The sequence below is a fragment of the Klebsiella sp. C360 genome (assembly GCF_048822415.1).
Taxonomy (GTDB): domain Bacteria; phylum Pseudomonadota; class Gammaproteobacteria; order Enterobacterales; family Enterobacteriaceae; genus Klebsiella; species Klebsiella quasipneumoniae.
In genome coordinates this window covers 1-51,213 of record NZ_JBMEZZ010000018.1, presented here as the reverse complement: position 1 = coordinate 51,213, position 51,213 = coordinate 1, and the positions used below count along the sequence as shown (strand labels likewise).

Annotated in this window: 41 protein-coding genes and 9 pseudogenes; 29 read left to right on the top strand and 21 right to left on the bottom strand. The window is 53.1% G+C overall.

The genetic code is table 11. The features are described from left to right. From ACOI7D_RS26035 to ACOI7D_RS26015, 5 genes are all read right to left on the bottom strand, one after another. On the bottom strand, nucleotides 1–753 hold a 753-nt coding region (locus ACOI7D_RS26035), incomplete at its 3' end, for a DMT family transporter (RefSeq protein ID WP_420667993.1). Then, nucleotides 750–1,568 (bottom strand): amino acid ABC transporter ATP-binding protein, encoded by an 819-nt coding sequence (locus ACOI7D_RS26030; protein WP_004206594.1) that lies wholly within the window; start codon nucleotides 1,566–1,568, stop codon nucleotides 750–752. The genes ACOI7D_RS26030 and ACOI7D_RS26035, both read right to left, overlap by 4 nt. A gap of 4 nt (nucleotides 1,569–1,572) precedes the next feature. Continuing rightward, nucleotides 1,573–2,235: an amino acid ABC transporter permease gene (locus ACOI7D_RS26025; protein WP_004206593.1), complete on the bottom strand. Its 663-nt coding sequence runs from the start codon at nucleotides 2,233–2,235 to the stop codon at nucleotides 1,573–1,575. Continuing rightward, nucleotides 2,232–2,903, bottom strand: coding sequence for an amino acid ABC transporter permease (locus tag ACOI7D_RS26020; RefSeq protein ID WP_023307495.1), 672 nt, complete (start codon nucleotides 2,901–2,903; stop codon nucleotides 2,232–2,234). The genes ACOI7D_RS26025 and ACOI7D_RS26020 overlap by 4 nt, the downstream gene beginning before the upstream one ends. 23 nt (nucleotides 2,904–2,926) lie before the next feature. After that, nucleotides 2,927–3,775: a transporter substrate-binding domain-containing protein gene (locus ACOI7D_RS26015; RefSeq protein WP_004206591.1), complete on the bottom strand. Its 849-nt coding sequence runs from the start codon at nucleotides 3,773–3,775 to the stop codon at nucleotides 2,927–2,929. Nucleotides 3,776–3,930: 155 nt separating this feature from the next. Here ACOI7D_RS26015 and ACOI7D_RS26010 point away from each other — a divergent pair, with 155 nt between their 5' ends. From ACOI7D_RS26010 to ACOI7D_RS25960, 11 genes and pseudogenes are all read left to right on the top strand, one after another. After that, complete coding sequence (locus ACOI7D_RS26010) at nucleotides 3,931–4,884, top strand: LysR substrate-binding domain-containing protein (RefSeq protein WP_004206590.1); 954 nt, start codon at nucleotides 3,931–3,933, stop codon at nucleotides 4,882–4,884. 86 nt (nucleotides 4,885–4,970) lie between these two features. Next, on the top strand, nucleotides 4,971–6,188 hold the full coding sequence (locus ACOI7D_RS26005; protein WP_004206589.1) for an aminopeptidase P family protein: 1,218 nt from the start codon (nucleotides 4,971–4,973) through the stop codon (nucleotides 6,186–6,188). A 633-nt stretch (nucleotides 6,189–6,821) separates the two neighbouring features. Continuing rightward, nucleotides 6,822–7,343, top strand: coding sequence for an RNA polymerase sigma factor FecI (gene fecI / locus ACOI7D_RS26000; protein ID WP_004206587.1), 522 nt, complete (start codon nucleotides 6,822–6,824; stop codon nucleotides 7,341–7,343). After that, the gene (gene fecR, locus ACOI7D_RS25995; protein ID WP_004206586.1) at nucleotides 7,340–8,293 is read left to right on the top strand and encodes a ferric citrate uptake sigma factor regulator FecR; all 954 of its coding nucleotides are present in this window, start codon (nucleotides 7,340–7,342) and stop codon (nucleotides 8,291–8,293) included. Before fecI ends, fecR begins: the two co-directional genes overlap by 4 nt. 86 nt (nucleotides 8,294–8,379) lie before the next feature. After that, nucleotides 8,380–10,704, top strand: coding sequence for a TonB-dependent Fe(3+) dicitrate receptor FecA (gene fecA, locus ACOI7D_RS25990; protein ID WP_004206585.1), 2,325 nt, complete (start codon nucleotides 8,380–8,382; stop codon nucleotides 10,702–10,704). A 44-nt stretch (nucleotides 10,705–10,748) separates the two neighbouring features. After that, nucleotides 10,749–11,651 carry a Fe(3+) dicitrate ABC transporter substrate-binding protein FecB gene (gene fecB / locus ACOI7D_RS25985; protein WP_004206584.1) on the top strand — a complete coding sequence of 301 codons (903 nt, stop codon included), beginning with the start codon at nucleotides 10,749–10,751 and terminating at the stop codon, nucleotides 11,649–11,651. Next, a complete protein-coding gene (gene fecC, locus ACOI7D_RS25980; protein WP_004118243.1) occupies nucleotides 11,648–12,646 on the top strand; it encodes an iron-dicitrate ABC transporter permease FecC in 999 nt (332 codons plus the stop codon). The genes fecB and fecC overlap by 4 nt, the downstream gene beginning before the upstream one ends. Next, entirely contained in the window at nucleotides 12,643–13,599 is a 957-nt protein-coding gene (gene fecD, locus ACOI7D_RS25975) for a Fe(3+) dicitrate ABC transporter permease subunit FecD (protein ID WP_023307494.1), read from the top strand. Before fecC ends, fecD begins: the two co-directional genes overlap by 4 nt. Then, entirely contained in the window at nucleotides 13,600–14,367 is a 768-nt protein-coding gene (gene fecE, locus ACOI7D_RS25970; protein WP_023307493.1) for a Fe(3+) dicitrate ABC transporter ATP-binding protein FecE, read from the top strand. A 53-nt stretch (nucleotides 14,368–14,420) separates the two neighbouring features. Beyond that, nucleotides 14,421–14,759 carry an IS66 family insertion sequence element accessory protein TnpB gene (tnpB, locus tag ACOI7D_RS25965; protein WP_032423386.1) on the top strand — a complete coding sequence of 113 codons (339 nt, stop codon included), beginning with the start codon at nucleotides 14,421–14,423 and terminating at the stop codon, nucleotides 14,757–14,759. 49 nt (nucleotides 14,760–14,808) lie between these two features. Then, nucleotides 14,809–15,067 (top strand): annotated as a pseudogene (locus ACOI7D_RS25960) (IS66 family transposase); the annotation flags it as partial. Between the two features lie 22 nt (nucleotides 15,068–15,089). Here ACOI7D_RS25960 and ACOI7D_RS25955 read toward each other — a convergent pair. The 5 genes from ACOI7D_RS25955 to ACOI7D_RS25935 form a co-directional block, all read right to left on the bottom strand. Next, nucleotides 15,090–15,368: an EAL domain-containing protein gene (locus tag ACOI7D_RS25955; protein WP_004118253.1), complete on the bottom strand. Its 279-nt coding sequence runs from the start codon at nucleotides 15,366–15,368 to the stop codon at nucleotides 15,090–15,092. Between the two features lie 261 nt (nucleotides 15,369–15,629). Then, a complete protein-coding gene (locus tag ACOI7D_RS25950) occupies nucleotides 15,630–16,634 on the bottom strand; it encodes an IS110-like element IS4321 family transposase (RefSeq protein ID WP_000427623.1) in 1,005 nt (334 codons plus the stop codon). A gap of 174 nt (nucleotides 16,635–16,808) precedes the next feature. Beyond that, entirely contained in the window at nucleotides 16,809–17,234 is a 426-nt protein-coding gene (gene arsC / locus ACOI7D_RS25945; RefSeq protein WP_023316432.1) for a glutaredoxin-dependent arsenate reductase, read from the bottom strand. A gap of 12 nt (nucleotides 17,235–17,246) precedes the next feature. Next, nucleotides 17,247–18,536, bottom strand: a complete 1,290-nt coding sequence (locus ACOI7D_RS25940; protein WP_004206579.1) for an arsenic transporter — start codon at nucleotides 18,534–18,536, stop codon at nucleotides 17,247–17,249. Between the two features lie 44 nt (nucleotides 18,537–18,580). Next, nucleotides 18,581–18,901: a transcriptional regulator gene (locus ACOI7D_RS25935; RefSeq protein WP_004206577.1), complete on the bottom strand. Its 321-nt coding sequence runs from the start codon at nucleotides 18,899–18,901 to the stop codon at nucleotides 18,581–18,583. A gap of 85 nt (nucleotides 18,902–18,986) precedes the next feature. Between ACOI7D_RS25935 and arsH the strand changes: the two genes are divergently transcribed. Next, complete coding sequence (gene arsH, locus ACOI7D_RS25930) at nucleotides 18,987–19,685, top strand: arsenical resistance protein ArsH (RefSeq protein WP_016151343.1); 699 nt, start codon at nucleotides 18,987–18,989, stop codon at nucleotides 19,683–19,685. 128 nt (nucleotides 19,686–19,813) lie between these two features. Here the strand turns inward: arsH and ACOI7D_RS25925 are convergent, their stop codons facing one another. The 3 genes from ACOI7D_RS25925 to ACOI7D_RS25915 form a co-directional block, all read right to left on the bottom strand. Continuing rightward, the gene (locus ACOI7D_RS25925) at nucleotides 19,814–20,119 is read right to left on the bottom strand and encodes a PadR family transcriptional regulator (protein ID WP_004206574.1); all 306 of its coding nucleotides are present in this window, start codon (nucleotides 20,117–20,119) and stop codon (nucleotides 19,814–19,816) included. 10 nt (nucleotides 20,120–20,129) lie between these two features. Next, nucleotides 20,130–21,335: a chromate efflux transporter gene (gene chrA / locus ACOI7D_RS25920; protein ID WP_004206572.1), complete on the bottom strand. Its 1,206-nt coding sequence runs from the start codon at nucleotides 21,333–21,335 to the stop codon at nucleotides 20,130–20,132. A gap of 175 nt (nucleotides 21,336–21,510) precedes the next feature. Further along, a complete protein-coding gene (locus ACOI7D_RS25915; RefSeq protein WP_004206571.1) occupies nucleotides 21,511–22,089 on the bottom strand; it encodes a recombinase family protein in 579 nt (192 codons plus the stop codon). Between the two features lie 158 nt (nucleotides 22,090–22,247). Between ACOI7D_RS25915 and ACOI7D_RS25910 the strand changes: the two are divergent. Next, a pseudogene (locus ACOI7D_RS25910) lies at nucleotides 22,248–23,975 on the top strand (Tn3 family transposase); the annotation flags it as partial. A 278-nt stretch (nucleotides 23,976–24,253) separates the two neighbouring features. Here the strand turns inward: ACOI7D_RS25910 and ACOI7D_RS25905 are convergent. Both ACOI7D_RS25905 and ACOI7D_RS25900 read right to left on the bottom strand, forming a co-directional pair. After that, nucleotides 24,254–25,258, bottom strand: a complete 1,005-nt coding sequence (locus ACOI7D_RS25905) for an IS110-like element IS4321 family transposase (RefSeq protein WP_000427623.1) — start codon at nucleotides 25,256–25,258, stop codon at nucleotides 24,254–24,256. Nucleotides 25,259–25,661: 403 nt separating this feature from the next. Then, nucleotides 25,662–26,671 (bottom strand): annotated as a pseudogene (locus ACOI7D_RS25900) (zinc-binding alcohol dehydrogenase family protein). 352 nt (nucleotides 26,672–27,023) lie between these two features. Between ACOI7D_RS25900 and lacI the strand changes: the two are divergent. The 3 genes from lacI to lacY all read left to right on the top strand — a co-directional run bounded on the left by lacI (nucleotide 27,024) and on the right by lacY (nucleotide 32,607). Next, complete coding sequence (gene lacI, locus ACOI7D_RS25895; protein ID WP_004206569.1) at nucleotides 27,024–28,106, top strand: DNA-binding transcriptional repressor LacI; 1,083 nt, start codon at nucleotides 27,024–27,026, stop codon at nucleotides 28,104–28,106. A gap of 121 nt (nucleotides 28,107–28,227) precedes the next feature. Further along, nucleotides 28,228–31,302: a beta-galactosidase gene (lacZ, locus tag ACOI7D_RS25890; protein WP_004187094.1), complete on the top strand. Its 3,075-nt coding sequence runs from the start codon at nucleotides 28,228–28,230 to the stop codon at nucleotides 31,300–31,302. Nucleotides 31,303–31,353: 51 nt separating this feature from the next. Continuing rightward, the gene (lacY, locus tag ACOI7D_RS25885; RefSeq protein WP_003846917.1) at nucleotides 31,354–32,607 is read left to right on the top strand and encodes a lactose permease; all 1,254 of its coding nucleotides are present in this window, start codon (nucleotides 31,354–31,356) and stop codon (nucleotides 32,605–32,607) included. A gap of 46 nt (nucleotides 32,608–32,653) precedes the next feature. Here the strand turns inward: lacY and ACOI7D_RS25880 are convergent, their stop codons facing one another. Together ACOI7D_RS25880 and ACOI7D_RS25875 are read right to left on the bottom strand one after the other, a co-directional pair. After that, nucleotides 32,654–33,691: an IS5 family transposase gene (locus tag ACOI7D_RS25880; RefSeq protein WP_224222717.1), complete on the bottom strand. Its 1,038-nt coding sequence runs from the start codon at nucleotides 33,689–33,691 to the stop codon at nucleotides 32,654–32,656. A gap of 32 nt (nucleotides 33,692–33,723) precedes the next feature. Beyond that, nucleotides 33,724–33,990: pseudogene (locus ACOI7D_RS25875) on the bottom strand (ATP-binding protein); the annotation flags it as partial. On the opposite strand from ACOI7D_RS25875, the pseudogene ACOI7D_RS25870 reads away from it, so the two are divergent. Together ACOI7D_RS25870 and ACOI7D_RS25865 are read left to right on the top strand one after the other, a co-directional pair. Continuing rightward, nucleotides 33,980–34,858 (top strand): annotated as a pseudogene (locus ACOI7D_RS25870) (IS3 family transposase); the annotation flags it as partial. The pseudogenes ACOI7D_RS25875 and ACOI7D_RS25870 sit on opposite strands and share 11 nt — an antisense overlap. Nucleotides 34,859–35,488: 630 nt before the next feature. Beyond that, complete coding sequence (locus tag ACOI7D_RS25865) at nucleotides 35,489–36,229, top strand: tyrosine-type recombinase/integrase (RefSeq protein ID WP_001515717.1); 741 nt, start codon at nucleotides 35,489–35,491, stop codon at nucleotides 36,227–36,229. 716 nt (nucleotides 36,230–36,945) lie between these two features. Here the strand turns inward: ACOI7D_RS25865 and ACOI7D_RS25860 are convergent. Next, the gene (locus tag ACOI7D_RS25860) at nucleotides 36,946–37,956 is read right to left on the bottom strand and encodes a RepB family plasmid replication initiator protein (protein WP_000200071.1); all 1,011 of its coding nucleotides are present in this window, start codon (nucleotides 37,954–37,956) and stop codon (nucleotides 36,946–36,948) included. 751 nt (nucleotides 37,957–38,707) lie between these two features. Here ACOI7D_RS25860 and sopA point away from each other — a divergent pair. From sopA to ACOI7D_RS25845, 3 genes and pseudogenes are all read left to right on the top strand, one after another. Further along, on the top strand, nucleotides 38,708–39,874 hold the full coding sequence (gene sopA / locus ACOI7D_RS25855) for a plasmid-partitioning protein SopA (protein ID WP_023307490.1): 1,167 nt from the start codon (nucleotides 38,708–38,710) through the stop codon (nucleotides 39,872–39,874). Further along, nucleotides 39,874–40,845 carry a ParB/RepB/Spo0J family plasmid partition protein gene (locus ACOI7D_RS25850; protein WP_004152062.1) on the top strand — a complete coding sequence of 324 codons (972 nt, stop codon included), beginning with the start codon at nucleotides 39,874–39,876 and terminating at the stop codon, nucleotides 40,843–40,845. Before sopA ends, ACOI7D_RS25850 begins: the two co-directional genes overlap by 1 nt. A gap of 1,394 nt (nucleotides 40,846–42,239) precedes the next feature. After that, nucleotides 42,240–43,438, top strand: a pseudogene (locus ACOI7D_RS25845) (RNA-guided endonuclease InsQ/TnpB family protein). A gap of 22 nt (nucleotides 43,439–43,460) precedes the next feature. Here ACOI7D_RS25845 and ACOI7D_RS25840 read toward each other — a convergent pair. From ACOI7D_RS25840 to umuD, 3 genes are all read right to left on the bottom strand, one after another. Next, the gene (locus ACOI7D_RS25840) at nucleotides 43,461–43,616 is read right to left on the bottom strand and encodes a hypothetical protein (protein ID WP_001776126.1); all 156 of its coding nucleotides are present in this window, start codon (nucleotides 43,614–43,616) and stop codon (nucleotides 43,461–43,463) included. Between the two features lie 138 nt (nucleotides 43,617–43,754). Then, nucleotides 43,755–45,026, bottom strand: coding sequence for a Y-family DNA polymerase (locus ACOI7D_RS25835; protein ID WP_023307489.1), 1,272 nt, complete (start codon nucleotides 45,024–45,026; stop codon nucleotides 43,755–43,757). Continuing rightward, nucleotides 45,026–45,451, bottom strand: coding sequence for a translesion error-prone DNA polymerase V autoproteolytic subunit (gene umuD, locus ACOI7D_RS25830; protein ID WP_004182047.1), 426 nt, complete (start codon nucleotides 45,449–45,451; stop codon nucleotides 45,026–45,028). Before umuD ends, ACOI7D_RS25835 begins: the two co-directional genes overlap by 1 nt. Before the next feature lie 213 nt (nucleotides 45,452–45,664). On the opposite strand from umuD, the gene ACOI7D_RS25825 reads away from it, so the two are divergent. From ACOI7D_RS25825 to ACOI7D_RS25790, 8 genes and pseudogenes are all read left to right on the top strand, one after another. Continuing rightward, nucleotides 45,665–45,895, top strand: coding sequence for a hypothetical protein (locus ACOI7D_RS25825; RefSeq protein WP_004118481.1), 231 nt, complete (start codon nucleotides 45,665–45,667; stop codon nucleotides 45,893–45,895). 520 nt (nucleotides 45,896–46,415) lie between these two features. Further along, a pseudogene (locus ACOI7D_RS25820) lies at nucleotides 46,416–46,830 on the top strand (antirestriction protein). A 236-nt stretch (nucleotides 46,831–47,066) separates the two neighbouring features. Beyond that, on the top strand, nucleotides 47,067–47,321 hold the full coding sequence (locus ACOI7D_RS25815; protein WP_004152754.1) for a DNA polymerase III subunit theta: 255 nt from the start codon (nucleotides 47,067–47,069) through the stop codon (nucleotides 47,319–47,321). Between the two features lie 34 nt (nucleotides 47,322–47,355). After that, the gene (locus ACOI7D_RS25810) at nucleotides 47,356–47,673 is read left to right on the top strand and encodes a hypothetical protein (protein WP_004118473.1); all 318 of its coding nucleotides are present in this window, start codon (nucleotides 47,356–47,358) and stop codon (nucleotides 47,671–47,673) included. 724 nt (nucleotides 47,674–48,397) lie between these two features. After that, nucleotides 48,398–48,622 (top strand): annotated as a pseudogene (locus ACOI7D_RS25805) (hypothetical protein); the annotation flags it as partial. Nucleotides 48,623–48,716: 94 nt separating this feature from the next. Next, a complete protein-coding gene (locus tag ACOI7D_RS25800) occupies nucleotides 48,717–48,947 on the top strand; it encodes a hypothetical protein (RefSeq protein WP_001568051.1) in 231 nt (76 codons plus the stop codon). A 51-nt stretch (nucleotides 48,948–48,998) separates the two neighbouring features. Next, nucleotides 48,999–50,354, top strand: a pseudogene (locus ACOI7D_RS25795) (DUF3560 domain-containing protein). Nucleotides 50,355–50,401: 47 nt separating this feature from the next. After that, complete coding sequence (locus tag ACOI7D_RS25790) at nucleotides 50,402–50,965, top strand: methyltransferase (RefSeq protein ID WP_013609525.1); 564 nt, start codon at nucleotides 50,402–50,404, stop codon at nucleotides 50,963–50,965. Nucleotides 50,966–51,213: the final 248 nt, after the last annotated feature.

The window sequence follows — 51,213 nt, the reverse complement described above, 5'->3', positions numbered from 1 at the left end:
GGAACAGAGATTCCACGCCAGATATCCCAGCCATGAGGAGACCACGGCTAACATCATGTTCGTTATCCAAAAGAGCGTTTGAGTGTGTTCCGGTAACGACAAGTCAACTGCAGAAAACCTGAATATACTGGCGACGAGCCACAGCAGTACCGAAATACATCCCGTACACAGGCCTATCAGGAGCGACCACTGGTTGCTGTTGTAAGGGAGGTTTTTCAGACAGCGGGAGTTCTCGACAGCGTAACGGCTCCAGCACAGTAATGCAGCGAAGGCACAAAGCATCCCCAGCATCTGCCGTTTTCCTTCTGTAACTTGGTGCGAGGATGTTTGTAGCGCATGCAGATTAATCAGCACCACTCCGGCAATGATAGCCGCCATCGGCAGCAATAATTGCCTGAAGGGCGGCGCATGCTGGTCCCTGCGACCAAGCACCGGAACCATCACCGGAATTAAACCTATCACTAACGATGTCGCGGCAATACCGACCTGCTTTACGGCCACCGCGACGAGCAGAAAATAGAGGACATTGCTCATCAGCGAAAGACGGATCAGCGTCAGCAGATCGCGATGATGCCAGACGCGGGCAATGTTGCGCCATTGAGGTATAAGTAATATTGCCGCCAGTATTCCGTAGGTAGCAAAGCGACCGCAGGTTAACAGCAGTGGTGAGATCTCGGGTAGCAGTACCGGTGGCAGGAAGATGAATCCCCAGCATGCGCCAGCCAGGGCGCCAAATATAATCCCCAGCTTCATGCTGACTCCTGAAATGCCGTTTCAGGTAATCTCGTCCCCGACTGACGCTCACTCCACGACGACAAAAAATACTGCAGCCGCGGGCTTTTCGGCCGATGGAACAGTTGCGCCGGCGGTCCCTGCTCTTCAATGCAGCCATCGGCAAGAAACAGCACACGATCGGAGACTTTTGCGGCAAACCCCATCTCATGGGTCACAATCATCATGGTCATACCATCATCGGCAAGATTTCGGATGACCTTTAGCACCTCCCCGACCAGCTCCGGATCAAGCGCTGAAGTCGGTTCATCGAACAACATAATGGCGGGTTTCATGGTCAATGCCCGGGCGATGGCAACGCGCTGCTGCTGACCACCGGATAGCATCGCGGGCCAGCTATCGGCTTTGTCTGCCAGACCAACCCGCGCCAGCTGCTTTTTCGCTTCGGCGTAGGCTGCTTCACGGGAGACCTTTTTAACCCGTCGCAACGGCGTGGCTACGTTATCGAGTACCGTCATATGCGGCCACAGATTAAACTGCTGAAAGACCATACAGACGTCGCGTAATGCCTTACGGTTTTCCTTGTCGCTTAAACGCCGGCGTTTTTCGCCGCTGAGTGGTTCATAGCCGACGCACTCGCCATTCACCACAATGCTGCCGGAGCTGTAATCCTCCAAAAAGTTAATGCAGCGTAACAGCGTGGATTTACCCGACCCTGAGCCGCCAATCACGCAAATGACTTCTCCGGGAGTAATGCTGACATTGATGCCACGTAAAACATGGTTTTCGCCATAATATTTATTGAGGCTGTTAATCTCAATAGCATAATCACGCATACTATTAACCTCGGCTTAATTGAGAATAAGAATAATGACGCTCTATTTTATTACCCAAACGGGAGATACCGATCGCGATTCCCCAATAGACAATGGCCATTAAGGAGTAGATTTCAACCATCGCATAGGTCTGGTTGGCAATGGCCATGGCGGTATTGGTGAGTTCACCAACCGTAATAATCGACAGCACCGACGACTCTTTTACCAGAATAACGCTCTGACCAATCAGTGGCTGGATAATTCTCGCGAACATTTGCGGCCAGACAATGAAAGTAAATATTTGCCACGGACTTAAACCAAGGTCTGCCGCCGCTTCGCTTTGTCCGCCAGAGACAGCATTGCGACCTGCACGGAATATTTCCGAAAAATAAGCGGAACCATAACAGCCCAGGCACAGTACTCCGACCTGTTGGGCCTCGAGGTTAATACCAATATAGGGCCCACCATAAAAGACTAAAAATAGCTGTACCAGTAACGGCGTGCCGCGAAAAACATTAATCCATGTATGGTATATCACATTAAGTAGCGCTGGTTTTTGTCTTTCGAGGAGAAAAAAACACAGACCGATCGCCAGCCCCAGCAGGATACCGCCGAGGCTCATTTTTAGGGTCATTAAAATACCGGCGGCGATGGCATCTTTATAGGTAAAAAGTATCTCAACATTCATTTTGCTAATACCCTTTTAGCCGAAGATGAGCGGTTTTTCTCTAACCTGACGCCAGCGATACTCAGCCCCCATGAGGTCAGGAAATAAAGGAGCCCACATGCCGTATAAAACTCCAGCGGCCGATAGGTGGTTGAGGCCAACGTTTGCGTCACTCTCATCAACTCATGGACCGCCACCACCGAGACCAGTGCCGAATTTTTGATAATATCAATGGTTTCATTAATCAATGCCGGCATCATGGTACGCAACACCTGCGGCATCTGAATATAAAACAGGGTTTGCGCCGCTGAAAAGCCAAAATCTCGTGCTGCCTCCAGCTGGCCTTTGGGTAACATGTTAAAACCGGCCCGAAGAATCTCCCCTTGAAAGGCCGCGGTATTTAATGAGAGGGCAACAACCGCCGCCAGCAATGGCGAAAGCGTGATCCCCACGGCCGGCAAAGCATAAAATATTAATATCAACTGGACCAGTAACGGCGTGCCACGGTAAAAACTGACATAGGTTTTGCAAAAACAGCGCACGAGACGCTGCGGAGAATTTAACCCCAGACAAATTAACCAACCGAGGATCAATCCTGTGAAAATTGCGCTCAGTGATACAGCCAGAGTACTGAGCACGCCGATTAATAGCTGAGGGAAATAGGGAAACACCACCGAAATATCAAACATATTGCCCTCCAGTATCCATCAAATTAGTTTGCCGGGGTTGGAACTTGCTCTGGAACGGCCATAGAAAAACCCAGCCATTTGGTTTGTAGCTGCGCCAGTTTTCCCGATTTATTCAACTGCACAATGCCGTCGCTGACAAATTTGACCAGTGAGGCGCTATCCGCATCTTTTCTTCCGGCCCATGCATACCAGGTGGCCGGGCCAAACGGCGGGCGTACAATTTCAAACGTATCACCACGTGTCTTCACCAACGGCGCGAGGTTCGGCAGCGATTGCACAACCGCGTCAACACGATGTGCCGCCAATGCCGCGTAAGCTTCGTTATAATCAATAAAGGCTTTTATTTCTTTAACGCCGTGACCGGTGGTGGGTTTAAGTACCGATGCTTCATACTCTTTTAGCACAGCAATCTGCGGCGCCCCGGCCTGACTGGCGACAATCATGCCCTGGAGATCTTTGGCGCTGTTAATACGGCTATCCCCTTTGCGTTTCAGAATGGCTACGCTGGCGTCAGAAAAGGGAGCGGTAAAGGCGAATTTAGCTTCTCGATCGCGGGTGATGGTTAAAGAGGTTGCCACAAAGTCGAATCGTTTGCTTTCCAGTCCGGGTAAAATCCCCTGAAATGGAATATCCAGCTGAACCACTTTCACCCCGGGTAATCCCTTCATGACTTCCGTGAGAATATCTTTTCCCAGACCGACTATTTTGCCATCTTCAAGCATTTCAAAAGGGGCATAGCGCGCTTCTGTGGCAATCACTATTTCTTTTTTTTGCTTAATATCATCCAGCAAATCAGCCTGGGCAGTGGGTATCATTAATGGTGAAAGTTGTATGACAGACATTGACAGTAACAGCCACAGTTTATTTTTCATGAGATTTCTCCGCGAATTTGAATGACGCTGATAATATTTATTCATTCTCTTAGCGGCGACAAACGGTGGTTTCTAACTGATAACTATTAGCACGGCTAATGGTGCCTTTGGCATGAATAGTGCTTATTGCAGGTTATTTAGCAACAGAGAAACCGATGATGCAACCTAAACCAGGTTTGCCGTCCCTGGACGGTTTGCGCTACTTTGATGCCGCGGCGCGTAATCTTAGTTTTACCCGTGCCGCGCAGGAACTTTTTCTTACTCAGAGTGCGGTAAGCCAGAAAATTCAATTACTTGAACAACATCTTGGCTATCTTGTCTTTCACCGGACTCCCGCAGGGTTACGCTTAACCCCGCAGGGTGAACAGCTGTTTATCGGGGTGCGTCAGGCATTTTCCATCCTTGAAACCACGCTGCACCAAACCGGTGAAGAAACTCTTGAGGGCACCATAAAGATTCGGGTTATGCCGTCCTTTGCAACCAAATGGCTGCTTCCCCGATTACATCAGTTTTATGAGCACTACCCTGTCAGTCTGGAAATTGATGCCGATATGACACCCGCCAATTTTAAATCTGACGCAGTCGATATCGCCATTACTCCTTTTTGGGTTGACGATAAAAATTTAATTCAACGACACCTGTTCAATGATGTGATCTATCCTGTGATCAGCCCGGATTTGATGAAAAACCGACCTCTGAAAAATTACAGCGATCTCTGCGGTTTACGCTTACTACATGATTCCATGCCGCAAAATGCCTATAGCACCCACTGGCGATCTTATTTTGCCCGCCTCGGGCTCTATGACCTGGATGTTGAGGCTGGAACCGGCTTTTCCCGTGCCGACCTCGTGCTCCAGGCCGCCTGCGCCGGACAAGGGATCGCCTTAAGTCGTCACTCTTTGTGTGCAACGGAGGTTCGCAATGGCGCACTGATACGCCCTTTTACAGATATCGTCGAAGACGGACAGGTGTGGTTAACCTGTCCGCGTAATAATGAGAAACGGCCACGCGTTCAGGCGTTGATCAACTGGCTGACGGAGGAAACCGCGCGTCATATTGCAGAACGCAAGCAAATCCTCAGTGAATATACACTGCATAAGGCCAGCTAATGACGACAAATTAATAATCTCCGTTTGTCGCAAGATATCGTTTTCCAGATGATGACAACACGCCATTATCAACAACGGAGTTTATCATGAGCATGCCAGATATTATTGAATTAGCTAATGGACAAAAAGTAAAAGGAACGTTCAGCACCCATGAAATGCAGCGCCGACTGTCAGGATTACGCGCCATCATGGAGGCAGATAGTATTGATGCAGTTATTTTAACCTCGGTTCATAATATTAATTATTACGGCGATTTTTTATATTGTAGCTTTGGACGCCAGTATGCCCTGGTGGTGACGCCGAGCCAGTCATTTTTAATTACCACCAATATCGATGGCGGCCAGGGATGGCGTCGTAGCTACGGTGCAAATATCGTTTACACGGACTGGCAGCGTGATAACTATTACCGGGCAGTGCGCAAAGTGGTTCCTGATGATAGCCGGCGGATTGCCCTTGAAGGCGACCATGTGACGATCGAACAGCGTGCTAAATTTTGTCATTACTTAACCCAGACAGAGTTTGTTGATATTGCCCCGGCGACGATGCGTATGCGCATGATTAAGTCTGCCGAAGAGATCGCGCTTATTAAATTTGGTGCCCAGGTCGCCGACCTCGGGGGTGCGGCATGTATCGAGGCGATTGCCGAAAATGTTCCCGAGTATGAAATCGCACTGGCGGCCACGTCAGCGATGACCCGGGAAATCGCGAAACGCCTGCCGCATGTTGAATTGCGTGATACCTGGACGTGGTTTCAGTCTGGCTTGAATACTGATGGAGCACACCATCCGGTGACATCCCGTCGTCTCAAGGCAGGCGATATTTTATCGCTGAACTGTTTTCCAATGATTGCCGGCTACTATACCGCGCTGGAACGAACACTGTTCTTCGGTCAGCCCAGCGATGAGCAACTACGTTGCTGGGAGATCAACTGCGAAGTGCACCGCCGTGGGCAGGAGTTAATCCGTCCAGGCACACGTTGTTGCGACATTGCCGCCTCGCTTAATGAAATTTATCGCGAGCATGGTCTTCTGCAGTACCGGACCTTTGGTTATGGTCATTCATTCGGCGTACTGAGTCACTATTATGGTCGTGAAGCCGGTTTAGAATTGCGCGAGGATATTGAGACCGTTTTGGCACCAGGAATGGTTGTCTCGATGGAGCCGATGATCATGCTGCCGGAGAGCATGCCGGGGCACGGTGGTTACCGCGAACACGATATCCTGGTCGTAACCGAAATGGCAGCAGAGAACATAACTCATTTCCCCTATGGTCCTGAGCATAATATTATTGCAGCTAATATATAAGCATGCCGAATGACTCCTGTGCTGCGCCTTGATAAGAAAATAATGAGCAGCAGATGGCATCGCACCGTCTCTGTTCGGCTGCATCCGGCTGGCAGACCGTGCCGGAGCATCACGCCCCGCTCTGGCAGCAGGTCAGTCAGGTGGAACCCGAAATCTGATTTATTCAACAAAGCCGCACCAAATCATCACTCGAAGATATTCAGGCATGGTACATCCGCGGCAAGCCCCTAATTTGTACTGAGGGGCAAAGTGAAAAAAGTTACTTTTTGTTGAAACGACAGTTAGCAATAACCCCCGCTTGCGGGGGCCATACCCACCAGGAGCAAACGCAGAAAGCCCGAGATACTTCTGCTGTACCGGGGGCTGGCGACATTTCAGGCAACACTCATAGTTGACATCCTCCCCGCCCTAAAGGGCGGGGAGGATGTCAATAATAGCAGACCACATCATGATGTCATTCTGACCGACAGATGCCAGAAGCATAGGATCCATCCCATTTTATACCTACCTTATAACACTTAGAAAAACAACATTTTAAAAATGTTTATTGGAAACAATTTTATTTCCAATTGTAATGATAACCATTCTCATATTAATATGGCTACGTGATAATTAACTTTTGATGCACTCCGCATGTCTGACCGTGCCACTACCACAGCTTCCTTAACGTTCGAGTCGCTTTATGGCACCCATCACGGCTGGTTGAAAAGTTGGCTGACGCGCAAACTCCAGTCTGCCTTTGATGCAGATGACATTGCCCAGGACACTTTTTTGCGGGTAATGAGCAGCGAAACGCTCTCGGCGATCCGCGATCCTCGCTCTTTCCTGTGCACTATCGCCAAACGCGTGATGGTGGACCTGTTTCGCCGAAACGCGCTGGAAAAAGCGTATCTGGAGATGCTGGCGCTTATGCCGGAGGGGGTAGCGCCTTCACCTGAGGAACGCGAAAGCCAGCTCGAGACCCTACAACTCGTCGACAGCATGCTGGACGGGCTAAACGGAAAAACACGTGAAGCGTTTCTGCTTTCGCAACTGGATGGCCTGACATACAGCGAGATTGCGCACAAACTCGGTGTTTCCGTCAGCTCCGTGAAAAAATACGTGGCGAAAGCCGTCGAGCACTGCCTGCTGTTTCGTCTGGAGCATGGGTTATGAATCCTTCGTTAACCGATTCCCGCCGTCAGGCGCTGCGTTCAGCTTCCCACTGGTATGCCGTGCTAAGCGGCGAGCGCGTCAGCCCACAACAGGAAGCGCGCTGGCAACAGTGGTATGAACAGGATCAGGATAACCAGTGGGCCTGGCAGCAGGTTGAAAACCTGCGCAACCAGCTTGGCGGTGTGCCTGGCGACGTTGCCAGCCGGGCGCTGCACGATACCCGCCTCACCCGCCGTCACGTGATGAAAGGATTACTGCTGTTGCTCGGCGCTGGCGGAGGCTGGCAACTCTGGCAGTCGGAAACCGGCGAAGGTCTGCGGGCAGATTACCGCACCACCAAAGGCGCAGTCAGCCGTCAGCAACTGGAAGATGGCTCCCTGCTCACGCTGAATACCCAAAGCGCGGCGGATGTGCGTTTTGATGCGCATCAGCGCACCGTCCGGCTCTGGTACGGTGAAATCGCCATTACTACCGCGAAAGATGCGCAGCAACGCCCCTTCCGCGTCCTGACCCGTCAGGGCCAACTCACCGCTTTAGGGACAGAATTTACCGTCCGCCAGCAGGATAATTTCACGCAGCTTGACGTGCAGCAGCACGCCGTGGAAGTACTTCTCGCCAGTGCCCCCGCGCAAAAACGCATCGTGAACGCTGGTGAAAGCCTGCAGTTCAGCGCCTCTGAGTTTGGCGCAGTGAAACCGCTGGATGACGAGAGTACAAGCTGGACGAAGGGCATCCTGAGCTTCAGCGATAAACCGCTGGGTGAGGTGATAGCCACGCTAAGCCGTTACCGCAACGGCGTGCTGCGCTGCGATCCCGCCGTTGCCGGGCTGCGCCTGAGCGGGACGTTCCCGCTGAAAAATACCGATGCGATCCTGAACGTTATCGCTCAAACGCTTCCCGTTAAAATTCAGTCTATTACGCGGTACTGGATAAACATTTCACCGCTGTAAGAAAAATAATTCTCATTTCGATTGTCCTTTTTACCCTTCTCGTTCGACTCATAGCTGAACACAACAAAAATGATGATGGAGAAGGTATGACGCCGTTACGCGTTTTTCGTAAAACAACACCTTTGGTTAACGCCATTCGCCTGAGCCTGCTGCCGCTGGCCGGTCTCTCGTTTTCCGCTTTTGCTGCACAGGTTGATATCGCACCGGGATCGCTCGACAAAGCGCTCAATCAGTATGCCGCACACAGCGGAATTACCCTCTCGGTTGACGCCAGCCTGACGCGCGGCAAGCAGAGCAACGGCCTGCACGGAGATTACGACGTCGAGAGCGGCCTGCAACAGCTGCTGGACGGCAGCGGACTGCAGGTAAAACCGCTGGGAAATAACAGCTGGACGCTGGAGACCGCGCCCGCGCCAAAAGAAGATGCCCTGACCGTGGTCGGCGACTGGCTGGGCGATGCGCGTGAAAACGACGTATTTGAACATGCTGGCGCGCGTGACGTGATCCGCCGTGAGGATTTCGCCAAAACCGGCGCAACCACCATGCGTGAGGTGCTTAACCGCATCCCTGGCGTCAGCGCGCCGGAAAACAACGGCACCGGCAGCCACGACCTGGCGATGAACTTTGGCATCCGGGGCCTGAACCCACGCCTCGCCAGCCGCTCGACCGTCCTGATGGACGGCATCCCCGTCCCCTTTGCCCCTTACGGTCAGCCGCAGCTTTCACTGGCTCCCGTTTCGCTCGGCAACATGGATGCCATTGACGTGGTGCGCGGTGGTGGTGCGGTGCGTTACGGACCGCAGAGCGTGGGCGGCGTGGTGAACTTTGTTACCCGCGCCATTCCGCAGGACTTTGGTATCGAGGCGGGGGTGGAAGGTCAGCTCAGCCCAACCTCTTCACAAAACAACCCGAAAGAGACGCACAACCTGATGGTGGGCGGCACAGCGGACAACGGTTTTGGCACCGCGCTGCTCTACTCCGGCACGCGCGGCAGTGACTGGCGCGAGCACAGCGCCACCCGCATCGACGACCTGATGCTGAAAAGCAAATATGCGCCGAATAAGGTGCACACCTTCAACAGCCTGCTGCAATATTACGATGGTGCAGCCGACATGCCCGGCGGCCTGTCCCGCGCGGATTACGACGCCGATCGCTGGCAATCCACCCGCCCGTATGACCGCTTCTGGGGCCGTCGCAAGCTGGCGAGCCTGGGCTACCAGTTCCAGCCGGACAGCCAGCATAAATTCAACATTCTGGGGTTCTACACCCAAACCCTGCGCAGCGGCTACCTGGAGCAAGGCAAACGCATCACCCTCTCGCCGCGTAACTACTGGGTGCGCGGTATTGAGCCACGCTACAGCCAGAGCTTTATGATCGGCCCTTACGCGCACGAAGTGGGCGTGGGCTATCGCTATGTGAATGAATCAACGCATGAAATGCGTTACTACACCGCCACCAGCAGCGGGCAGTTGCCGTCCGGCTCAAGCCCTTACGACCGCGACACGCGTTCCGGCACCGAGGCGCACGCCTGGTATCTGGATGACAAAATCGACATCGGCAACTGGACCATCACGCCGGGTATGCGTTTCGAACATATCGAGTCATACCAGAACAACGCCATCAAAGGCACGCACGAAGAGGTGAGCTATAACGCACCGCTTCCGGCGTTGAACGTGCTCTATCACCTGACTGATAGCTGGAATCTTTATGCAAACACTGAAGGCTCGTTCGGCACCGTACAGTACAGCCAGATTGGCAAGGCTGTGCAAAGCGGCAATGTGGAACCGGAAAAAGCGCGAACCTGGGAACTCGGTACCCGCTACGACGACGGCGCGCTGACGGCGGAAATGGGGCTGTTCCTAATTAACTTTAACAATCAGTACGACTCCAACCAGACCAACGACACCGTCACTGCACGTGGCAAAACGCGCCATACCGGGCTGGAAACGCAGGCACGTTACGACCTGGGTACGCTAACGCCAACGCTTGATAACGTTTCCGTCTACGCCAGCTATGCGTATGTGAACGCGGAAATCCGCGAGAAAGGCGACACCTATGGCAATCAGGTGCCATTCTCCCCGAAACATAAAGGCACGCTGGGCGTGGACTACAAGCCGGGCAACTGGACGTTCAATCTGAACAGCGATTTCCAGTCCAGCCAGTTTGCGGATAACGCCAATACGGTGAAAGAGAGCGCCGACGGAAGTACCGGCCGCATTCCCGGCTTCATGCTCTGGGGCGCACGCGTGGCGTATGACTTTGGCCCGCAGATGGCAGATCTGAACCTGGCGTTCGGTGTGAAAAACATCTTCGACCAGGACTACTTCATCCGCTCTTATGACGACAACAACAAAGGCATCTACGCAGGCCAGCCGCGCACGCTGTATATGCAGGGGTCGTTGAAGTTCTGATGTGTTAACGCCCGGCTTGCCGGGCTTTTAGCTGGAATGTGACTATGTTGGCATTTATCCGTTTTCTTTTTGCAGGCCTGCTGCTGGTGATCGGCCACGCCTTTGCCGCCACGGTTCAGGACGAACACGGCACGTTTACACTCGATAAAACGCCACAACGGATTGTGGTGCTGGAACTCTCGTTCGCCGATGCGCTGGCCGCCGTGGACGTCAGCCCGATCGGTATTGCCGACGATAACGATGCAAAACGCATCCTGCCCGAAGTGCGTGCGCACCTGAAACCGTGGCAGTCCGTCGGAACGCGCGCGCAGCCGAGCCTGGAAGCCATTGCTGCCCTGAAACCAGACCTGATCATTGCCGACAGCAGTCGCCATGCGGGGATTTACACCGCCTTGCAGCAAATCGCGCCGGTACTGCTGCTTAAGTCCCGCAACGAAACCTACGCTGAAAATTTGCACTCAGCGGCTATCATCGGCGAAGTGGTAGGTAAAAAACGAAAGATGCAGGCGCGTCTGGAACAACATAAAGAGAAGATGGCGCAGTGGGCCAGCCAGCTTCCCACAGGGACACGCGTGGCCTTTGGCACATCACGCGAACAGCTATTCAACCTGCATACCCAGGAGACCTGGACCGGCAGCGTGCTGGCTTCTCTGGGGCTGAACGTTCCCGCTGTGATGGCGGGCGCGTCCATGCCGTCCATCGGCCTGGAGCAACTGCTGGCGGTCAATCCTGCCTGGCTGCTGGTTGCCCACTATCGCGAAGAGAGCATTGTTAAACGCTGGCAACAAGATCCGCTCTGGCAGATATTAACCGCCGCGCAGAAGCAGCAGGTTGCTTCAGTCGACAGTAACGCCTGGGCGCGGATGCGCGGTATTTTTGCCGCAGAGCGTATTGCCGCTGACACGGTAAAAATCTTCCACCATCAGCCGCTTACCGATGTGAAATGACCGCGCTAAAACACCCGGTGCTGCTGTGGGGGCTTCCCGTTGCAGTACTTATTATTATTTTCTGGCTGAGTCTGTTTTGCTACTCGGCCATTCCTGTTTCCGGAGCAGACGCAATCCGCGCCCTGCTGCCTGGACACACGCCAACGCTACCAGAAGCGCTGGTGCAAAACCTTCGTTTGCCGCGAAGCCTGGTCGCCGTTCTGATCGGCGCAAGCCTGGCGCTCGCGGGCACGCTGCTGCAAACCCTGACCCACAACCCAATGGCCTCTCCTTCACTGCTCGGCATTAACAGCGGCGCGGCGCTGGCTATGGCGCTTACCAGCGCGCTGAGTCCGACGCCGGTTGCAGGCTATTCCCTGTCGTTCATCGCGGCATGCGGGGGCGGCGTGAGCTGGCTGCTGGTCATGACCGCAGGAGGCGGGTTTCGTCATACCCAGGACAGAAACAAACTGATCCTCGCGGGTATCGCGCTGTCGGCCTTTTGTATGGCCCTGACCCGCATCACCCTACTGCTGGCCGAAGATCATGCTTACGGCATCTTTTACTGGCTGGCAGGCGGAGTGTCCCACGCCCACTGGCAGGATGTCTGGCAGCTCTTGCCGGTGGTGGTCACTGCAGTCCCTGTCGTGTTGCTGCTGGCGAATCAACTGAACCTGCTCAACGTCAGCGACAGTACCGCCCATACGCTGGGAGTGAACCTGCCGAGACTACGTTTGATCATCAATATGTTAGTGCTGCTTCTGGTTGGCGCGTGCGTCAGTGTGGCAGGTCCGGTGGCGTTTATCGGCCTGCTGGTGCCACATCTGGCGCGCTTCTGGGCAGGCTTCGATCAGCGCAACGTACTGCCGGTGAGCATGCTGCTGGGGGCCACGCTGATGCTGATGGCAGATGTACTCGCACGCGCGCTGGCCTTCCCCGGCGATCTGCCCGCAGGCGCAGTGCTGGCGCTGATTGGCAGTCCTTGCTTTGTCTGGCTGGTGAGGAGGCGAGGATGAAAATTGCGCTGGTCATTTTCATCACCCTTGCCCTGGCAGGCTGTGCGCTGTTATCACTCCATATGGGGGTGATCCCCGTGCCGTGGCGCGCGCTGCTGACCGACTGGCAGGACGGACGCGAGCATTATTATGTATTGATGGAGTACCGACTGCCGCGCTTGCTGCTGGCACTGTTTGTCGGTGCAGCCCTCGCCGTGGCGGGCGTGCTGGTACAGGGGATTGTGCGTAACCCGCTTGCATCACCGGATATTCTCGGCATTAACCATGCCGCCAGCCTTGCCTCTGTGGGAGCACTGCTTCTTATGCCATCACTATCCGTGATGGTGCTGCCGCTACTGGCCTTTGCGGGCGGTATGGCGGGGTTGATCTTGCTGAAGATGCTGGCAAAGACCCACCAGCCGATGAAGCTGGCGCTCACCGGCGTGGCGCTTTCCGCCTGCTGGGCGAGCCTGACGGATTACCTGATGCTCCTGCACCCGCAGGATGTAAACAGTGCCCTGCTGTGGCTGACGGGTAGCTTATGGGGGCGCGACTGGCACTTTGTGAAGATTACCGTGCCGTTGCTCATTCTGTTTTTGCCGCTGAGCCTGCGCTTTTGTCGCGATCTCGACCTGCTGGCGCTGGGCGATGCACGAGCAGCCACGCTCGGCGTGTCGGTTCAGCGCACCCGGTTCCAGGGGCTGATGCTGGCTGTCGCGATGACAGCAACCGGCGTGGCCGTCTGTGGCCCGATAAGTTTTATTGGTCTCGTCGTGCCGCACATGGTGCGCAGGATCGCCGGCGGGCGTCACCGCTGGCTGATGCCCGTTTCGGCCCTGACGGGCGCGTTGTTGCTGGTCATTGCCGATCTGCTGGCACGAATCATTCATCCGCCGCTGGAGCTTCCGGCAGGCGTGCTGACCGCCATTATCGGCGCACCGTGGTTTGTCTCGCTGCTTGTGAGAATGCGATAAATGAGATTACGTACTGAAAATCTGACCGTCAGCTATGGCGCACAAACCGTGCTGGATGGACTTTCTCTCGCCCTGCCTGCCGGAAAAATCACGGCCCTGCTCGGCCCTAACGGTTGCGGGAAATCGACGCTGTTGAACTGTTTTTCTCGCCTGTTAACACCAGACTCTGGCGAGATATTGCTTGATGAAAAACCCATAGCCGGTTTTTCCGCCCGCCAGCTGGCTCGCCGCCTGGCTTTACTGCCGCAACACCATTTATCCCCCGAGGGGATCACTGTACGGGAACTGGTTTCCTACGGCCGCAGCCCGTGGCTGTCGTTGTGGGGGCGACTCTCCGCGGAAGACAACGAGCGGGTCAACGTGGCAATGAGTCAGACCCGGACGCGCAATCTGGCTGACCGCAGGTTAACCCAGCTTTCCGGCGGCCAGCGCCAGCGTGCGTTTCTGGCGATGGTGCTGGTGCAGGATACCCCACTCATTCTTCTTGATGAGCCTACGACCTACCTCGATATCAATCATCAGGTTGAACTGATGCGCCTGATGGTTGAACTCAAAAGGCAGGGGAAAACCGTAGTGACGGTACTCCACGATCTGAATCAGGCCAGCCGCTATTGCGATCATCTGGTGGTACTGGCAAGCGGTCGCGTGATGGCGCAAGGTGCTCCGGAAGCAGTGATGAAACCAGAGCTTCTAAAGACGGTGTTCAGCGTAGAAGCGGAAATCCATCCCGAACCGGTATCTGGCAGACCCATGTGTGTGGTGAAGTAGTCTGGCGAAGTCATAAGGATCATCACAGGACAGATAAAGGAAGTGATAACCACCTGCCAACAGGGACCAAAATCTGGCTGGTTGCCGGTATCACCGACATGCGCAACGGCTTCAATGGTCTCGCCGCAAAGGTGCAGACGATGCTGAAAGATGACCCGATGTCCGGCCATGTCTTCATCTTCCGGGGCCGCAGCGGCAGTAAGGTCAAACTGCTGTGGTCCACCGGCGACGGGCTGTGCCTGCTGACCAAACGGCTGGAACGCGGCCGCTTCGCCTGGCCCTCTGCCCGCGATGGCAAAGTGTTCCTGATCCCGGCGCAGCTGGCAATGCTTCTGGAAGGCATCGACTGGCGGCAGCCTAAAAGACTGCTTACGTCCCTGACCATGTTGTAGGCCTCTTTATCCTGGTTGTCGTTGAATAAGCCTGGTAAAATGCGGGCTTATGAACAACACCTCCCCCTGACGACATCCTTCTGCTGAAACAGCGCCTTTCCGAACAGGAAGCGCTGAACCGCGCCCTGCTGGAAAAGCAGGCCGACCGGGAGCACGGAATAGACCATCTGCAGGCGCAGCTGGATAAGCTTCGCCGGATGAACTTCGGCAGTCGTTCTGAATAAATCTCCCGCCGCATCGCGCAGATAGAAGCCGACCTGAACCGGCTTCAGACAGAAAGCGATACGCTGACGGGTCGGGTTGCCGATACGGGCCGGGCCCCGTATCGTTTTAACCCTGAATATTCATCGCAGATATTGTTTCGGGTTTTCCAGTATACCAGCCCTGAACTAGGTAACCGAGGCCAAGAGAACGGACGAATTCAAACTGTCCTGGCGTTTCCACCCCTACAAACACCAGTGGTTTGCCAGTACCACGTAACCCTTTCACCACAGAAACAAGTAGCGCTCGCTTCACCGGGTCATCAATATTGGCAATAAAAATACGGTCTATTTTTATCTCATCGAAATCCAGTACCGTCAGCCATTCAATATGGGGGCCGCTTGGCAAACGGAATCTATGGTCACTCCCGTTTTTGCAACACCGATTTTGACGACAAGTTGGCTTGCTTGAATCTATCCGGCGTCTGAATGGGATTTTATTCCCGCGCCTTGATGAGTTCCGCGCCTGATGAACCTCCAGAAAATATACGGCTTCAATGAGCCTTTCCGTTTTACAGGTTCCTCAACAGGCCGGTGGGCCGTTAGTATCATCAATATCAGTATTCGCAAAACCAGATCAGTAATTCTTTAAACCGGTGTATTTCTGCCGTTATGCTACATAAGTTTGCTGTCGTGCCGTTAGGGCCCAGGCTATTCTGGCCAGCTTGTTTGCCAGAGCACAAGTGACGACAAAGTTGCTTTTCCGGCACAGTAAATCCCTGACCCAATCGGCCAATTTGCCAGACTGGTGTTCCAGTTTTTGTATGAATACCCTGGCACATTGAACCAACAAAGTTCGGATCTTTTTATTACCTCGCTTACTAATTCCCAGCAATGTCGTCCTACCTCCCGTGCTGTACTGCCGAGGTACAAGCCCTGTTGCCGCCGCAAAGTCACGGCTGCTGGCGTACTGCTTCCCGTCGCCAATCTCAGTTGAAATAGTACTCGCTGTCAGTGTTCCGACGCAGGGAATGCTCAGCAAGCGCTGTCCAACCTCATCTTCGTCCAACTTTCGTTTCAACTGGGATTCCAAATCTTTAATCTGCTCAACAAGATAGTGATAATGCTGTTGTAATTTCAGCAATAACTGGCTGAGGTAAAGAGGCAAACTATTATCCTCAAGAATGGTACTCAGTCGGCTAATAACGGCAGCTCCTCGGGGAACGCTAATGCCAAATTCCAGCAGAAAAGCATGCATTTGATTGGTTGTTTTTACCTTATCCTGAACCAGGGATTCACGGACACGATGCAGAGCCCGCATTGCCTGCTGAGATTCCGTTCTGGGCTGCACAAAACGCATAGACGGACGCGATGCAGCTTCACAAATAGCTTCGGCGTCGACAAAGTCGTTTTTATTGCTTTTAACGAACGGGCGGACAAATTGTGGTGATATCAGCTTTGGGGAATGCCCCAACTCTTCCAACTTGCGTGCCATAAAGTGAGAACCGCCACAGGCTTCCATTGCGATGGTTGTAGCGGGGCATGTCGCCAAAAATTCGATCAACTTTGGCCGGGTAAATTTTTTACGGTAAACAGCCTTCCCGCGACGATCCTGGCAATGAATATGGAAAGAGTTTTTACCCAGATCGATACCAATGAGCGCAATGTTTTCCATGATAGTTCTCCGAATGAAAGCCTGTCCTCAGCATAGTACCGGGAAGGAGGGAGTGACCATCTCATTAAATATCCTACGTTAAGCCTGTTTCTTTAGCTGGCATTACAAAAAGCGAGCGTCTGCATGGTACAGACAGACACCCGAATACGATAAAAATGAGACGAAAAAAACAGGTTACTTAACCCGCTTCCCCGTTTCGTCAATGACCTTTTCGCCGTCCTCTTTGGTAAACGCTCCTTTCTGACCTTCAGGTAGAATATCCAGCACTATTTCTGAAGGGCGGCAAAGACGAGTGCCAAGCGGCGTAACGACTACCGGCCGATTAATCAGGATCGGATGTTGAAGCATAAAATCAATCAACTGCTCATCACTGAATTTCTCTTCATCAAGGCCCAGGTGTTCATAAGGCTCAACATTCTTACGCAGCAATGCACGCACCGTAATTCCCATATCTGAAATAAGTTTAATCAGCTCATCACGGGTCGGTGGCGTATCGAGATAATAAATAATGGTCGGTTCGTTACCGCTGTTACGGATCATCTCCAGCGTGTTGCGTGAAGTGCCGCAGGCCGGGTTGTGATAGATGGTAATGTTGCTCATATCTTTATCTCATTACAAAGTGATGGAAAGCCGCAACGCCAGCGCGGCCAGAGTGACAAACAGCACGGGCAGAGTCATGATAATGCCCGTGCGGAAGTAATAACCCCAGGTGATCGTTATATTTTTCTGGGCAAGCACATGCAGCCAAAGCAGGGTTGCCAGACTGCCAATCGGGGTGATTTTCGGGCCTAAATCGCAGCCAATCACGTTGGCATAAATCATTGCCTCTTTGACGACGCCAGTCGCCGTACTCCCGTCAATCGACAGCGCGCCAATCAGCACCGTCGGCATATTGTTCATCACCGACGACAGGAACGCGGTCAGGAAGCCGGTGCCGAACGTTGCTGCCCATAACCCCTTTTCTGCCAGCAGGTTCAGTACACCAGACAGATACTCCGTGAGCCCGGCATTGCGCAGGCCATAGACCACCAGGTACATGCCCAGCGAAAAAATCACGATCTGCCATGGCGCACTGAGCAGGACTTTCCCTGTGTTGATGCCATGACCTCTTTTCGCCACGATAAACAGTACTGCTGCGCCAGCAGCTGCTATCGCGCTGACAGGGATCCCCAGCGGCTCCAGAACGAAGAAACCGACAAGCAGCAATAACAGGACGATCCAGCCCGCCCTGAACGTTGCCGCATCCTTTATCACACTGGCAGGCGTCTTCAGCAGCGAAACGTCATACGTTGCCGGAATATCCCTGCGGAAGAAGAGATGCAGCATGATCAGCGTGGCCGCAATCGCTGCCGCATCCACGGGGATCATAACGGAGGCGTACTGCGTAAAGCCCAGATCGAAGAAGTCCGCCGAGACGATATTCACCAGGTTAGAAACAATGAGTGGCAGGCTGGCCGTATCTGCAATAAATCCTGCAGCCATGACAAAGGCCAGTGTCGTGCCCTGGCTGAACCCCAGTGCGAGCAGCATCGCAATCACAATCGGCGTCAGGATCAGCGCGGCGCCATCATTGGCGAACAAAGCAGCAACAGCGGCACCGAGCAAGACTATCCAGGTGAACAGCAGGCGGCCACGTCCGTTACCCCAGCGGGAGACGTGCAGTGCGGCCCATTCAAAGAAGCCGGACTCATCGAGCAGCAGGCTGATGATGATGACCGCAATAAATGCCGCTGTCGCGTTCCAGACGATATTCCAGACAACGGGAATATCAGCGATATGGATGACACCGGTTCCCAGCGCCAGCACAGCCCCGATACTCGCGCTCCAGCCAATACTCAGGCCTCTGGGTTGCCAGATCACCAGTACCAGCGTCAGTAAAAATATACTCCCTGCCAAAAGCATCTCAGACCCCATCATATATGATTTTGTAAATATGTTTTCCTGCCTCAGCAGGAGGTGCAGGCTGATTTGTCCAGCCATTCACGTACATCCTCGCGCAGACACTGCCAGGTCGTCGTGATTGTCTCTGCTGCCCACGCCGGAATATGGGGTGACAGACGATAGTGGATCCATTTGCCTTCCCGACGGTCAAGAACCAGATCAGCCTCGCGAAGGATAGCCATATGTCGCGAAATTTTGGGCTGCGATTCGGAGGTGGCAACGCAGATATCGCAGACGCACAATTCTCCGGACTCACGGAGAAGCATGACGATGGCTAGCCGTGTTTCATCCGACAGGATTTTGAAAAGCTGAACAGGTTGTAGCATTTTTCACTCCGTTCCCTTTAGAATACACATATGTTAGATCATATATATTAACTTTAAAATCACCTGTTCTCTCCGGAGGAGAAAAATGGAACAATTTCCAGCCCTGAATACTGACTGTTTTGATCAACATATTGCCGAACGTCTGCACCTGCAGGAGCCCCCACGGATTCTGATCCTGTATGGCTCAGTAAGGGAGCGCTCCTACAGTCGCTTTGCCGCGGAGGAAGCAGGTCGCCTGCTGACGGCGATGGGCGCGGAGGTGAAATTCTTTAACCCCTCCGGTTTACCCCTGCCGGATGATGCCCCGGATACGCACCCTAAAGTCTCCGAGCTACGCGGGCTGGTCAGATGGTGTGACGGGATGGTGTGGAGCTCGCCGGAACGGCACGGGGCTATGAGCGCGGTGATGAAGGCGCAGATCGACTGGATACCGTTGAGTGAAGGCGCGGTTCGTCCTTCGCAGGGCAAGACACTTGCAGTGATGCAGGTTTGCGGCGGTTCGCAGTCCTTCAATGCCGTGAACCAGATGCGCATTCTGGGCCGCTGGATGCGGATGTTCACAATTCCCAACCAGTCCTCGGTGGCGAAAGCCTGGCAGGAATTTGATGAGAACGGAAGGATGAAGCCGTCCTCATGGTACGACCGTATCGTAGATGTCGCAGAGGAGTTGTTTAAAATTACGTTGCTGCTCAGGGGACAAACCAGCTACCTTGCAGATCGCTACAGCGAACGAAAAGAGAGTCATCAGGAACTTTCGTACCGCGTCAATCAGGAAAAAATATAACGCCTTCTGATCGTATAAATACACACCATGAGCGTTTTCACAAAGTCTCCTTCTGCCAGGCAGCGGATAATCTTACATGTGTCTGTCGTTTTCAGAAGACGGCAGACCGGACTAAAACCATAGGCATATCATTTGCCTTCAACAAGTTCACCGAACAGCTCTTTCACCCTGTTTCTGGCGTCCGTTAGCGCTATGTGCCCTTGTCCGGTGATTTCATATACTCGCCGACTTCGTCGACCGGCCTGAACATGTCGTGAGGTGAGATACCCCTTCTTTTCCATACCGTGCAGCATCGGATACAGGGTACCCGGGCTGAGTTGATAACCGTGGTGTCGCAATTCCTCAATGATGCCCAGACCAAAGACGGGTTCTTTGGCTGCATGATGCAGGATGTGCAAACGGATCATCCCGCCGTAAAGATCTTTGTCGGTCACGCCCGGAACCTCACAGTGCTAAACTCAACAACCAACCCGCAACACCGCAACTCACTACGACCAGCCACGGCGGCAGTTTCCAGAACATCAGAGCGACCAGTGCCACAAGGGCAAGGCCGAAATCTTGCGGAGCGAGAACTGCGCTCGTCCATACTGGTTGATAGAGAGCTGCCAGCAGAAGGCCAACTACGGCTGCATTAATACCCTGCAACGCTGCTTGTGTACGGATATTGCGGCGCAGACTTTCCCAGAACGGCAATGCTCCCACAATCAGAAGGAAGGACGGTGCGAAAATTGCCAGCAGACAAACCAGACCACCCAGCCAGCCAGAAGGCACCTGGTTCATCGAAGCCCCGAGAAAGGCTGCAAAAGTGAACAACGGTCCAGGAACGGCCTGGGCAGCGCCGTAGCCAGCCAGGAATGTATCAGTGCTGACCCAGCCAGAAGGAACGACTTCAGTCTGCAGTAATGGCAGCACGACATGCCCGCCACCAAAAACCAGTGATCCGGTCCGGTAGAAAGTTTCTACCATTAACAGCGTCGGATTTGGGAATATCGCCGTCAGCAATGGTAACCCTGTCAGTAGCACAAAGAACAGCGTGAGCCAGAACAATCCGACGCGACGCCGTATTGAAACGGGCAGCGGATCATGTACCGTCGTCTGCTGAGGTTTGAACAGTAACATGCCAGTGACAGCCGCAGTGACGATTACTCCCACCTGTCCCCAGGCCGATGGCACAAGAAGCACAAAGCAGGTTGCCACTGCCATGACAGTAATACGCGGTATATCCGGGCAAAGATTTCGGGCCATGCCCCATACAGCTTGCGCGACCACCGCAACGGCTACCACTTTCAGCCCATGCAATACACCAGAGGGCATCACATCCCCGTAACTGGTCATCCCCAGCGCAAACAGGATCAGTGCAACTGCTGACGGTAGCGTGAAGCCGGCCCATGCTGCTAGCGCCCCGGTATAACCGGCCCGGGACAGCCCGAGCGCTATACCAACCTGACTGCTTGCTGGTCCCGGAAGGAACTGGCACAGAGCGACCAAATCTGCATAGCTGCGCTCGGTCAACCACTGCCGTCGCGTCACAAACTCATCGCGGAAGTAACCCAGATGGGCAATTGGGCCGCCGAAGGATGTCAGGCCAAGTCGGAAGAAAATCAGAAAGACAGCCCAGGGGCTGTGATCATTCCTGGCAGTATCGTTCATGGTCAGATCCTGATTGCTGGTTTTAGTGGCTATTATAATCGAATTTCGTTATCGAAATTCGATTATAATAGCCACTGCTCCCTGTGGATAGAATGATGTTTCATGCTTTCCAGATGTTTACTTCAAGAACAGTTTCAACTGCCTGGCCAGTTATGGGCTTTATTCACATTCAGTATTATTGCTGTCCTGCTTTTACCCGGAGTATGGTTTGCCGGGTGGTATTAAATTCTCTGGCAACCGCACTGATACTGGCCCCGGAATTAAGGCGCTCTGACACTATTTTTTTTTGCTCCTCGCTCAAGATGGGCGGACGACCGAAGCGTTTCCCGGCTGATCTTGCCCGAGAAATCCCTGAATGTGTGCGTTCAATCAGCAGATCCCTCTCAAACTCAGCCACAGCTGAAATCACCTGCATAGTCATTTTTCCGGCCGGGCTGGTTAAATCCACACCTCCGAGAGCGAGACAATGAACACGGATATCTAAAGTAGCCAGTTGTTCAACTGTTTTTCGGATATCCATCGCATTACGGCCGAGTCGGTCAAGTTTGGTGACAATCAATACGTCACCGCTTTCCATTCGATCAAGCAACCGGATGAACCCTGGTCTTTCGCTGGCAGCAACCGAACCACTTATATGTTCCTCAATCAGCCGCTGGGGTCTGATGGCAAAACCCGCCGCTTCAATTTCATGGCGCTGATTTTCTGTATTCTGTTCCAGAGTGGAGACCCGACAGTAGGCAAAAACTCGTGACATAGGAAACTTTCCGTACGCAAAGGGTGTCCGAATTATAACGTATGTACGAAACAAATTTCGCTGACTTTCGGACATATTGTTTGCGAGGCGTACGAAACCGACCGGTTTCGGTCAGTGCGAATGATAACTTTAATGAACTATGTGCAGGGGAAGCATTTATGCCACAGAGACAAATACTCAGTAGTGAAGAAAAAGAACGCTTGTTGATTGTGCCAGATGATGACGTATTTCTGACGCGCAGGTGCTTTCTGAGTGAACATGACCTCGCGCTCATTAATAAACACCGCAGGCCAGCTAACCGTCTGGGCTTTGCAGTTTTACTCTGTTATTTGCGAGGACCAGGGTTTCCTCCCGACAAAAGTATTTCACCTCACGACTGTGTTGTCTTCAGGCTGGCGGCTCATTTGAAAGTCCAGTCTGATTTGTGGGCCGAGTATGCATCAAGAGAGGTCACCCGCTGGGAACATCTGGCTGAACTCTACCGCTACCTGGAATTATCCCCTTTTAACCGGGCGCTGCAAAAAACCTGTATTCGCCACCTTTATCCCCACGCCATGCGGACAGACAGAGGTTTTTTACTTGCGGAGGAAATGCTCTCCTGGCTCCACAATAATAAGGTTATTTTCCCCTCTGTTGAAGTGATCGAACGAACCCTGGCCGAAGCAACAACACTTGCCAACAGGGCGGTTTTTTCTGCGCTTACCGCGCAGCTTGAACCAGGGCATAAAGCGGCACTGGACCGTCTGTTGGTATCTGAGGGTGAGCAACCTTCACGGCTGGCCTGGCTGCTCCAGCCTCCGGGAAAAATTAATGGTAAAAATGTCCTGCAACATATCGACCGGTTAAATGCGATTGAGTCGCTGGCACTCCCTGACGGCATTGCACTTTCCGTTCACCAGAACCGACTCCTGAAACTCGCACGCGAAGGCAGGAAAATGAGTAGCCGGGATCTGGCAAGATTCACGGATGTTCGCCGTTATGCCTCGCTGGTTTGTATCATATCGGAGGCCAGATCCACCCTGACTGACGAAGTTATTGATCTGCACGAGCGTATTCTGAGTAGTCTGTTCAGCAGGGCAAAACGTACTCAGGCCGAGCGGCTCCAGCAAACGGGAAAGCTGATTCAGAGTAAACTGAAGCAATACGTTACCGTCGGACAGGCATTACTTAACGCCAGAGAGTCCGGGGAAGATCCCTGGGCCGCAATAGAAGACGTCCTTCCCTGGCAGGAATTCATCAACAGCGTGGAAGAGACGCGGTTCCTGTCACGTAAGGACAACTTCGACCCGTTGCATCTGATCACAGAAAAATACAGTACGCTGCGTAAATACGCCCCCCGGATGCTGTCCGTGTTGCAGTTCAGGGCTGCACCCGCCGCAATGCAGCTCAGTGACGCATTGGATACCGTCAGAGATATGTATAGAAAACAACTCCGAAAAGTACCGCCTTCCGCGCCAATCGGGTTCATCCCGGAAAGCTGGAGAAAGGTTGTGATCACCCCCACCGGCATTGACCGAAAATATTACGAATTTTGCGTGCTGAATGAACTGAAGGGAGCCTTACGTTCAGGTGACACCTGGGTAAAGGGGTCACGCCGCTACAGGAATTTCGATGATTATCTGATCCCGTCAGACGATTTTGAAAAATCACTCCGGGATAACCAGTTACCCCTTGCTGTTCCGGCCGATTGCCATGAATACATCAAGAGCCGTTTGACGCTTCTTGCATCGCGTCTGGAAGAAGTTAACGCGATGGCGCTGGCCGGTGATTTACCCGATGTTGATATATCGGATAAAGGCGTGAAAATTACCCCGCTGGATAACAGTGTCCCTTCAGCAGCATCCCCTTTTGGCGATCTGGTTTATGGCATGCCCCCTCACCCTAAAAGGGGGCCGCTTGGAAAACGGAATCTATGGTCACTCCCGTTTTTGCAACACCGATTTTGACGACAAGTTGGCTTGCTTGAATCTATCCGGCGTCTGAATGGGATTTTATTCCCGCGCCTTGATGAGTTCCGCGCCTGATGAACCTCCAGAAAATATACGGCTTCAATGAGCCTTTCCGTTTTACAGGTTCCTCAACAGGCCGGTGGGCCGTTAGTATCATCAATATCAGTATTCGCAAAACCAGATCAGTAATTCTTTAAACCGGTGTATTTCTGCCGTTATGCTACATAAGTTTGCTGTCGTGCCGTTAGGGCCCAGGCTATTCTGGCCAGCTTGTTTGCCAGAGCACAAGTGACGACAAAGTTGCTTTTCCGGCACAGTAAATCCCTGACCCAATCGGCCAATTTGCCAGACTGGTGTTCCAGTTTTTGTATGAATACCCTGGCACATTGAACCAACAAAGTTCGGATCTTTTTATTACCTCGCTTACTAATTCCCAGCAATGTCGTCCTACCTCCCGTGCTGTACTGCCGAGGTACAAGCCCTGTTGCCGCCGCAAAGTCACGGCTGCTGGCGTACTGCTTCCCGTCGCCAATCTCAGTTGAAATAGTACTCGCTGTCAGTGTTCCGACGCAGGGAATGCTCAGCAAGCGCTGTCCAACCTCATCTTCGTCCAACTTTCGTTTCAACTGGGATTCCAAATCTTTAATCTGCTCAACAAGATAGTGATAATGCTGTTGTAATTTCAGCAATAACTGGCTGAGGTAAAGAGGCAAACTATTATCCTCAAGAATGGTACTCAGTCGGCTAATAACGGCAGCTCCTCGGGGAACGCTAATGCCAAATTCCAGCAGAAAAGCATGCATTTGATTGGTTGTTTTTACCTTATCCTGAACCAGGGATTCACGGACACGATGCAGAGCCCGCATTGCCTGCTGAGATTCCGTTCTGGGCTGCACAAAACGCATAGACGGACGCGATGCAGCTTCACAAATAGCTTCGGCGTCGACAAAGTCGTTTTTATTGCTTTTAACGAACGGGCGGACAAATTGTGGTGATATCAGCTTTGGGGAATGCCCCAACTCTTCCAACTTGCGTGCCATAAAGTGAGAACCGCCACAGGCTTCCATTGCGATGGTTGTAGCGGGGCATGTCGCCAAAAATTCGATCAACTTTGGCCGGGTAAATTTTTTACGGTAAACAGCCTTCCCGCGACGATCCTGGCAATGAATATGGAAAGAGTTTTTACCCAGATCGATACCAATGAGCGCAATGTTTTCCATGATAGTTCTCCGAATGAAAGCCTGTCCTCAGCATAGTACCGGGAAGGAGGGAGTGACCATCTCATTAAATATCCTACGTTAAGCCTGTTTTTTGAGCTGGCATGGCGGGCAGCTATGAGCGAAGTATAGTCATTCGCCCTATCTCTTTTGTCGCACTTTCAACAAGGGGGTCGCTTGGAAAGCGGAACGAGGTCAGTCTCCGCCCGGACTGCTCAGCTCTTTAAACAGCAAAAGAGAGGCATCTTATGAGAAGGGATTGTTCAGTATGTCAGGGCAGACTGCTTTTTCATCCGCAGGTACTGAGGGTAAATGCTCAATTCCGGTACGATTCTTACTCTATAGCCAGACAGAATTCAGCATTGTGCTGAACCCGAATCTTTTTTTACTCTGACAGGCCTGTTCATCAGAACCCTGAAAAAACAATTTTCCCGTTCACATTTTTATTTTCCATGTCCTCATGAGCCCGGCGAAGTGCTTTAGCATTCAGCCTGCCATACTCTGCCAGCAACGGAGGTTTGAGCTTACCGGAATCCAGCATGCATGAGAGTTTGTTAAGAATATCATGCTGTTTAGACATGTCCGCAGTAGCATGCATGGGGCGGGTAAACATTGCCTCCCAGTGAACAGAAACGCTCTTAAATTTGATCAAACGCAGATCCAGTGGTTCAGGGTCGTCGATGAGTCCGATACGGCCTTGTGGGGCAATAATTTCGGCCATATTTTCCCAGGCAGATGGCGTGGTGTACGTTGAGAAAATCCGGGTAATGGGAGGGAGTCCAGCAAGGCTGGCAACCTGTGGCGCAAGCGCACATGAATGATCCAGGACATAATGCGCACCAAACCCGCGAACCGCTCTGACACTCTCCTGCCGGGAGGCAGTCCCGATGATGTTCACCCGACTCAGAGTGCGGGCAAGCTGTATAGCCATACAAGGGACTCCGCCCGCACCGCCAAGCATCAACAGGGTCTGATCAGCATCTCCGTTCACTGACAACTGCAGACGATCAAATAACATTTCCCAGGCTGTCAGACCGGTCAGAGGAACCGACGCTGCAGCTTCAAAACTTAGTGCTGCCGGCTTTATCCCCGTAATGCGTTCGTCAACCAGCTGAAACTCTGCGTTGGCTCCCTGGCGATCGAGCACACCGGCATAGAAAACGTGGTCACCTGGCCTGAACAGCGTCACATCTGGTCCGGTTGCTTCAACAACACCGGAAGCGTCGTATCCCATAACTACCGGATTGCCTGCAGAGGGACTGATGTTTCGCCGGCTTTTCAGGTCCCGTGGGTTAACCGCGACCGCCCTGACTCTGATCAAAAGATCACGCCCCTTGGGCATGGATGGGTGGGGAAGCGACAAATCTTCAATAACGGATGTACTTTCCCGGGTTGCCAGAAACCAACGGCTTTCATTCTGTCTCCTTAAAAAGGTCAGTCACCAGATAAATAAATGTAAAAGTGTGCGGAACGCGATACCCGCCAGTGCCCCCGGCAGTGCAAATCGAAAAATACGCGGAAAGCGGGCGCTGGGTAATGCTGTCAACCTGTTGATGACTATTTTAATCTGTAGTCATTCAATCCTTGTAACATCAGGATGATCCTGGTGTCAGTGAAAATACGAAATCAACACGTTGGTATCATTACCCACCTGTGAACTGACGTCGGCATTTTGAATCTCACTTCGGCGTGCCCCCTCCGAATGGCGCAAAACATTTCGTGGTATGGCATGATAGCACCCGAAGAGAGTCAATTCAGGGTGGTAAATGTGAAACCAGTAACGCTATACGATGTCGCAGAGTATGCCGGTGTCTCTTATCAGACCGTTTCCCGCGTGGTGAACCAGGCCAGCCACGTCTCTGCGAAAACGCGGGAAAAGGTGGAAGCGGCGATGGCGCAGCTGAACTACATTCCCAACCGCGTGGCACAACAACTGGCGGGGAAACAGTCGTTGCTGATTGGCGTTGCTACCTCCAGTCTGGCCCTGCACGCGCCGTCGCAAATTGTCGCGGCGATTAAATCTCGCGCCGATCAACTGGGTGCCAGCGTGGTGGTGTCGATGGTAGAACGAAGCGGCGTCGAAGCCTGTAAAGCGGCGGTGCACAATCTTCTCGCGCAACGCGTCAGTGGGCTGATCATTAACTATCCGCTGGATGACCAGGATGCCATTGCTGTGGAAGCTGCCTGCGCTAATGTTCCGGCGTTATTTCTTGATGTCTCTGACCAGACTCCCATCAACAGTATTATTTTCTCCCATGAAGACGGTACGCGACTGGGCGTGGAGCATCTGGTCGCATTGGGTCACCAGCAAATCGCGCTGTTAGCGGGCCCATTAAGTTCTGTCTCGGCGCGTCTGCGTCTGGCGGGCTGGCATAAATATCTCACTCGCAATCAAATTCATCCGATAGCGGAACGGGAAGGCGACTGGAGTGCCATGTCCGGTTTTCAACAAACCATGCAAATGCTAAATGAGGGCATCGTTCCCACTGCGATGCTGGTTGCCAACGATCAGATGGCGCTGGGCGCAATGCGCGCCATTACCGAGTCCGGGTTGCGCGTTGGTGCGGATATCTCGGTAGTGGGATACGACGATACCGAAGACAGCTCGTGTTATATCCCGCCGTTAACCACCATCAAACAGGATTTTCGCCTGCTGGGGCAAACCAGCGTGGACCGCTTGCTGAAACTCTCTCAGGGCCAGGCGGTGAAGAGCAATCAGCTGTTGCCCGTCTCACTGGTGAAAAGAAAAACCACCCTACCGCCCAATACGCAAACCACCTCTCCCCGCACGTTGGCAGATTCCTTAATGCAGCTGGCACGACAAGTTTCCCGACTTGAAAGCGGGCAGTGAGCGCAACGCAATTAATGTGAGTCAGCTCACTCATTAGGCACCCCAGGCTTTACACTCTATGTGTCCGGCTCGTATGTTATGCGAAAATGTGAGCGGATAACAATTCACGCAGGATACAACTATGACAATGATTACGGATTCACTGGCCGTCGTATTACAACGTCGTGACTGGGAAAACCCTGGCGTTACCCAACTTAATCGCCTTGCGGCACATCCCCCTTTCGCCAGCTGGCGTAATAGCGAAGAGGCTCGCACCGATCGCCCTTCCCAAGAGTCGCGCAGCCTGAATGGTGAATGGCGCTTTGCCTGGTTTCCGGCACCAGAAGCGGTACCAGAAAGCTGGCTGGAGCGCGATCTTCCTGACGCCGATACTGTCATCGTCCCCTCAAACTGGCAGATGCACGGTTACGATGCGCCTATCTACACCAACGTGACCTATCCCATTGCGGTCAATCCGCCGTATGTTCCCACGGAGAATCCGACGGGTTGTTACTCGCTCACATTTAATGTTGATGAAAGCTGGCTACAGGAAGGCCAGACGCGAATTATTTTTGATGGTGTTAACTCGGCGTTTCATTTGTGGTGCAACGGGCGCTGGGTCGGTTACGGACAGGACAGTCGTTTGCCGTCTGAATTTGACCTGAGCGCATTTTTACACGCCGGAGAAAACCGCCTCGCGGTGATGGTGCTGCGCTGGAGTGACGGCAGTTATCTGGAAGATCAGGATATGTGGCGGATGAGCGGCATTTTCCGTGACGTCTCGTTGCTGCATAAACCGAGCACGCAAATCAGCGATTTCCATGTAGCCACTCACTTTAATGATGATTTCAGCCGCGCTGTACTGGAGGCAGACGTTCAGATGTACGGCGAGCTGCGCGATGAGCTGCGGGTGACGGTTTCTTTGTGGCAGGGTGAAACGCAGGTCGCCAGCGGCACCGCGCCTTTCGGCGGTGAAATTATCGATGAGCGTGGTGGTTATGCCGATCACGTCACCCTACGTCTGAACGTCGAAAACCCGAAACTGTGGAGCGCCGAAATCCCGAATCTCTATCGTGCGGTGGTTGAACTGCACACCGCCGACGGCACGCTGATTGAAGCAGAAGCCTGCGATGTCGGTTTCCGCGAGGTGCGGATTGAAAATGGTCTGCTGCTGCTGAACGGCAAGCCGTTGCTGATTCGCGGCGTTAACCGTCACGAGCATCATCCTCTGCATGGTCAGGTCATGGATGAGCAGACGATGGTGCAGGATATCCTGCTGATGAAGCAGAACAACTTTAACGCCGTGCGCTGTTCGCATTATCCGAACCATCCGCTGTGGTACACGCTGTGCGACCACTACGGCCTGTATGTGGTGGATGAAGCCAACATTGAAACCCACGGCATGGTGCCAATGAATCGTCTGACCGATGATCCGCGCTGGCTACCCGCGATGAGCGAACGCGTAACGCGAATGGTGCAGCGCGATCGTAATCACCCGAGTGTGATCATCTGGTCGCTGGGGAATGAATCAGGCCACGGCGCTAATCACGACGCACTCTATCGCTGGATCAAATCTGTCGATCCTTCCCGCCCGGTACAGTATGAAGGCGGCGGAGCCGACACCTTCGCAACCGATATTATTTGCCCGATGTACGCGCGCGTGGATGAAGACCAGCCCTTCCCGGCTGTGCCGAAATGGTCCATCAAAAAATGGCTTTCGTTGCCTGGAGAGACGCGCCCGCTGATCCTTTGCGAATACGCCCACGCGATGGGTAACAGTCTTGGCGGCTTCGCTAAATACTGGCAGGCGTTTCGTCAGTACCCCCGTTTACAGGGCGGCTTCGTCTGGGACTGGGTGGATCAGTCGCTGATTAAATATGATGAAAATGGCAATCCGTGGTCGGCTTACGGCGGTGATTTTGGCGATACGCCGAATGATCGCCAGTTCTGCATGAACGGTCTGGTCTTTGCCGACCGCACGCCGCATCCGGCGCTGACGGAAGCAAAACACCAGCAGCAGTTTTTCCAGTTCAGTTTATCCGGGCGAACCATCGAAGTGACCAGCGAATACCTGTTCCGTCATAGCGATAACGAGCTCCTGCACTGGATGGTGGCGCTGGATGGCAAGCCGCTGGCAAGCGGTGAAGTGCCTCTGGATGTCGCTCCACAAGGTAAACAGTTGATTGAACTGCCTGAACTACCGCAGCCGAAGAGCGCCGGACAACTCTGGCTAACGGTTCACGTAGTGCAACCGAACGCGACCACATGGTCAGCAGCCGGACACATCAGCGCCTGGCAGCAGTGGCGTCTGGCGGAAAACCTCAGCGTGACACTCCCCTCCGCGCCCCACGCCATCCCGCAACTGACCACCAGCGAAACGGATTTTTGCATCGAGCTGGATAATAAGCGTTGGCAATTTAACCGCCAGTCAGGCTTTCTTTCACAGATGTGGATTGGCGATAAAAAACAACTGCTGACGCCGCTGCGCGATCAGTTCACCCGCGCACCGCTGGATAACGACATTGGCGTAAGTGAAGCGACCCGCATTGACCCTAACGCCTGGGTCGAACGCTGGAAGGCGGCGGGCCATTACCAGGCCGAAGCAGCGTTGTTGCAGTGCACGGCAGATACGCTTGCCGACGCGGTGCTGATTACCACGGTCCACGCGTGGCAGCATCAGGGGAAAACCTTATTTATCAGCCGGAAAACCTACCGGATTGATGGAAGTGGTCAAATGGCGATTACCGTTGATGTTGAAGTGGCGAGCAATACGCCACATCCGGCGCGGATTGGCCTGACCTGCCAGCTGGCGCAGGTAGCAGAGCGGGTAAACTGGCTCGGATTAGGGCCGCAAGAAAACTATCCCGACCGCCTTACTGCGGCCTGTTTTGACCGCTGGGATCTGCCATTGTCAGACATGTATACCCCGTACGTCTTCCCGAGCGAAAACGGTCTGCGCTGCGGGACGCGCGAATTGAATTATGGCCCACACCAGTGGCGCGGCGACTTCCAGTTCAACATCAGCCGCTACAGTCAACAGCAACTGATGGAAACCAGCCATCGCCATCTGCTGCACGCGGAAGAAGGCACATGGCTGAATATCGACGGTTTCCATATGGGGATTGGTGGCGACGACTCCTGGAGCCCGTCAGTGTCGGCGGAATTCCACCTTAGCGCCGGTAGCTACCATTACCAGTTGCTCTGGTGTCAAAAATAATAATAACCGGGCAGGCCATGTCTGCCCGTATTTCGTGTAAGGAAATCCATTATGTACTATTTAAAAAACACAAACTTTTGGATGTTCGGTTTATTCTTTTTCTTTTACTTTTTTATCATGGGAGCCTACTTCCCGTTTTTCCCGATTTGGCTACATGACATCAACCATATCAGCAAAAGTGATACGGGTATTATTTTTGCCGCTATTTCTCTGTTCTCGCTATTATTCCAACCGCTGTTTGGTCTGCTTTCTGACAAACTCGGGCTGCGCAAATACCTGCTGTGGATTATTACCGGCATGTTAGTGATGTTTGCGCCGTTCTTTATTTTTATCTTCGGGCCACTGTTACAATACAACATTTTAGTAGGATCGATTGTTGGTGGTATTTATCTAGGCTTTTGTTTTAACGCCGGTGCGCCAGCAGTAGAGGCATTTATCGAGAAAGTCAGCCGTCGCAGTAATTTCGAATATGGTCGCGCGCGGATGTTTGGCTGTGTTGGCTGGGCGCTGTGTGCCTCGATTGTCGGCATCATGTTCACCATCAATAATCAGTTTGTTTTCTGGCTGGGTTCTGGCTGTGCATTCATCCTCGCCGTTTTACTCTTTTTCGCCAAAACGGATGCGCCCTCTTCTGCCACGGTTGCCAATGCGGTAGGTGCCAACCATTCGGCATTTAGCCTTAAGCTGGCGCTGGAACTGTTCAGACAGCCAAAACTGTGGTTTTTGTCACTGTATGTTATTGGCGTTTCCTGCACCTACGATGTTTTTGACCAACAGTTTGCTAATTTCTTTACTTCGTTCTTTGCTACCGGTGAACAGGGTACGCGGGTATTTGGCTACGTAACGACAATGGGCGAATTACTTAACGCCTCGATTATGTTTTTTGCGCCACTGATCATTAATCGCATCGGTGGGAAAAACGCCCTGCTGCTGGCTGGCACTATTATGTCAGTACGTATTATTGGCTCATCGTTCGCTACCTCAGCACTGGAAGTGGTTATTCTGAAAACGCTGCATATGTTTGAAGTACCGTTCCTGCTGGTGGGCTGCTTTAAATATATTACCAGCCAGTTTGAAGTGCGTTTTTCAGCGACGATTTATCTGGTCTGTTTCTGCTTCTTTAAGCAACTGGCGATGATTTTTATGTCTATTCTGGCGGGCAATATGTATGAAAGCATCGGTTTCCAGGGCGCTTACCTGGTGCTGGGTCTGGTGGCGCTGGGCTTCACCTTAATTTCCGTGTTCACGCTTAGCGGCCCCGGCCCACTTTCTCTGCTGCGTCGCCAGGTGAATGAAGTCGCTTAAGAAATTAATGTCGGATACGGCGCGAGCGCCTTATCCGACCAACTTATCAGGACGGAATGGGCTTTGTTGAATAAATCAGATTTAGGGTAAGTCTCCCCCGTAGCGGGTTGTGTTTACAGGCAATACGCACGCTTTCAGGCATACCTGCTTTCGTCATTTTGTTCAGCGCTCGTACCAGGGCCATAGCCTCCGCAACCTGACCATCGTAGTCACGCAGCGTCAGTGAACCCCCGAACAGCTGTTTTACCCGGTACATCGCCGTTTCCGCTATCGAGCGACGGTTGTAATCTGTTGTCCATTTCCACCGCGCATTACTCCCGGTCATTCGCTGATTAGCCACTGCACGGTTACGGTCTGCATATTCACCGGGCCAGTAACCCGCACCTTTTCGGGGAGGGATAAGCGCGCTGATTTTCTTACGCCGCAGTTCATCGTGACATAGCCGGGTATCGTAAGCGCCATCGGCGGCGGCTGACCTGATTTTCCGGTGGGTTTGCCAGATTAACCCGGGGAAGGCCTCTGAGTCCGTAACGTTGTTCAGCGACAGGTCTGCACAGATGATTTCATGTGTGTTGCTGTCAACTGCCAGATGCAACTTTCGCCATATACGACGGCGTTCCTGGCCATGCTTTTTGACTTTCCATTCGCCTTCACCAAAGACCTTCAGCCCGGTGGAATCAATCACCAGATGCGCGATTTCACCCCGGGTGGACGTTTTGAAACTGACATTAACCGACTTTGCGCGCTTGCTGACACTGGTGTAATCCGGGCAGCGCAACGGAACATTCATCAGTGTAAAAATGGAATCAATAAAACCCTGCGCAGCCCGCAGGGTCAACCTGAACACGCGTTTAATGACCAGAACGGTGGTGATGGCGAGATCAGAATAGCGCTGAGGTCTTCCCCGTGATGAAGGCGTTGCCGACTCATACCAGGCCTGAATAGCTTCATCATCCAGCCAGAAAGTTATGGAGCCACGGTTGATGAGGGCTTTATTGTAGGTGGGCCAGTTGGTGATTTTGAACTTTTGCTTTGCCACGGAACGGTCTGCGTTGTCGGGAAGATGCGTGATCTGATCCTTCAACTCAGCAAAAGTTCGATTTATTCAACAAAGCCGTTCAGCGTCGTTGAGTGATGCAGAAGACGATCCAGGATCGCCGTCGCCAGCACGTTATCACCGAACATTTCACCCCAGTCGGCGAACCCTTTGTTTGACGTCAGGATGATGCTCGCTTTTTCATACCGGCGGTTCAGCAGCCGGAAGAACAGACTCGCCTCCTCACGGTTCATTGGCAGATAACCTATTTCATCCAGGATAAGCACCCGCGCATAACTCAGTTGCTGCAGCTGACGTTCAAGACGATTTTCCTGCTTCGCCTTTATCCGTGACAACGCCCGTTGCTGGCCTGTTCGCCTGCTCTGTCGGGTGCTGGATGTTCATCCCAGTGGCTTTTACGCCTGGCTTCAGCAGCCGCATTCACAACGCCATCAGGCAGACCTGAGACTGACAGGACAGATTAAACAGTTCTGGCTGGAATCGGGATGCGTCTATGGTTATCGCAAGATCCATCTGGATCTGCGGGACAGCGGGCAACAGTGCGGAGTGAACAGAGTCTGGCGACTGATGAAACGTGTCGGGATAAAGGCTCAGGTCGGATACCGGAGCCCGCGGGCACGTAAAGGCGAGGCCAGTATCGTGTCGCCCAACAGGCTCCAGCGACAGTTCAATCCGGATGCTCCGGATGAGCGTTGGGTAACCGACATAACCTATATCAGGACCCACGAAGGCTGGCTGTATCTTGCCGTGGTTGTTGATCTGTTCTCACGCAAAATTATCGGCTGGTCCATGCAATCCCGGATGACAAAGGACATTGTCCTGAACGCACTGCTGATGGCTGTATGGCGGCGTAATCCCCAAAAACAGGTGCTGGTTCATTCGGATCAAGGCAGCCATTATACGAGCAGGCAGTTCCGGCAGTTACTGTGGCGATACCGGATCAGGCAGAGTATGAGTCGGCGTGGAAACTGCTGGGATAACAGCCCAATGGAGCGCTTCTTCAGGAGTCTGAAGAACGAATGGGTGCCGGCGACGGGCTATGTAAGCTTCAGCGATGCAGCTCGCGCAATAACGGACTATATCGTTGGATATTACAGCGCACTAAGACCGCACGAATATAATGGTGGGTTACCGCCAAACGAATCAGAAAACCGATACTGGAAAAACTCTAACGCGGTGGCCAGTTTTTGTTGACCACTTCAGACGCTAAATTTTTTCCTTCTGGCGAACCAACAAACAGCCCGTTTATAGATAGATTCTGCTGACGACAAAAGGATTAACCCCTGAAATTGCACTGGATTGTCACCTGAAGATGTGCAGGACAAGCCAGATTACTCTGACAAGGGATACCATCGTAATTTAGCAAAAACACCTAAGACCTAAACGACAGCTAAGTACATAGTGCCGGACGGATCATGATTTTTTATTTAACTTACGGACTTCATTTTTCAGCAAATATCTTTTCTCTTCTGTTGTAAACTTATGAAAGCGTTACGCGAAATCCCGCAAGGTTACAGGGGTGTACCAGGCCGGAAATCGCGTAGCGCTCTCTTCTCTTCTTTTTCCTGCCTAACATGTACATCCTGGCATTACTCCAATTCTCCCAAAAACCGTAAAACAGCCATCAACCCGCGTCATTACTGGCTTCATGGAGGATCTGAGCAGAAAAACGATCCTTTACGCATTTGGTTTTACCCGCAATAATGCGGGATAAGACAACAAAAGGATCCGCGCGCTGCGATTTATTGTCATGGCAGGATCGGCCCGTCAGGTGCAAAATACCTGTATCCATAAACAGTGCGTGCGCTACGTGAAAAATAACTCATGAACAGCATCATTCCCTTGCAGAATTCACCAGAACGCGTCTCTCTGCTGCCGATCGCCCCGGGCGTTGATTTTGCGACCGCGGTGGCACTCCGGCGGATGGCCACCTCAACAGGTGCCACGCCGGCTTACCTCCTGGCGCCGGAAGTGAGCGCCCTCCTCTGGTATATGCCTGACCAGCGTCACCACATGTTGTTCGCCACCATGTGGAATACCGGGATCCGTATCGGTGAAGCCCGGACGCTCACCCCGGAATCGTTCGACCTGGATGGTCTGCGCCCTTTTGTTCGGGTGCTGTCGGAAAAAGTGCGGGCACGTCGTGGCCGGCCGCCAAAAGATGAAGTGCGTCTGGTACCGCTGACGGATGCCAGTTTTGTACGTCAGATGGAAAGCTGGATGGTCACCACCCGCCCCCGCCGGCGTGAGCCGTTATGGCCGGTCACGGATGAGACAATGCGCAACTGGCTGAAACAGGCGGTGAAGCGGGCTGAAGCTGACGGCGTGCATTTTTCGATCCCCGTGACGCCGCATACTTTCCGTCACAGCTATATTATGCACATGCTTTATCACCGGCAGCCCAGGAAGGTCATCCAGGCACTGGCCGGGCATAAGGATCCGCGCTCGATGGAAGTCTATACCCGGGTATTTGCGCTGGACATGGCTGCCACCCTGGCCGTTCCCTTTACCGGTGATGGGCGAGATGCCGCGGAGATCCTTCGCTCCCTGCCCCCGGCCGGCTGAGATTGACGGCCCTGGCATGACGTCCTGTATTCCGCTAATATGGAATACAGGAGCAGAGAGCATTCAGCCCCCTCCCTGCTCTAGCACACCAGGCCATCATGCTGATGACTGAACCGCCATGGTCTTACCCGGTGACCTGCAATCCTGCAGGCATCAACATACCGCAGTCAAGACAGGGCACAATGCAGGCATACTGGCCGTGCATCCCACTGTGCGTTTTTCCTGGAAGCTCAGCAAATCATCCCGTTAACCGCGAAAGTCATTCACCATCTGTGGCCAACACCTTTCTGCCATCCGGCTCCCGTTTCCTAATCGCATTTAGCAGTGTGAAGCTGGCGCCGGGTTATACAGACAGCTGCAGTCTCATCCTGCCGGGCTAAACCTGCAGTACACAGGGGAACGGATACCGTCAGGTAACATGACCGTCTCAGCACCCGATTGAGATTTTCATAAGGGGTATAGAGCTTTACTGAAAAATTGACTGTGGCATGTTATCACCCATGGAATGGTTAACAGACCAGGGATTACCCCCATTTAACCCGCATGCCGTAGTCAATATCTGCGTATCACGACCCCAAATCACATATTACAGTCAATATTGTTCGATCCGGGCAGAGATGATAGAGAATAAATATTGACTGCGGTATGCGTGATGCATATCACAGTCAATGGAATGTCCTTAGCGGCATCCGGCAGTCATGTTATGCATATCGCAGTCAATTTTCTGGCTTCATCGCTGAGAGGGCTTCAGCCAGTTTAAGAGGATCGATGCCAGCAGCCTTCAGCGCCTTAATGACTTCGTCATAATTTTGCTCTGGCGCCTTCTCTTCTTCCTCTTTGCGCGGAACCTTCACAGGACCACTGATGAGTTTGGGGTTGCGATAATGCACGCTGAAATAGGTGGCTCGGCCACGTTTAAACTCGGTGTAATCCAGATAACCAATATCCCGCAGCTGCTCCATCGCCTTACGCACCGTGTGGTTCTGCGTATAGACATTTGAGGTGAGATTTAGCCGGTCACGCATCCGTTTCATGGAAATAGGTGCAGGATTCTGGGGAAGACTTTCGATGTAGGTATAAAGCGCCTGGGCTGATTCCTTGCGCTGCAGGGCGTCAATGGCTTTCAGCCGCAGCAGTACCCTTCTGTCCATGTGGTAAAGCTCAAACAGCTTAGGTTCAGCCTTTATCTCAACGATATCCTCGGTGATGTCATAATAGGCTGACTGCACCAGATGGGTGGTCCATCCTTTGGTCTCGCTCTGGAACTTCAGCGTAACCGAGGCAAGTTTAAACAGGGAATTACTGATGCGATCGCGCATTTTTTTGTTTGAACGACGGGAGTTAAATCCGCACATCTTAACGAATTCGACGAACGACAGTTCCAGGGTGTCACTTTTTACCCCATACTCCGACATGGAACGAATTATCCCCAGCCAGACTTTAAAATCCGTGTCCATATCAAGACGCGAACCGGTGATCTTAACGTCAGTGTACCCTTCGCTTTTGGCAATAGACAGCTGTACAAGCTCCTCAGTCGCGTCTGTAACGTTTTTCCGGTTCGCCTTGCTCTTCCCTGTTGATTTCAGAGTTGGGACGAAGAGACCGAGTCTCATGAGCGCTACTGGCTGCACGGTACTGGTGCTGTTGACATCCAGCTTAACAACTTCGCCGGTTGTCTTATCAACTTCCTGAAGGTTCAGAAGTAAGCTGTTATTTTCGCTCGTCATCTTGATCCTCAACGGTTATCCACAAAAGGATGTAGTAATACGTATCGCAGTCAACGGATATACATACCTCAGTAAATACCGTTGCATATCACAGTATTAGATTATGCATATAACAGTCAACATTTTACATTCCGCAGTCGATCCAGACAGACGTTAAAGCCAGTTACAGCGCATGCTGGAGCGATCCGGGGATCTCTTTTGGATCTCACTATGATCTCCTTGGGATCAATTATTGGATCGAGACCTTGAATAACTCAGATACAAGGCCGGAAGCGCCACACCAGGTATCCAGAACCCTGCCCTGATTTTCCTGAATACGCTCTGGAAGATTGAGATCTACAGGTACAACAATGAAACATTGACTACGGTATGCTGAGTCGTCTTTCCTCTTTCTCGACACAGATACAGTAAGTATCATGCCACAGTCAATATATTACATATCGCAGTCAATTTCATTATAACTGGCTGATCCCGAGCCATCTTAAGCAACCCGACGTACGTGCAATCTGTGAATTCTGTGATTTTCCGCTTCCTCGCCGCTTTCTCACTCCGTGAGATCGCTTACTGCGGCGAGCGGCAGTGATTAATATTGGCTGCGGTATGTACTCTTTTGTACTCCCCTGCGGTCTTTGCATCACCCAATGCGGTTCACTTTGCACTTTTTCGTGCACTTTGCGTTTTTATTGTTGCTTTGCAATAAATTCCAAGATTTAATAAAATAATGCAAAGTGATGATTAAAGGATGTTCAGTATGGGACTCATGGATACACTCAACCAGTGCATAAGTGCTGGTCATGAAATGACGAAAGCAATCGCCATTGCGCAGTTTAATGATGACAGTCCGGAAGCCCGGAAAATAACCCGGCGCTGGAGGATTGGTGAAGCAGCAGATTTAGTTGGCGTGTCATCTCAGGCTATCAGGGATGCCGAGAAAGCTGGCCGGCTGCCTCACCCTGATATGGAAACCCGTGGAAGAGTTGAGCAACGCGTTGGTTATACCATCGAGCAAATCAATCACATGCGGGATGTATTTGGTACACGACTGCGCCGTGCTGAAGATGCGTTTCCGCCGGTGATTGGTGTTGCTGCTCACAAAGGTGGTGTTTACAAAACCTCCGTTTCTGTTCACCTGGCTCAGGACCTGGCCCTGAAAGGATTACGCGTTCTGCTTGTCGAGGGTAATGATCCTCAGGGCACAGCCTCGATGTATCACGGATGGGTGCCCGATCTTCATATACACGCGGAAGATACTCTCCTGCCCTTTTATCTTGGTGAAAAGGATGATGCCAGTTATGCGATAAAACCAACCTGCTGGCCTGGCCTTCATATCATTCCGTCCTGCCTGGCACTGCATCGCATTGAAACTGAACTGATGGGCAAATTTGATGAAGGAAAACTGCCCACCGACCCGCATCTGATGCTCCGCCTTGCTATTGAAACGATCGCTCATGACTATGATGTGATTGTTATCGACAGCGCACCGAACCTCGGTATTGGCACGATCAATGTCGTATGCGCTGCTGATGTGCTGATTGTTCCCACCCCGGCAGAGCTGTTCGATTACACTTCTGCACTGCAGTTTTTCGATATGCTTCGTGATCTGCTCAGGAATGTGGATCTTAAAGGCTTTGAGCCGGATGTCCGTATTCTGCTTACCAAATACAGTAATAACAATGGTTCGCAGTCCCCGTGGATGGAAGAACAAATTCGCGATGCATGGGGAAGCATGGTTCTTAAAAATGTGGTACGTGAAACCGATGAAGTTGGTAAAGGCCAGATCCGCATGAGAACCGTTTTCGAACAGGCGATTGATCAACGTTCTTCGACCGGCGCATGGCGAAACGCACTTTCAATCTGGGAACCTGTTTGTAATGAGATTTTTGATCGTCTGATTAAACCACGCTGGGAGATTAGATAATGAAGCGTGCCCCTGTCATTCCAAGGCATACCACACATACTCAATCGACTGAAGATACTTCATCACCGGCGCCGGCCGCGCCGATGGTGGATTCATTAATTGCGCGCGTGGGTGCTATGGCCCGCGGTAATGCTATCTCTCTTCCGGTATGTGGACGGGAAGTAAAATTTACCCTTGAGGTGCTCCGGGGAGACTCTGTTGAGAGCGCCTCACGCGTATGGTCAGGAAATGAGCGTGATCAGGAACTACTTACCGAAGATGCTCTGGATGATCTCATTCCTTCATTTTTACTGACCGGTCAGCAGACTCCAGCTTTCGGCCGCCGGGTTTCTGATGTCATAGAAATTGCAGACGGCAGCCGTCGCCGTAAAGCCGCAATCCTGACGGAAAGTGATTATCGCGTTCTGGTTGGTGAACTGGACGATGAGCAGATGGCTGCATTGTCCCGACTGGGTAACGATTATCGGCCGACGAGTGCTTATGAACGTGGCCTGCGTTATACAAGCCGGCTGCAGAATGAGTTTGCAGGAAATATTTCTGCGCTTGCCGATGCGGAAAATATCTCTCGTAAGATCATTACCCGCTGTATTAATACGGCCAAACTGCCTAAATCCGTTGTTGCCCTGTTTGCACATCCTGGAGAACTGTCTGCCCGGTCAGGTGAAGCCCTTCAGAAGGCTTTTGCAGATAAAGAAGAATTACTGAAGCAGCAGGCTGAGACTCTCCACGATCAGAAGAAAGCGGGACTAATCTTTGAAGCTGAAGAGGTCATTAGTCTTTTAACATCCGTACTGAAACAATCTCCCGCATCAAGAGTTAATCTGAGCTCACGTCATCAGTTTGCTCCAGGGGCAACAGCATTGTATAAGGGCGATAAAATGGTGCTTAACCTGGATAAGTCCCGCATTCCTGCGGAGTGTATAGAGAAAATAGAAGCCATTCTTAAGGAGCTTGAGAAACCAGGAGTCTGATGCGGACACGCATTAGTCTACGGTGATCTCCCTTTACTTCATTTCCTTTCTCACAGGCCAGAAAACATAACTGGCCTGAATATTCTCTCTGGGACCACGGTCCCACCTGCATCGTCGGTCAGCTTATCTGCCTGGGACCACGGTCCCACCTGTATCGCCGGTCAGGTTATCTCCCTGGGACCACGGTCCCACCTGCGTCATCTGTCAGCTTATCTGCCTGGGACCATGGTCCCACCTGCGTCGTCGGCCAGCTTATCTGCCTGGGACCACGGTCCCACCTGCGTCGTCGGTCAGCTTATCTGCCTGGGACCACGGTCCCACCTGCGTCATCTGTCAGCTTATCTGCCTGGGACCACGGTCCCACCTGTATCGCCGGTCAGGTTATCTCCCTGGGACCACGGTCCCACCTGCATCGTCGGTCAAGTTATCTCCCTGGGACCATGGTCCCACCTGCGTCGTCGGTCAGCTTATCTGCCTGGGACCACGGTCCCACCTGCGTCATCTGTCAGCTTATCTGCCTGGGACCACGGTCCCACCTGTATCGCCGGTCAGGTTATCTCCCTGGGACCACGGTCCCACCTGCATCGTCGGTCAAGTTATCTCCCTGGGACCATGGTCCCACCTGCGTCGTCGGTCAGCTTATCTGCCTGGGACCACGGTCCCACCTGCGTCATCTGTCAGCTTATCTGCCTGGGACCACGGTCCCACCTGCATCGTCGGCACATTATTAGTTAGGGATAACGGTTCAATCAATGCCTGTCACGAACAGGTATTGGCTTGTCGCCAGCAACCCGATGAGCGGAGTAATCACGCAGCAGGGCGGCTATTACAGGCGATGGTGAAAGCTCTATTGGGATCTGAACGAAGCATGTTGAGTGAAATTTGCAAAATTTCGCAGAGTATGCAGCTTAATCTTTAAATTTCCGCCGGCATTTTTAAAGCCAGCTACCGACGCTGCGCGTTGGCCGGCCCTTCGTCCGGCGGGTAACCAGTACCGGCCGATCTTACGACCCTGGATGAACATCATCCCGTCAGCAGCGTCTCCACTGTGATGTCGTTTTTCACACTGTGCGATCACAAAATAGAACGGGGAGGGACAACATATGGTAGGAAAAGCAACTGCCAGAGACACAATATATTGATTATCCACAGTAACGGGGGATAACCGTGTGGGTAACATATTGAAAGTCCGTCACGTTATCGTATTAATTGACTTTGTAGACACCACTGGACCATAAAAAGAATCCGGGGGAATCATCACAGCGCATAAACATACCGTTTGTTTTTGGGGGACGGCAAGGAGGCCCCTGTTATCCAGTGCGCCGTAAAACCCCGACCTTCAGGGCGGGGATATAAGGCGCGGTTTTCCGACTAACTTCGGTTAAAATAGCCTCATGAAACGACTTCAAGCCTTCAAATTCCAGTTAAGACCGAATGGTCAGCAGGAGCGCGATATGCGGCGCTTCGCTGGGGCTTGTCGCTTCGTCTTTAACCGTGCGCTGGCGCTTCAAAACGAAAACCATGAAGCGGGGAACAAATATGTTTCCTACACCAAAATGGCTTCATGGCTCATTGAGTGGAAATCACACCCTGATACCCAGTGGCTAAAAGACACGCCATCACAGCCGTTGCAGCAGTCGCTCAAAGATCTGGAGCGCGGCTACAAGAATTTCTTCCAGAAGCGTGCAGCATTCCCTCGTTTCAAGAAACGCGGCCAAAACGATGCCCGCAAGGCGTGAAGCTCGATCAGACCAACAATCGTATATCGCTTCCTAAGTTGGGCTGGATACGCTATCGCAATAGCCGTGAAGTCATCGGCGAAGTTAAAAACGTCACGGTCATCCAGTCATGCGGCAAATGGTACGTTAGCATCCAGACGGAATACGAAGTGCCTGAACAGGTTCATAAGGCAGCGTCAATGGTCGGTTTGGACGCCGGAGTCACGAAACTTGCCACGCTTTCTGATGGCACCGTATACCAGCCAGTCAACAGCTTCAAAGCAAGCCAGCGTAAGCTGGCTATGCTTCAACGGCAGTTAAGCCGCAAAGTTAAATTCAGTGCCAGTTGGCAGAAACAGAAGAAAAAAATCCAGCGTCTGCACTCACACATTGCCAATATCCGGCGCGACTACCTTCACAAAGTCACCAGTGAAATCAGCAAAAACCACGCGATGATCGTCATTGAGGACTTGAAGGTCAGTAACATGTCGAAATCGGCAAAAGGTACGGCAGAGCGGCCCGGACGAAACATCAGAGCCAAATCAGGCTTAAACCGTTCGATACTGGATCAGGGCTGGTACGAAATGCGCAGACAGCTTGAGTACAAGCAGCTCTGGCGTGGTGGTCAGGTACTGGCGATACCTCCGGCATACACAAGCCAGCGTTGTGCCTGCTGTGGTCATACGGCGAAAGAAAACCGTCAAACGCAAAGTAAATTCGTGTGTCAGGTATGCGGCTATACCGAGAACGCCGATATCAACGGAGCACGTAACATTTTAGCGGCAGGACATGCCGTGCTTGCCTGTGGAGGGATGATACAGTCGGGCCGCCCGCTGAAGCAGGAACCCACCGAGGCGAGTCAGGCTCCGGTCTGAACGCTGTAGGAATCCTCGCCCTTCAGGGCGGGGAGGATGTCAACAATTGCACCAGGTCTTTTTCGTCCAGCGCATCGAGCATTTGTTCATACAGAGCCGCGGGCACACAATAAAAAACAGGGCGGTTGCGGTCAATAATCGCGACCGGGTAGCCGCCGCCGGCACTGGCGGTGGCCACCGGATCGTTTTTAAGTTCTCAGACGCTGGCAGTCACATCACACAGAATGATGTTTGTCATGGTTCCCTCCTGAGACAAGTCATCTGTATGATCGGTAAAGTAAGCTCTGGCGGCAAGTCCCGTCTGTCATTTCGACGGTCAGAAACGGGCAACCGGCAGCTCCTTCCAGCGGGTGGTATATGCCGGTGACAGCATCTCCCGTTTCATCTGCCAGTCCGGCGCAATACCCCGTCCGGCAAACCAGACTTTCCCGAGTCCGGAATGATTAATGCCGTCGAGTACCTTCATCAGCGCATCGCTGTGCGGCCGTGGCTGCACGTCATCGAACAGATTCAGCTGCGCGACGCCGTTCGGACTGAAATCATTGAGCATTATCCCCGCTTTTGCGTAGCGGTGGCCATCGAGCCAGATCCTGTCCAGAGACCTGACCGCTGCCGCGATAATGTCCCGGGTGTCACGGGTAGGGGTGTTCAGTTTTTCCGTGGCCACGTTACCGTAATACGGCTCATTAACCGCAAAAGGGGATGTCTTGATGAAGGTGCTGATATGCCGGCAGTACTGTCGCTCACCGCGCAACTTTTCCGCCGCGCGCTCGGCATACTGGCAGACGGCCTGGCGCATTTCTTCGTAGGTGGTGATCCGCTGCCCGAAGCTGCGACTGCAGACAATCTGCTGTTTCGGCGGCGGCGCTTCCTCCAGTGAAATGCAACTCTCGCCGTTCAGCTCACGTACCGTGCGCTCCAGAACTACGTTGAAGTTTTTCCGGATAAATGTGGGGTTCGTCAGCGACAGCTGCAGGGCGGTGGTGATCCCCATAACGTGCAGCTTTTTCGCTATCCGGTTCCCCACGCCCCAGATTTCTTCCACCGGCTGCAGGCTGAGTAATTTTGCCGTTCTGCGTGGATTTTCGGGCGACAGCGCCAGTACCCCCCTAAATTGTGGCCATTCCTTTGACGCCCACTGCGCCGATTTGGCCAGTGTTTTTGTGGCGCCGAAGCCGACACCGATCGTCAGTCCGGTTCCACTGAGAACATGCCCACGCAGCTGCCTGCCAAAATCCTCCAGATCCATACAGTGGCCAATTCCCCGGGCATCCAGGAAACATTCGTCAATTGAGTATTGTTCGACGCGGGGCGACAGCTCTTCCAGCAGGGCGACCACACGGTTACTCAGGCTCGCGTAGAGCTCGTAGTTGCTGGAAAAAACGTACAATTTTTCAGGAAACTGCGCCTCTTTGAGCTGGAACCAGGGGGGGCCCATCTTTATACCCAGCAGTTTGGCTTCAGCACTCCGGGCAATAACGCAGCCATCGTTGTTACTGAGAACGACGACAGGTTTGCCGCGCAAATCCGGCCTGAAAACCTTCTCGCAACTGGCATAGAAGGAGTTGACGTCAGCCAGGGCGAACATCAGTCTGCCCTCCGGGTTTTATGAATGAAGGCTGTCACCACACCGAAAATTTGCAGCGTTTCCGGATCCGGGTACAGGGAAGGGAAGTCCGGGTTCATCGCCTGCAGGGCTGGCCGCGGCGTCAGAAGCAGGCGTTTTACCGTAAATTCACCCTCAATTTCCGCGATAACAATATCCCCGTGCCGCGGCTGTTCTGCTTTATCCACGACCAACAGATCGCCGGAATAGAGGCCAATATCAGTCATTGAGTTGCCAATCGCCCTGACAAAATAGGTGGAGTGGCGCCGGTGAATGCAGTACTCATTCAGATCCAGTTCAGACTCAGTGTAGTCTGCTGCCGGTGACGGAAAACCCGCAGGGCATCGCTCTGTGAACAAAGGAATTTTTACTATGCTGGCTTCTGATACTGCAGGAATGAACTTCATCGTTTTTTTCCTCGCTTAAGGCTGTATATATATACAGTATTATTTTGCGGAGGCCGTTTTTTTTCAAGTCATCTTGTTGCCGTTGTCTGTAACCATTTGCTGTTCCTGCAAAAACAGGGAAATTTCAGAAGGATCGCTGCCAGTCCGGAGAATCGTTATCTAATAAAATGTAATATACTGAAGTACAGTGCATTTATTCTGAGTGGAGTGATTATGAATACGGGTTTAAGGCAGGTTCTGCGATATGCAGGCGTCCCGGTTGACGCCGCTGAACCGGTGCGCCGGCAATTCGGTAGCCGCCTGATTTTAATCGTGACGGTTGCTCTTCTTCCGCTGTTGATTGTTGACGTCCCTCAGTGGCTATTTGTGCTCTCTCAGATTATCTGGGGAAGCGGTATGTACATTGGTATCTCCGTGGCCAGTGATAAACCAGATCGCCGATAAGCTCAGAACGAGAGGTCTCCCGGGCCGCCTGGTGACGGGCAGCTGATAAACTGGCGCCATGCCATCAACACCGGATAAGGACGTCGCCGGCTTGTCTTTGCCGCCGGCTCCGCTTTGTCCGGCCCCCTCCCTCCGGTCTGCGGCCTTTATACGCAGCCATCGCGTCGCGATGCCAGCTTCTGCTTTTCTCCCTGCGCTCGTAAACCGCGACAGGGGAGCTCATGTTGTATCTCCTGCATCGCTTCGGGTAGTGCCGTGCCTTCACTTTAGCCCGGCCGCTGCAGATGCAAGGGTTCGCTGGCGCCGCCATCCTCGCCCGGTCGCAGTTTTTTTATGAAGCTCGCCGTTCTTCCCGTCGTTTTCTCGCTCAGGTTTCGCTCTAAAACCGTCCAGACCAGCTTCGTGCTTTATCTGCGCTGCGGCCTCCGGTGTCGCCCTTGCATCTTCCGCTTTCCGCCGGGCTGTCGTGTCGGCACGGCACAACCCGGTGCCGCAATCTTATGAACCTGTGGAGGTTGCTATGTATCATGCCCGTCAAACCATGCTGAATGTAGAGGAGTCCGACCGTCTCTCGTTCCTGCCGGATCTGTTTGGTAACGATTTTCTGGCCGGAGAGATGCAGGTCTATGCGCTCGCTGAGAAACACATCACCGATTACTGCGGAGGCTTCTGGCATTTCATCCGTATTCCGGAGGGCGGCGGCTACATGATGCCTGACGGTGACCGTTTCCCCGGATAACTGGTTTGATCGGTCCGTCAGCGCGGATGCGGCCGGAGTTATCATTACGGCGCTGGCGATCAACCGCCGTATCTGGCTGCACCATGAACGCGGTGATGCTGCCCTGACACGCCACCTGATGCTGCGGGAATCGCAGCTGTGGAATTTCATTGACTCTCATGACGAATGCGCTGCTATTTACGCGGCTCTGGACTGATACTATATCGGGGCGCCCGACGCCCCGTTTAAGGTCTGAGACGGCACGATCTGTGAGGAGCTTACCCGGCTTCGCAGATCGGTGCGGCCGCGCGAAAATCCTGGCAGGCTTCGCCTGCCGGTGAGGCGGTTCGCCACACCTGCGGCGCTGCGTACTGGCCTCACCTCAACAGGTCGCCAGTTAAGGATTAAGAGCGTAATATCTGCGTACCTTTTCTTCTTTTGCTGAATTTGCGTATGTCGCAGTGGAATATTGCCTCTTTTTCAAAGGAGGAGCAGGACAAAGTTGCCGTCGATAAGGTGGCTGCTGATGTTGCCTGGCAGGAGCGCATGAACAAGCCCGTCATGCCGGAACTTGTTGAACGGGAACAGCCTGAACACCTGCGCGAATATTTCCATGAACGGTTCCGCGTACATCGACTGAACAGTCAGCAGCTGCCGCGCGCAAATGCACCCGAATATAATAAACCGGGCGATGATCAGCAGAATTGATTTTCTTACTCAGTGTGTCCAGGGAGGGTAATCTGTGCGTATGTCTCTGATGTTTGCTGCCGTGACGCTTTTAACAGGTATTAACCTGTTTTTTATTCCGTTTCAGCCTGTTCCGGCTCTGTGGGGGGCTATCCTGGCCGTTGCTTTTGTTCTGATTAATGTCGTGGCGGATAAGCTGCGCCTCTGGAGTGGTATTGCGTGGATTATCGTTGCCGGCATCATCATAACGCTGATGCTGAAGGGGAAAGAGCCGGGTGACGAATTTCGTGTCCTGATCACCGTTTTCGCTTTCCTGGCTTCAATCTGGTATAGCGTTGCGCAGTTCAGGAAGGAAAATAAGCTCCGTTCCTGACGCCCCGTCTGGTATGCCGCCGGTTTCTCATGGCTTCTTTCCGGCGGCATGAAAAACATATTCTCTCCAGCCTGCATCTTTACGTTTCCGGCTTGCTCCCTGCTGTCTGTCTGCTTTCTCTTCTTCTTCCTGCTGTGATGTCTCTTTTTAAACCTTAAAGGCTTTAAAAGCATACCCACACTGGACACCTTCGGCTCCCGGCCAGCTGCGCTGTCCGGTCGTCGAGCCACACTCCGCTAACCGCGAAAAGACGCGGTAAGCTCCGCCGAACCCGCTACGCGGTTTCGGGCCTGGCGGCTAGTGTCTGATGTCTGAAGTCAAGGTCAACGGCAGCGCTTGCTGCGACCGTTCCGGCCGCGCCGCTTTCACCGTGCCGGCGATAAAGCTGCCGGCACTCTGCAGGGCAACGCCGTTTCGCGCCCGCGCTCTTCGTCGTTGCGGCGGGTGCCTGCTCCTTTCCCCTGGTCGTATCACCCGTTTGAGTCCATTCGCCGGGGCTGAGACAAGCACAGTCGCCATCATCCGTCCAGGGTAAATGGCACGCGGTAAACCGCGCCCTGGACAGCTGCCGTCGCCCGTGCTCGTTTATGCCCTTGCGGCGAACGGCTCTCAAACGGGTGAAGTTAATACCAGGGGGCAGGTTCAGCAGGTCCCCGCACAAAGTCAAAACCGCGGCCCCGGCAACTCAACGGGTGATGTTCTTTAAAAATCAGGAAAAAGAAAAATGCAGGATCCTTCATTGCGAACGTATCGGATCGCATTTCTGGGAAGCAATGCCAGCGGCAATCTGCCGATGTTTACCCGGGTGCAGGCCACGACCGGAAAACGGGCGATAAAAGCGTTTATTGAACGCTGTGAACCCGTCAAAGGCTGGTTTCTGGGCGCACCGGAAGACATTACCGATCAGGTTCAGAAGGAGGAAGAAGAGGCGGGAAGCAAACCGCAGGTACGAAAAAAGCAGGGTAAACCCTGCTTCTCCCACGCCGTAAAAATCGCACGAACGGTTTTTCCGGCTTCGTTAACTACCATAAGGAGTCAACTTTATGATCGTTTCTATTTTTTCACCTTCCGCAGGCGCTGTAAAGCCCCGTCGTCATTCGCGCATTCTGCGCGCAGATATCACCGCACCGGAGATTGATCCCGCTCTCAGAGCTTTCGGGCGTCATATCGCCAGAAGTCACCGCAAAGGGCGCGGTGTCCACATCCCCGCGATGAAAAATACCGCCCTCGGGCAGGTACTCCGCACGCTGGAACTGAAACGCGCATTTAACTGATGAGGTGAGCCGCCCCGCGAGGGGCGGCAACTGCAGGAAGGAGAAAACACAATGACACCGACTACCGCACAGATCATGACGGAAAATACCGTCAGCCAGACTTACCGGGCAACCTATTCACCCGATGATAATAAATTGCGACTTTACGCATCATTACGGCTCGATGAAGAAACGTATTCCCTGATCAACAAAGCAGGATTTCGCTGGGCGCCCAAACAGAAACTCTTTGTGGCGCCAGCCTGGACGCCGGGGCGGGAGGATGTCCTGCTTTCGCTCGCCGGTGATATCGAGGACGAGGACAGCACCCTGTTTGATCGCCAGGAGCAGCGCGCCGGGCGGTTCAGTGACTACAGTGACCGGCGGGCGGTTGAATCGGAGCAGGCGCTTGCGCATGTTGATTCGCTGGCATCGGCTGTCCCGCTGGGACAGCCGATCCTGGTAGGCCACCACAGCGAGCGCCGCGCGCGCCGGCATGCGCAGAAAATTGAGAGCGGCATGAAACGTGCCGTGATGCTGTTCGAGCGTGCGGAATACTGGGAACAGCGCGCGCAGGCCTCTCTGCGGCACGCAAAATACAAGGAGCGTCCGGATGTGCGTTACCGCCGTATCAAAAAAATCGAGGCGGAATGACGCAAGTCCCAAAAGCACATTGCCCGGTCTGAAAAGCATATGACGATGTGGCGTGCGCAGACGCTCGATCTGAAAATGGCGTTACTGGTCAGTAATTATGATCATATTCATGCCTGCTTTACGCTCGACAAATACCCCCGCCCGGCAGAGAAAAGCCAGTATGAGGGCTCGATGTCTCTCCATTCTGCCCTGTCGGAGGAGATCATTACTTTTGAACAGGCGCGTGATATTGCGATCCGCTGTCATGAGCGCACGATTAACCACCAACAGCGCTGGGTTAATCATTACCAGAACCGCCTGGCCTACGAACGCGCGATGCTCAATGAAAACGGTGGCGTTGTCACCCGAACACAGGAATTTGAACCAGGCGGGCAGGTACTGAGCCGGGGAGAATGGTTAACCATTCTCCGGGTTAACCGGAGTAAGGGGGAGGTGAGTTCAGTCGAAACGCCCGGTTATCGCTTTCTGGGCTACAGCGGCACGATGAAACTCACGCCCGACCGTATCACGGACTACAAAGCCCCGACAGCGGAGGAAGCCAGCGACGCGAAGAAAGCGGCGAAGCGCCCACCGATCGTCAATTATCCGGGGGAAGGGTTCCGGGAAATGACAAAAGCCGAGTGGGCGAAATTACCCGCTGATTATAAAGGCGTGCGGGGTGCTGCAGAAACCGAAACACACGGCGCCTACCGCTTCCGCCGGTGCATGACGCACGGTTGTACGCTCGTGAATGTGTATATCACAGACATGAAAACCGTTGAAATTCCGAAAAAATAGCAGGAAGGCTCCCCGGCATCTTGCCGGGGAGGTCAGGGAGTACATTCATGCATCATGACCTTAAACACCGTATTCAGGCGATGCGGGTCAAACTGGAAGGGCGCGCCCCTGTCGCTGAAATTCAGGGTAGCTCGCAACTTTTTGTCACCCCCTCCCCGGAATGTCGCCGGCTGGTTGAGCTGGCTGATGTCCGGGAAACCGATCGCATTCTGGAACCCAGTGCCGGAACGGGCGCCATACTGCAGGCGATCAGGGATGCAGTCCCCCGGGCGAAGTGTGACGCCGTGGAGCTGCACGCCGGGTTAGCCCGTCACCTGCAGGCGCATTTCCCGGAGGTCCGGATCTGGTGCGGAGATTTTCTCGAATATCATCCGGAGCGCCGGTATACACGAATTATCATGAATCCGCCGTTTAATCGCGGTGATGATATCCGGCATATCCGGCGGGCATTAACTCTGCTTGAGCCTGGCGGGATTCTGACGGGCATATGTCTGGACGGGCCGCGTCAGCAAAAGGCGCTGGAGTCCCTGGCGGACGTCTGGGAGCCGTTGCCACGGGGAACATTCACGTATACCCAGGTAGCGACCGCCATTCTCAGAATAACCGTCTGATGACACGTTAAGCCGGCGGGGCACCTGTCCCCGTCTGGCCGCGCCTCGAAAGACCGCGCGCCTGCGGCGCCGGGAAAACCGGGCCGCGCTGACGCGCCGCCCGCATTTCCTTTTCGCGTCTTCCCTGTTTGCTGCCTGCTGTTTGCCTGCTTCCTCTTCTTCTCCCTGCTGTGATGCCTCTTTTTAAACCTTAAAGGCTTTAAAAGCACACCCGCACTGGACACCTTCGGCTCCCGGCCAGCTGCGCT

Coding starts and splice junctions, on each gene's coding strand:
- arsC (WP_023316432.1), bottom strand. CDS start 17,234: ATGAGCAACATTACCATCTATCACAACCCGGCCTGCGGCACTTCACGC.
- ACOI7D_RS25790 (WP_013609525.1), top strand. CDS start 50,402: ATGCATCATGACCTTAAACACCGTATTCAGGCGATGCGGGTCAAACTG.
- fecI (WP_004206587.1), top strand. CDS start 6,822: ATGTCTGACCGTGCCACTACCACAGCTTCCTTAACGTTCGAGTCGCTT.
- ACOI7D_RS25950 (WP_000427623.1), bottom strand. CDS start 16,634: ATGGAAAACATTGCGCTCATTGGTATCGATCTGGGTAAAAACTCTTTC.
- arsH (WP_016151343.1), top strand. CDS start 18,987: ATGGAACAATTTCCAGCCCTGAATACTGACTGTTTTGATCAACATATT.
- fecC (WP_004118243.1), top strand. CDS start 11,648: ATGACCGCGCTAAAACACCCGGTGCTGCTGTGGGGGCTTCCCGTTGCA.
- ACOI7D_RS26005 (WP_004206589.1), top strand. CDS start 4,971: ATGAGCATGCCAGATATTATTGAATTAGCTAATGGACAAAAAGTAAAA.
- fecR (WP_004206586.1), top strand. CDS start 7,340: ATGAATCCTTCGTTAACCGATTCCCGCCGTCAGGCGCTGCGTTCAGCT.
- ACOI7D_RS26025 (WP_004206593.1), bottom strand. CDS start 2,235: ATGAATGTTGAGATACTTTTTACCTATAAAGATGCCATCGCCGCCGGT.
- ACOI7D_RS25905 (WP_000427623.1), bottom strand. CDS start 25,258: ATGGAAAACATTGCGCTCATTGGTATCGATCTGGGTAAAAACTCTTTC.
- fecA (WP_004206585.1), top strand. CDS start 8,380: ATGACGCCGTTACGCGTTTTTCGTAAAACAACACCTTTGGTTAACGCC.
- sopA (WP_023307490.1), top strand. CDS start 38,708: ATGGGACTCATGGATACACTCAACCAGTGCATAAGTGCTGGTCATGAA.
- ACOI7D_RS26030 (WP_004206594.1), bottom strand. CDS start 1,568: ATGCGTGATTATGCTATTGAGATTAACAGCCTCAATAAATATTATGGC.
- ACOI7D_RS26015 (WP_004206591.1), bottom strand. CDS start 3,775: ATGAAAAATAAACTGTGGCTGTTACTGTCAATGTCTGTCATACAACTT.
- ACOI7D_RS26020 (WP_023307495.1), bottom strand. CDS start 2,903: ATGTTTGATATTTCGGTGGTGTTTCCCTATTTCCCTCAGCTATTAATC.
- ACOI7D_RS25850 (WP_004152062.1), top strand. CDS start 39,874: ATGAAGCGTGCCCCTGTCATTCCAAGGCATACCACACATACTCAATCG.
- fecB (WP_004206584.1), top strand. CDS start 10,749: ATGTTGGCATTTATCCGTTTTCTTTTTGCAGGCCTGCTGCTGGTGATC.
- ACOI7D_RS25865 (WP_001515717.1), top strand. CDS start 35,489: ATGAACAGCATCATTCCCTTGCAGAATTCACCAGAACGCGTCTCTCTG.
- ACOI7D_RS25835 (WP_023307489.1), bottom strand. CDS start 45,026: ATGTTCGCCCTGGCTGACGTCAACTCCTTCTATGCCAGTTGCGAGAAG.
- ACOI7D_RS25800 (WP_001568051.1), top strand. CDS start 48,717: ATGATCGTTTCTATTTTTTCACCTTCCGCAGGCGCTGTAAAGCCCCGT.
- chrA (WP_004206572.1), bottom strand. CDS start 21,335: ATGAACGATACTGCCAGGAATGATCACAGCCCCTGGGCTGTCTTTCTG.
- ACOI7D_RS26010 (WP_004206590.1), top strand. CDS start 3,931: ATGATGCAACCTAAACCAGGTTTGCCGTCCCTGGACGGTTTGCGCTAC.
- lacZ (WP_004187094.1), top strand. CDS start 28,228: ATGACAATGATTACGGATTCACTGGCCGTCGTATTACAACGTCGTGAC.
- ACOI7D_RS25825 (WP_004118481.1), top strand. CDS start 45,665: ATGAATACGGGTTTAAGGCAGGTTCTGCGATATGCAGGCGTCCCGGTT.
- ACOI7D_RS25860 (WP_000200071.1), bottom strand. CDS start 37,956: ATGACGAGCGAAAATAACAGCTTACTTCTGAACCTTCAGGAAGTTGAT.
- ACOI7D_RS25815 (WP_004152754.1), top strand. CDS start 47,067: ATGTCGCAGTGGAATATTGCCTCTTTTTCAAAGGAGGAGCAGGACAAA.
- fecE (WP_023307493.1), top strand. CDS start 13,600: ATGAGATTACGTACTGAAAATCTGACCGTCAGCTATGGCGCACAAACC.
- ACOI7D_RS25915 (WP_004206571.1), bottom strand. CDS start 22,089: ATGTCACGAGTTTTTGCCTACTGTCGGGTCTCCACTCTGGAACAGAAT.
- fecD (WP_023307494.1), top strand. CDS start 12,643: ATGAAAATTGCGCTGGTCATTTTCATCACCCTTGCCCTGGCAGGCTGT.
- ACOI7D_RS25940 (WP_004206579.1), bottom strand. CDS start 18,536: ATGCTTTTGGCAGGGAGTATATTTTTACTGACGCTGGTACTGGTGATC.
- ACOI7D_RS25935 (WP_004206577.1), bottom strand. CDS start 18,901: ATGCTACAACCTGTTCAGCTTTTCAAAATCCTGTCGGATGAAACACGG.
- lacY (WP_003846917.1), top strand. CDS start 31,354: ATGTACTATTTAAAAAACACAAACTTTTGGATGTTCGGTTTATTCTTT.
- umuD (WP_004182047.1), bottom strand. CDS start 45,451: ATGAAGTTCATTCCTGCAGTATCAGAAGCCAGCATAGTAAAAATTCCT.